Below are 57,671 nucleotides of genomic sequence, written 5' to 3' on the forward strand. Positions count from 1 at the left end.
CGATAATACTGTAATACCTATTAGTGAGTAAACCATCGCGTGGTAACCAAAAATTGGTTTACGTGAGTTTACAGACATAACTTCAGATGAGATACCCATCGCAGGCATAATTACGATATATACCTCAGGGTGACCAAGGAACCAGAATAAATGCTGGAACAGGATAGGGCTACCACCTTCATAAGGCTGCTGAACACCATTTAAAACGATATCAGACAGGTAGAAGCTGGTACCAAAGCTACGGTCAAATATCAACAACACAACACCTGCAACTAATACAGGGAAAGCAAGGATACCTAATATAGCGGTAAGGAATAAAGCCCAGATAGTTAAAGGCATTTTCCAAAGGTCCATTCCTTTTGTACGCATGTTTAATACAGTACTCACGTAGTTGATACCACCCATTAATGATGAAGCAACAAACATTACCATACTGATAAGCCACAAGGTCATCCCCTCACCAGATCCCGGCATAGCTTTTGGCAATGCTGATAGCGGCGGATAAATTGTCCAACCACCACTTGCAGGGCCTTTTTGAACAAAGAATGAAGATAACATAACCACGCTCGCCAAAAAGAAGAACCAGTACGATAGCATGTTCATGAACGGCGAAGCCATATCACGTGCACCTATTTGCAATGGGATTAATAAGTTGGCAAAAGTACCGCTCAAACCGGCGGTTAATACAAAGAATACCATGATGGTACCATGAATGGTAACCAATGAAAGGTAAAATTCCGTACTGATACGTCCGTTTGGCGCAAAGTGACCAAGTAATGTAGTCAACAAAGGGAATGTTTTATCAGGATAAGCAAGCTGGATCCTGAAAAGTATTGATAATATCATTGCGATAACCGCCATAGTAATACCTGTGATCAGGAATTGCTTGGCGATCATTTTATGATCCATGCTAAATATGTATTTAGACACGAAAGTTTCGTTATGGTGATGTTCGTGACCGTGTTCGTCGTGATGTGCTACTCCGTGATCGTGAACTGCTAATGTTGACATATCGCTCTTTTATCTTATATTAATTATTTAACGCTAACCTATTTTGAGACACTGTTTGTTGCGGTTCCGCAGCAGCGAAATGCAATTCCTTCCTTAAACCATCGGTTAAGTAAGGTTTTTGGTGTGATAACCATGTCTGGTATTCGGCTTCAGTAACTACACGCACAACTTTTTGCATGTTATAGTGACCGCCACCGCATATTTTGTTACAGTACACTAAGTACTCAAATTTAGGGTCGTCCAATCGGGTGCGCATTTGCGCGGTTGTAATAGTTGGGGTAAATTTAAAGAAGGTAGGTAATCCTGGTACCGCGTTAAGCTGAACCCTGAAATGTGGCATATAAACACTGTGGATAACATCCTGCGCCTGTATGTTTAACCTTACAGCCCTGTTAACCGGCAGGTACATGGTATCGGCAGATAAATCGTCAAAGCTGCTTTTCTTTTTAAAATTAACACCAAGCTTGTTTGCTGCAGTAGTTAACTTAAAATCTTTAGGGCCTAATGTACCATCTTTACCCGGGTAACGTAGCTCCCATGCAAACTGGTGACCAGTGATATCTACGTCAATAGCTTTAACCTCGCCTTTGGCGTCTGTGTTATCCATAATAGATTGCCAGGTGAAAAAGCCAAATACAACCAATATAGTTAAAACAATAGCCGGCACAATAGTCCATATCTTTTCGATAGTATTATTGTGAGGTAAAAAATGCGCTCTGCGTTTTTCAGAGTGACGGTATTTGAATAAAAATCCGAATAATAATATCTGTGTTAAGAAAAACACAATCATGGTTAAAATAGTAGTGACGGTAAACATCTCATCAATTTTAACACCATGAATAGACGCCGCCTCTGGCAATGTCATGCTACCCTGAACTGTAAATGACCAGTAGGCTCCGTATAAACCTGCAAGCAGGAATACAAGGCATATAAAGCCCATTACATTATTCCACCTAAGGCCTTTTTTGCCTTGAATTTTAAGGGTCAGATCGTAGATCTTTAAAATTTTACCTACTACAGCTACACCAACACATATCAGCAAGAATAAAAGCACATAGTAAGAAACACCGGTCCAATCAACTTGTGGGGCATCTTCGGTAGTACCGGCAGCTGGTGTTTGCGCATTCACCAGGTTAGTGCCCATAAGCATAAACGCAGCGAAAAACGATAGTAAGGATTTAGAATTTATTAATTTTTTGAATGCCATTTTAATGTTTGTTTGGTATTCTGTACTTGATGCAAAAATAACAATTATTATATGTGATGATGTAGACTCTCCTGAAGGAAAGGGTGCTTTTTAGGAATTATCGACTTGAACTTGCTTAAAGCATTCAAAGTAGTGAATATAAATAGCCCTACAAAGCCTACAAAAATACCAATTTCAAGCACTGATATCTCTGTGTACCAATGTGATGTTGCACGTACAGTACCAGGCATAATCATCATGAAATAATCAAGCCAGTGACCAACAATTAAAATACCACAGGTAATTGCAAGGATATTTGTTTTACGTTTTGAATCGCGGGACATGATCACCAATAAAGGCGCTAAAAAGTTAATCACGATATTTAACCAGAACCAAGGTTTAAACTCAGGCTCCCATCTGCGTACAAAATAAACTGTTTCTTCAGGTATGTTGGCGTAATAGATCAACAGGAACTGTGCAAACCATACATATGTCCAGAAGATAGAGAAGCCAAACATTAACTGACCCAGGTTGTGCAGATGATCCTGTGAGATCCATTGCATATACCCCTGAGTTCTTAACCATATAATAGTTAAGGTGATTATGGCTAAACAGCTAACCCACATGGCAGCAAAATTGTACCAGCCAAACATGGTAGAGAACCAGTGTGCTTCTAATGACATGATAGCGTCAAAAGCAAATATTGGGGTGGTGAAACCAAATATTACCAGGAAAAGGCATGATATAGTAAAGCTTTTACGGTAATAAAACATACCGCCCAATTCATCTTCACCTTCTGAGTATTTAACAAGCAACCAGCCAAAAATAGCATAGCTTCCCATAAATACAATCAGGCGGGTAATAAAGAACGGCCTGTTTAAGAATACAGATTTACCAGTGATAATAGGATCAAAATGAGGGTTACCTGGTGTAGTAACACCTGCTAACGCCCATAATTTATAAAGGTAAGGCGCTACTACTTCTTCACCTCCTGGTTCCAAAGTTGTTTTATGGGTAAAATACAACCCACATAAAATTATTACTAAAAGTAGTGTAGCCGCAAATGGTAGTGTTTTAGCAAATGCCTGTGGTACACGAATTAGTGACGCCGACCAACCCGCCTGGGCCACATACTGCAATGCGCAGAAAAATACACCGGCCATGCAAACGCAGGCAAAGTAGTAACCCATCAGCAATAAATTTGCAAATGTACGTTCACCAGCTCCGGTTAAAAACCCGGCAAGTATGGTTATAACCCCAACTGCTATGGCAGCAAGGCTATATGTTTTTACCTTGCCGGTAAATTCAAATTGCTCGTCAAAACTATTGTGAGTGCTCATTCAATTTTATTCTATAAAGTTTGTAAATGGTGAACATACATGATCACTTTCCAGCGTTCTTCAGGGTTTAGCTGCGAAGCGTAAGAACCCATAGCATTTACACCGTAAGTAATGGTATGATAAATTTTACCGTCTGTTAAATCTTTCATGGCACCACCACGTGATGATTGTCCTTTTGAATAAGATGGCGGCGGCGGATATCCGTGTTGAACCACCAAACCATCACCTTGCCCGTCTAAACCATGGCATGGTGAGCAAAAATGTTCAAACAAAAGTTTGCCATCTTTATAATTAGCCTGTGTTTGCGCTAAAACTGTTTTAACCTCAACACTTGCCAGTTCATAACCATCCTTGGTGTTTGGATAGTCAAATTTTGTAAAGCCTACAGGTATAGTTCCAGCTGGTGGTAACTGCGCTGTTTTACCGTCTTTAAAGTTAGGGTTCTTTTGATCCGGATCGTAAGCGGTGTGCTCATACATGTTAGGTGCATACTCCCAACCCGTACTTCTTTTATCTTTACACGATGTTACAACTATCGAAGCAGCGATAATGATAACTATTGTTCCTAATATTCTAAATTTATTCATAGCTAACATATTTTCTGTCGTTATGCTTAACTTCTACAGCTCCTGCTTCTTTTAATAAATTGGTGATATCCGCATGTGGTGTATTACCCTTTGCATCGATGGCAATAATAAACTTGTCATTAGTGGCACGCAAATCCATTACCCTTGGCGCACGGCCCGGGAAAAGGTGAGTAGCAAAAAAGAAAGTAAACGTCATACCAAAAGCGGTCCATAACACAGTCCACTCAAAGGTTACCGGTACAAAGTCAGGTATGGCAAAAGCATTCTTTCCACCTATGTTGATAGGCCAATCATGAACCAGCATATAGTAAACCATGCTGAACATGATGGTTCCGCCTAAACAGCCAAACATGAAAGCCGCATAACCCAAACGTGAATCCTTGATACCTAATTTAGCATCAATACCGTGAATTGGACAAGGTGAATAAACGTCATAAATAGGTACGCTATTCTTTTGTAATTTATCGATCCCGTGCATCAGCTCATCGGGATCATCGAAAATGCCTAATATATATTTGGTGCTACTCATTTTTATACTTTTTCGTATGAAGACTGTTCAACACTATCAAACTTGCCTAATGAACCAATGTAAAACTCAGCCTCGGCAGGTTCAACATGACCATTTTCAAGTATTTTCCTCTTAGCTTGCTCGCTTGAGCTCTTAAGTATCAGTTTTACCTCGGCCATCGCTACAGAAGGCAGCACCCTTATAAATAAAAGGAACATGGTAAAGAATAAACCTATTGATCCAATAAAGATACTTACATCAACCCAGGTTGGATAAAACATCGCCCAGCTTGAAGGGATATAATCACGGTGCAGTGAGGTTACGATAATTACGAAACGCTCAAACCACATACCGATGTTTACAACGATTGAAAGTGTCCATGCCAATGGAATATTGGTACGGATTTTTTTGAACCAGAACAACTGTGGCGTAATTACGTTACAGGTCATCATGCTCCAATATGCCCACCAGTATGGTCCGGATATACGGTTCATGAAAGCGTACTGCTCATACTCGGCCTGTGAGTAAAACGCGATGAAAAGCTCGGTTAAATAAGCCACACCTACGATAGAACCAGTTAAAAGGATGATTTTATTCATCGATTCGATGTGGAACATGGTAATGTAGTTTTCTAAACCTAATACCTTACGTGCTACTAATAATAGCGTTTGCACCATGGCAAAACCAGAGAAGATAGCTCCCGCAACGAAGTATGGAGGGAAGATGGTGGTGTGCCATCCTGGTTCCAGTGATGTTGCAAAGTCCATTGATACAATGGTGTGTACAGATAGTACCAGTGGTGTTGAGATACCTGCCAGGATTAATGACACGGTCTCGAAACGTTGCCAGGTTTTTACTGAACCCGTCCATCCGAATGACAATACGGAATAGATGCGGCGGCGAAGACCTGTTGCACGGTCACGGATGGTAGCGATATCAGGCAAAAGACCTGTGTACCAGAATACCAATGAAACCGAGAAGTAAGTTGATATCGCGAAAACGTCCCAGATAAGCGGGGAGTTCCAGTTAACCCACAATGAGCCGTATTGATTTGGTAAAGGCAATGAGTAAACTGCCATCCAAGGGCGCCCCATGTGAGCACCGATATAGGTAGCAGCGCAAATTACCGCGAAGATGGTCATGGCCTCGGCCGAGCGGTTGATGGAGTTTCGCCAGTTTTGACGGAACAACAGCAATACTGCCGAGATAAGTGTACCAGCGTGACCGATACCTACCCACCATACGAAACCGGTAATGTCCCAGGCCCATCCAACTGTTTTATTTAGTCCCCAGGCTCCGATTCCAAACCAAAATGTATAACTGATGGCTACAACCCAAAGCGTGGCGCCTAATGATGCTACCGTAAAACCGATCCACCAGGCTTTACCCGGCATGTTCTCTACAGGGCGTAACACATCGTCAGTAATCTGGCCGTATGTGATGTTTGTACCCGTAATTAACGGTTCCCTTATTATTGATTCACTATGAGATGCCATATATTTTAATCTCTGTATATAAAAATTTTAAGCCTCTAATTCTGATAAATTCCTAACCTTAACCTGGTAACCGATACCTGGTTGTACATTCAGTTCTTCAAGTACGTAGTAAGTTCTTTCGCTCTGTAATGCTTTGTAAACTTCAGAGTTTTTATCGTTCCTGTTACCAAATACAATAGCGTTTGCTGAACATGTTTGCTGACAGGCAACCTTGATCTCACCATCCTTAAGCGGACGTTTTTCCATCTTGGCTTTTAACTTACCAGCCTGGATACGTTGAACGCACATAGAGCATTTTTCCATTACCCCACGGAAACGTGTAGTAACATCAGGGTTTAACACCAGTTGTGTATGTTCGTTGTTCAGGTAGTTATCAAAACGAGAATCGTTCCAGTAGTTAAACCAGTTAAAGCGGCGTACTTTGTATGGGCAGTTATTTGCGCAATAACGGGTACCGATACAACGGTTGTAAGCCATCTGGTTTAAACCTTCTGATGAGTGAACGGTTGCTAATACCGGGCAAACTGTTTCGCAAGGAGCGTGATCACAGTGCTGGCAAAGCATTGGCTGGTGAACTACCGATACATTATCAAAGTTAGTTAGCTTAGCAATTTCCTTTTCTTTGGTTACTGCTTCTTCGCTGTTACCGTGATCGTTAAAACTGTAGTAACGGTCAATACGGATCCAGTGCATTTCACGACGACGTTTAACTTCGTCCTTACCTACAACAGGAATGTTATTTTCAGCGCTACAAGCTACCACACATGCACCGCAACCGGTACAAGCGTTAAGGTCAATGGCCATAACCCAGTCATAAACAGGGCGGTCATGATCATCCCAAAGACTTGTTTTGTTATAATCTTTATGCTCTCCCTCGTTATCGCTACCGGCAGCAGGATTCTTTTTGTATGCTGTAAAAGAAGCTTCGCGGATAACGCTCCTACCCTCATATGAGTGGTGAGTTTGTGTTTGCGCAAGCGGCGATATAATACCTGTTTTACCGAATTTAGTAATAACAGCAGTTGTTTGTAATGTTCCGTTGCGGAAGCTGTAGAAAGGGAATGCGTTTTTACCCACATTGTTACCTACCGGACCAGCACTCACACGACCATAACCAACAGCAACAGATATTGTGCCTTGTGCCTGACCTGGCTGAGCCAATACAGGTACTTCAACGCTATAACCATTTGCTTCAATTTTGATCACATCACCTTCTTCGTAACCAAGCTTCTTGATGTCAGATAATGACATGGCAGCGAAGTTATCCCAGGTAACTTTAGATACCGGATCTGGCAGCTCCTGTAACCAAGGGTTGTTGGCACGTTTACCATCGCCCATTGCTACAGACTGATAAACCTGTAATTCAAAGTTATCACCAGATACAAGGCTGGCGCTATGATCTAATATAGTTTGTGCTACAGCATTAAGCTCGTGACCAAAAGTATAAGTACCTGCTGTAAGCGGAGCAGTTTTGATCATACCTTTCTGCAACAATTCTTCCCATCCTTTTTGACCAGATAGACCGCCTTTTGCTAATAAGCCTTTATCCCAGGTATTACGTACATAAGTGTAGTAATCTTTAACAGGGCTTTCGCTCCATACCAGTAAGCTTTGCTCGGCCTGGCGGGTGTTATAAACCGGGTTAATGGTTGGCTGCACTACAGTATAATAACCTTCTACTGCATTGGCATCACCCCATGACTCTAAATAATGATGATTTGGAGCTATTACATTTGATAGTAAAGCGGTTTCATCATCATGATCTGAGAATGATATTTTTAAACGTACTTTTTTAAGTGCGTCAGTAAAGTCTTTTGCTTTAAAGTAATCGTAAGCAGGGTTAGCATTAAGGAATAATACCGCGCCAACTTCGCCACGTGTTAATTCATTTACAAATGCAACAAAATCCTGATCGTTACCGGCATATTGTTTTGACGGGTTATCCAGATCAATAGTACTGCCATAGCTACCCAATAATGAGTTAATGGCATTTACTAAAGTTTGTGTAGCTACATCATTTGAACCTGCAACTACCAATGCTTTACCTTTTGCAGCAACTAATTCTTTAGCGGCAAGGGTGATGGCATTATCAATTGCTTTATTGCTCAGTTTTTTTGAACCGGCTAAGCTTGTACCTGCAACAGCATTGTATAAGCTTAATAAAGCAACACCTTCTTCAGATGGTTTAATAGGATAGCGGTTATCGGCATTTGTACCGGTTAAGCTCATTCCTGCCTCAAACTGAATGTGGCGTGACATTTTTTTGCTTTCAAGCGATTTGCTGTTACGGTTTGAAACGTACTGGCGGGTAAATTCTTCTGGCGAGATCCATGAACCAAGGAAATCAGCGCCGAAGCTTACAATCACTTCTGCTTTATCAAAATTGTAATGTGGCAATACGGCTTTACCAAAGCTGTTTTGATTAGCCTGGATAATACCTGTATATGATACCGCATCATAATTGATATGTTTAGCGGTTGGATATTTTGCAACAAAATCAGCAATAACCGCTAAAGTAGATGGGCTGTGGATAGTTGAAGTAACTATACGGATGCCTTTACCACCTGCTGCAATAGCCGCAAGCTCTCTTAAAACAAAAGCATCAACTTCTGGCCAGGCGGCATCGCTGCCGTCAATTTTAGGATCTTTTGTGCGGTTTACATCATACAGGTCTAATACCGAAGCCTGTGCTTGTGCACTTAAACCACCTTTTGCAAATACATCATTTGGGTTACCTTCAACTTTAATAGGGCGACCTTCACGTGTTTTTACCAAAATAGCCTGCCCTTCGTAAGTCGAAGAATAATAGTTAGCTACACCAGGTGTAACTTCCTCAGGTTTTATAAGGTAAGGAATTGATTTATGTACAGGCACTTTTTGACAAGCGGCCAGTGTAACAGCACCAACACCAAAGCCAAGCGCCTTTAAAAAGTCGCGGCGGGGAGTTTTAGCCGATAAACCAGATCCGCTCAGCACTTCCTCAATCGGGATTGGCTCTGCAAACTCGTTTTTATTTTTCTCAACAAATTCTGGTGTTTTGTTTAGTTCTTCTAAACCTTTCCAGTATTTTTTATTGCTGTCCATTTAAGCTATATAAACTGTAATGCTAAATTCTTATTTATTAATAATGACACTTACCGCACTCGATACCACCTAAAACTGCGGCAGTAACTTTTTCACCTTTTTTAATCTTGTCATGCGCTGCAAGTATGCTGTCGTAATAAGCGTTTCCTTTACCGTTAACTTCGGTACGTTTGTGGCACTGTATACACCATTTCATGGTAAGTGGTGAGTATTGGTAAACCTCTTTCATTGTTTGAATAGGACCATGACAAGTCTGGCATTTGATACCGCCCACTTTCACGTGCTGTGAGTGGTTAAAGTAAGCCAAATCTGGCAGGTTGTGAATCCTCACCCATTGAATAGGCTTAGCTGCAGTGCTGTCATATTTCTGTGTTTTTGGATCGTAACCCAAAGCATCATATATTTTATGTATCTCCGGCGATTCGGTTTTAACAACCTTGTGGCAGTTCATACATACGTTTAATGATGGGATAGACGCATTTTTTGATTTGTATGCACCTGAGTGACAGTACTGGCAATCTATTTTCATAGTGCCTGCGTGTAACTCATGCGAGTATTTAATTGGCTGTACCGGTTGGTAACCTGTGTGCACATTGGTGTTCCACAGTGAAACCCATCCCCAGCTGCCCATTGCTATGGTACCGCATAAAAGGATAAAGAATACCAGCTTTTTGTTTTTAAGGATCTTTTTAAGTAAAGCGTTCTTATCAAGAGCAACACCGTGTTCGTCAACCGCAATTGCTTCTTCTTCAATTACAAGATCTTTGTTTTTTAGCAGCAAACGCTCTAATGTTCCAACAACCTTGTTTAAAACAAGTATTACGATAAACGCGATAACAATAACGCCAACTAAACCCCAGATTACCAGGCCACTTGGGCCTTCTTCTGCTTTCACAGCACCAGCGTTGTTAGCCGGGTTGTTTTTTGCATCCTGGATGGTTTTCCAATCGGCACGTATGTAAGTAATAACGTTACTTACGTCGGCATCAGAAAGATCCGTAAAGGTGGTCATCGCTTTTTGCTCAAACTTGTTGAAGATGGCAAGCGCTTTTGGGTTTTTGGCGGCAATTAAAGCCTGATTGTTTTGAATCCACTTGATAAGATATTTATCATCTGTTTCTTCGGTAAGCTGCGGGCCAAGCGCAGGACCGGTCATTATCTGATCGATCTTGTGACATGCAGTACATTTGGATTTAAAAATGGTTTCGCCTTTAGCAGCGTCAGTTTGTGCGTAAGCAGCAGAAAGACCTAAAAAAGCAAACCCAACAATCAGTAAAACCGACCTTGAGAATTGTTTAAAAATGAATGAGAAACTTCTCATAGAGTGTATTTATGCTAAATAATTTTTATATTAATGTTTTATTCCGCTGTAACGATGTATGCACCATCTGAATATTACAGGCACAAAAGTAAAATTTATTACAGTATCGCTGACACATAAATGACAGTAACCTTTAATTTATAATCGTTCTAAATAAATACAAAAAGCCCTTTAAACGTAATCAGAGAGCTTTTTGCCCGCAAATGAAAAAAACAGGTTGTTTATTCACTTGCGGTATATTCAAAAAATAATTATTGTTTTAGTATCCAGGCAAATATGAGCGGCGCTACAATAGTAGCATCACTTTCAACTATAAACTTTGGTGTATGTATATCCAGCTTACCCCAGGTTATCTTCTCATTTGGCACAGCGCCCGAGTATGAACCATAAGATGTAGTTGAATCCGAGATCTGGCAAAAGTAAGTCCAGAATGGTACATCATGCATCTCCATATCCTGGTAAAGCATAGGTACAACACATATTGGGAAGTCGCCGGCAATACCACCACCTATCTGGAAAAAGCCGATGCCCTTACCCGATGAGTTTTTGGTATACCAGTCTGCAAGCCATACCATGTATTCAATACCACTTTTCATGGTTGATGCTTTTAGCTCACCTTTAATAAGGTATGAGGCAAATATGTTACCCATGGTGCTATCTTCCCATCCCGGTACAACTATAGGCAGATTTTTTTCGGCAGCAGCCAGCATCCATGAATTTTTGGGATCAATTTCATAATACTGCTCCAGCTCGCCGCTTAATAATATTTTGTACATGTACTCATGCGGAAAGTAACGTTCGCCACTGTTATCGGCATCTTTCCATATTTTGTGGATGTGCTTCTGTAGCCTGCGAAAAGCTTCTTCCTCGGGGATACAGGTATCGGTAACACGGTTATAGTGGTTCTCCAACAGATCCCACTCTTCCTGCGGACTAAGGTCGCGGTAGTTGGGCACCCTTTTGTAGTGCGAATGCGCTACCAGGTTCATGATATCCTCTTCAAGATTGGCACCGGTGCATGAAATTATGGAAATTTTATCCTGGCGGATCATCTCGGCCAGTGAAATTCCCAGCTCAGCAGTGCTCATGGCACCGGCCAGGGTAACCATCATTTTACCGCCTTCATCAAGGTGGGTCTCATATCCCTTGGCAGCATCCATTAATGCGGCCGAGTTAAAATGCAGGTAGTTTTTTTCAATAAACTGCGAAATAGGTCCTCGTGTTGTGCTCATAGCGTATCAATAAAATTCAGTGCACAAAAGTAGGCATTTTAGTTAAAAATGGTTTTTAAATTCAAAATACCTAAAATGGAACTACCATAAAGGCAAAATGCAGTTATATTAGCCATATATTACCTATGAAGACATTTTTCACAACCCTACTGTTTATTTGCTGTCTGCAAGCCGCGTTTTCGCAAACGCATATATTACCCAAGTTTATCCGTAAAATGTATTTTGACAGGGATAGCAGTAAAAAAAGCAGTTTTGTAATACTGCCGGTGCTTAGTTCGGCACCCGAAACCGGGCTTGAAGTAGGCGGAGCAGGCTTATATTCCTTTTATACCGATAGCTTAAAAAGCGATACCCGTGTATCCAATATTTTCACTTATGCCACCATCACCACCAAAGGCCAAAATCGCCTTAGTTTAAGCACCAGCTATTGGACACCCCATAACAAATATCATTACACAGCCGGGGTTAGTTATATTAACTTTCCGTTTGATTTTTACGGCATTGGCAATAACACCCTAAAAGCCAATACTGACCGTGTGGGGCAAAAACGGGTTAAATTATATGTTGGCGCCGAAAAGAAACTTACCGATAACTTGTACGCCGGTTTTGTGGCGGGTGCTTACAGATACACTTTTGGTGATGGCCAGCCCACCAGCATTTTTTATACCGACCCAAGAGTTGAAAACCGCGGCGGAGGAACCAGCGCTTACATTGGCCCAAGCCTTATTTTTGATAGCCGTAACAACAATACCTATACCACCAAAGGAGCCATTATAAACACATCCTTTGAAATTACGCATGGCTTATTCGGCAATAACGATTACAAAGGCGGCTTATTTAATATAGAATACTCCCAGTTTTTCTCGCTGAGTAAAACGCTTGTTTTGGGGGTTGATATACAGGAACAAAGCCTTACCGGCAAACAATCTCCATTTTATTTAATGCCGGCCCTGGGTAATGACGAGCTGATGCGGGGATATTACAACGGCCGTTACCGCGACCGCAATATGCTGGCCGGCCAAACCGAACTGCGTTATCGCCTAAGTCCGCGTATTGGATTGGCAGGCTTTATAGGCACCGGTGAAGTTTTTAATAAAAGCTTTAGCTGGGCACAGTTGAAACCCAACTACGGCGCCGGCATACGCTACTTTTTTGATATTGAAAAAGGACTCAGCATCCGTGCCGACTATGGCATAGGTCAAAAGGTTGCGGGAGAAGCACGGCAAAGTGGATTTTATGCTGCATTAGGGCAAGCGTTTTAGTTTCTGAACCGGAATTTATCGATTTAAGGAATTATTTGAATTTTAGCCCGAAGCTGATATTCAACGTTTAAATAATTCTGTAAATTCTTAAATTCAACAAATTCAGGTTCAGACAAAATCACTAATACTTCACCCTGAAATGTTCCTTAATGCTCCTCCCCTGCTTAAAAAACACAAGACCGATCCAGAACAAATCAACGGTTAATGTTACCTGTGGATGCGCTTTGATCTGCATCCAGGCTTGCTTCATTTCCCGGCTTCGGTAAATACCGGTAAAAATGAGCACAGTATCTTTATGCATTTTGGGTAAACACAGTTCAAAATAGTTCAGGATTTCATTTTTAAGTTGACCGCTGTTAAAAAGAACTAGGTCTACGGGTTTATTGTTTACGCCTGCAATGTCACCATCATTTTCGATGGTGTAAATCACGGCCTTTGGTGCCGCTTTTTGCAAATAGACATTTGTTACGCTATTGCCCCCGCCTATCTCAATAATAGTAGCCGGATTAAAATAGGCGATGAGCCGGTAAAGCAGCTGGTTTACTTTCGGCTTTAACCCACCCGTTTCCCCGCCCGCCGAACGGAGCGCCCCGGCCTCGTGATATACTTTTTGGTCTCTATAATCGTATATTACAGTATCTATCAGCTTATATACAAACGGAGAATGTATGCCATGCCTGTTGTTTGCCCTAAGGCGGTGCCACACATAATCTTGCACTAATCTGAAACTTAACATCACTGCAAAAGTAAAAAAGTTTAGTATTTTAGCAGTATAGCGTATGATAAATCCGACGGAAGTAAACTCTTTGATCCGATTACTGGACGACCCTGATAACCAGATCTATGAGCATGTTCATGAAAAACTGCTCGGCTATGGCATCGAAGTGATAGCATATCTGGAAACCGCTTTTGAGCAAGCCTTTGACGCCGTACAGCAGGAACGCATTGCTAACCTGGTACATGAAATTCAATTCAGCACTTTAAAAAACGACCTGAAGCTTTGGCATCAAAGCGGGGCTTTTGATCTGCTGCAGGGTATCCTGATCGTTAACCGCTACCAATACCCCGATCTTGACGAGCAGAAGGTTATCAACCAGATAGAAACCATCAAGCGCGACATCTGGATACAGATGATGAATGAGGCCAGCCCTAAAGAACAGATCAAGCTTATTAACCATGTGTTCTATAACATTTACGGCTTCAGCGGTAACACCTCCAACCACCTCGACCCGCAAAACAGTTTCCTGAGCCAGGTGCTGGAGACCAAAAAAGGTAACCAGATCTCATTGGCCATCATCTACTCCATCGTAGCCCAAAAGCTTGATATCCCTGTTTATGGCGTAAACCTGCCCCAGCATTTTATACTGGCCTACCTTGATGAAAGCATGGAGAACGAGTTTGAAGGCAATATCCTGTTTTACATCAATGCCTTTAACAAGGGATTTATATTTGGCAGGCGGGATGTGGATATGTTTTTGAAACAGCTTAACCTCAAGTTTGATAAGCAATTTTATGAGCCATGCTCCAATACCGATATCATTAAACGGGTGATCCGCAACCTCATCAGCGCCTATGAAAACTTAGGCTCGGCAGAAAAAGTGGTGGAATTGAATGAGCTGCTGGGGATATTGGGGTAATGTGAATACTTAAGTATTAAGTGTTTCGCATGGCGAAGTGCAACGTTGCTGGATATTTTCAAATATACACACAACAAATTCACTACCAATACATTATAAAAATTCACTACGACGCAACTTGTCGTACATCTTGTTGATTGTGATTGAACGGTATTGTATAGATTTCCATTAACCAAAACTCAAGCTTCGTTATTCATATTGGGTTTATTTAGTGTTAAAAGAAGCTAAAGCTTTATCAAATTCATTTTTTTTATTTTCAGGCACATTTACATATCCTATGCTTAGATAACCAATTCTCATATCTTTCCAGTACAGACCATTGGCCGTTTTACCTTGTAGAATTACAGTTTTCGATTTGTACTCTTTACCCAGTTGCTTCGCTACTTTAATCTTTAACTCGGTGCCCTCAGAGCATTTATTTGCAATACTGTCCCCAAGTGAACGTATATTGTTATAGTTTAATAGACTGCTCTCGAAGTCAGATATATATACTTTTGACGAGTCTGAATAAACATATTGCTTTTCTAACTCATTATGGCCTCCGACTAAAGTTACAAGTTTGAATTCCTTGGGCACAGCCATATAACAAGCGATATTTTTCGAATTAGATTCGCCTGTGTACTTGCGTGTGTATTGTATAGTAGTAATTTTTTGACTACTTGCACATGACACCATAAAAGAAAGCAGTAATATATAAACTATATTTCTCATGTTTTAGATGAAAAGGATAAGGTTTGTCATTTTGCAAGGTAGTTATTCAGACTTAATGTCAAAACAAACAATTTTTCAAATAGGGCTTGCGTCCCGCCACAGACCCGCAGTTCAGAACGACTGACCCTTTTTGAATTTCACACCTTTCACATCATTTGCACAGTTTACTTTACAATTTTCAGATTCTTGACGCCAAAATTTTAGTAATAAATAAATTTATTTCATATTTGGAATGCACTGTGTGTGTAACAAGAGGGGGAAATTAGTTTAGGGGACTATTTCCCCCTTGGCAATTTAGGCCAGATCTCATGTACTTCACGGACAGATTAATGCATAAAAGCCCGGCAAAAAAGAAATTTGCTATTATTAGGCTTGCTTCTCTATTATCCGTTTTTCCCGCAATTGTTGCGATATGAAAAAAGCTATTACAGCCGTCACAAATATCCACTCATGATATTTAACCGTCCAATAAATGAACGGGCTGCTGATAATAAGCCATTCTATTAAAAGTCTTGTTTTAAGATTCTTCCGGTTAGGGACTATAAGAATCAAGTCTAAAATTATCAACGACACTAGAAACAATGCCCAAAACATCATTCCGTAACCCAAAATAGAAAATAAGGCCGCGAGCACAGCCTGAAAGAAGTTATATGATAAGTTTGGGTCCGTTAAAGTTAGCACAACTGAGAATGCAAAGGTGACTACAAAGACGCATAAAAGATTTATCCAATTTGTTAAAAGTATTTTCATTTTATTCTATTGTGTCCCTGTCGGTTTACTTTGATTCGTTTTATTCCATTAAGCTGTTGTATATTTTTATCACCTTGCTGAACTCTAATGCCGGGCATTCATCTTATATCCGGATATTGGATTTGCTGTGTATACTTCAACATATATAGGTAACCCTTTGCAACTATTAAAGGTTCCCTGGAGAGCCGGTTCGATTAGCATAGGTATGCGGGAAGATTTCCTGGCAATGCTTAATTTAATTCGTTCGTTATTTGAAGCTGTTTTATGAAACAAGGTGTTACGCTCAATGTCGCCACCACATAAAAACACAGCGTTTTTCAACTTGATTATTGCAACATAACTAGTTTCTTTTGCGTCATGCCACTCATCGGTAAACACCTCCAAATACCTATAACCTTTTCGATTATTAAAATGAAGGCCATAAAATGATTTACCCCTTTTGTAATATTTGCTATTGGATTTTGCGACAGCTTCCAAAAAATCTCCTATACAAGGGTCTGCCACCAATACCGGTAAGTCTTTTGTAACGTATAGACTATCATTATTTGAATAAACATTCTGATGAATATTCAAGTTCAAATGATTCAATTTGCTTTTGTTAGCAAACAACAAATTAAATAGTAAGAAGGAAATGATACAGGCTTTCATGTAAAACAAAGTATTTGTTGTTACGGAAAGGTACAATTATATGTACCACAAGCCAAGACGCCGCGGTAGCGATCAAAAAGCTTTTGCGAAGCCTTGCGACTATTTAAATAACAAAATGAGATATTAATTCAATTTTTTGATCTATCACATCTATTGCAGTATTAGGTGAAAGTTCACCAATTTTAAACCCATAGATATTGTTCCCACACTTAGTACAATAGTTGCCGTCGCCAACTGTATAATCATTTGACTGCCCACATTGACATGTCCAGATATCTTTTTCTTTTGAAGACAGCAGTTGCTTTTTGGTTGATCGTACTCCAATCTCCTTAAATTTATCGATTATTACTCCCCTTATATTTTTGAGATCTGTTATATCTTCTTTATCATAAAATGCTTTATCATAGGCTAACATCTGTACTGCTCTTTTCTGATTTTCCAGATCATCATTAAGCAATACATTATATATAAGTTTCAAATCCAATATTTGAAGCTCTTTGATAATGTCACTTAAATCTTTGGCTATCTTTTTATCGTTTTCATTAAAGACAGCTAAATAGAGAATATCACTCTTTTTGTTTTCGGGGAAATTACTTAAATAGTTAACCATTCTTTTATAAAGGCTGCGCGCAGAGTCAACCTGGTAACTTGCCACAAGACTTTTATACTTATTTACTATGGCAGGAAATACCTCTTCAATTTGGTTATCGGTTAAAAAATCCCATGATTCATCATCAATTTGCCAATTTGGTTCGTTGGCTTCCTGCACTATCTTATTCTTTTTCCTTAATATGTTTATTTTCTCAATACTAACATTTTCAAATTTTTGATTTGTATCAATATTTGATATTGGTTTGCTTATAATTTCGGCGATAGCTGCTGTACCTACGCATGTTATCATGAACATGGCCATACCTTTGCCAGATATTTCATCAATATCAACCTTTAAACCTAATACACAATTAGCTCCGATTTCAAAAGCTGATATCTTTATGCGTTCAATGGCCTCATCATAAAGAGATGACAATTGTCTTTGATAGCTTCCGGATCTGCCACCAAAAAAATCGGTAACCAAAGCGGATATGTCACTAAAAACATTAGTTCCAGCTACAACGTGGGCAGAAACAGGTTTTAAATATTTGATGATTTTAATTTCTCCCAAATCGGAAGTGGTTACCACAAGGACTTGTTTAGGTGAGGACATCGATTTAGTTTGGTTCTTTATAAAATATATACTGGTTACTTACCGCTCAAAAACCCGTTCTCTTCCAGCCAGTTCGCGGCCCAATCAAACCACTTGTCTTTGTTTTTTGAGTTAACCATCCCAAAGCCGTGGCCTCCCTCCTGGAACAGGTGCATCTCGGCCTTTACTTTATTTTTCAATAGGGCATCGTAAAACATCAGGCTGTTTTGTACGGGTACCACGTTATCATCCTGGGCGTGTACCAAAAAAGTTGGCGGCGTGTTAGCAGTAACTTGTTTCTCGTTGGAGTAAAGATCAACTTGCGCTGCCGATGGTGTTTTGCCTACCAGGTTTTCGCGCGAGCCAACATGGGCCTGTTCGCCAAAACTAATTACAGGGTATATCAGCATCATAAAATCCGGGCGCAGGCTAATGTTTTCTTTATTTTCGATAACCGGCTTATCAAAATGCGTTCCTTCTGTAGATGCCAAATGCCCACCGGCCGAAAAGCCGATAATGCCTATTTTAGCTGGGTTGATGCCCCACTCCTTTGCATTTTTGCGCACCGTAAGTATCGCCATCTGCGCATCCTGCAATGGCCCGATTGATCTATCTACCATGATATCATCACTTGGCAAACGGTATTTTAATAAATACGCTGTTACGCCTATTTTATTAAATTCCTGGCATATGGCCATCCCCTCGTGTGCATTGGCCAGACCAGAATACCCGCCACCCGGGCAAACTACAATGGCTGCTCCGTTAGCTTTACCTTTTGCAGGCAGATAAGGTGTAAGCGTTGGCTCACTTACCCCGGTTATCCAGGATGACTTATCAGTTTTTTCTACATAGGCTGCTGGTGTGGGCTTTGAATTGGGGATCCCCTTTGGATATAAAGGCATTGGTTTTTCCTGGCTGTAGGCGATGGTTGAGGCAAGAGTCAAAATAAGGGCTGATAGAATGGTTTTCATAAATGATTAGGTAGTAAAATGGTTAGGGCAAATTACTAATTTCTTTTAAACAACAAACGGCGTTATCAAATTGCTTCGATAACGCCGTTTAAGTAATTTTAAAAAACCTTCTTGTCCTCCTGAACGGAGTGAAGGATCTGTTATTCGCTTTGCTTGTTCGCCCTGTATGGTCTGTGAATAGATCCTTCACTCCGTTCAGGATGACAAATTATTTCATTTCAGTATTTTAACTCTTCGGCCCACCAAACTCCATCAGGTAAGCTTTCAAAAATTCATTAAGCTCACCATCCAAAACTGCTGCCGCGTTTGATGTTTCATGATCGGTACGCAAATCCTTCACCAGTTTGTACGGATGCAAAACATAGTTACGAATCTGTGACCCCCACTCTATTTTCTTTTTGTTGCCTTCAATGGTATTGGTTATCTCCAGGCGCTTGCGCATTTCGGCTTCGTACAGTTGCGATTTCAGTAAACGGATGGCGTTATCCTTATTCTGTAATTGCGAGCGCGATTCCTGGTTTTTGATCACAATTCCCGATGGCTTGTGATATAAACGTACGGCGGTTTCCACCTTGTTCACGTTCTGCCCACCTGCACCGCCAGAGCGGAAGGTTTCAAACTCAATATCCGCAGGGTTAATATCTATCTCAATGGTATCATCAACCAGCGGATAAACATATACTGATGCAAAAGAGGTATGGCGTTTGGCATTGGCATCAAACGGAGATACGCGTACTAAACGGTGCACACCATTTTCGCCTTTTAAATAGCCGTAAGCAAAATCGCCTTCCAGTTGCAGGGTTACGGTTTTTACACCGGCCACATCACCCGGCTGATAATCCTGCTCGGTAACTTTGTAGCCATTTTTTTCGCCCCACATAATGTACATACGCATTAGCATACCTGCCCAGTCGCAGCTTTCGGTACCACCGGCGCCGGCGGTAATTTGCAGTACGGCATGAAACTGGTCTTCTTCGGCCGAGAGCATGTTTTTAAATTCAAGCTCTTCAACCGCCTTTATCGCAATGTTGTATTGCTCCTGCATTTCGGCCTCGGTGGCATCGCCACCCTGGTAAAATTCAAATAGCACACCGGTATCTTCAATTATCGCCGATACTTTTTGAAACTCATCCGTCCATACTTTTTTTACTTTGATGGAGGCCAGTACTTTTTCGGCTTCTTTTGGGTGATCCCAAAAATGCGGACCAACGGTTATTTCCTGTTCCTGATGCAGTAGCTCAAGCTTCTTGTCGATGTCAAAGATGCCTCCTCAGGGAAGCTGCTCTATCCCTTAAATCCAGAATCTGTTCTTTAGTCATGTGGCAAATATATGCAATTTGATATTTGGCATAAATAAAAAAAGGCCTGCAAATTGTATTACCAATCTGCAGGCCCATTTTAAGAAAAATATTATTTTTTTAAGCCACCATTAAATCGCGAACCAGCAAACTTAGGTCGGCACGGTTGCCATTTAGTTTAGTAAGCATATTTGTTAAGCCAAACTCTTTAATCTGCTCGCTTTTTGAAGCTTTAACAAGCTCAGTCATTACCTGCGGAATCAGTGTTTTTGCAGTATGCATAGCCTGTGCCGGTTCCATATGGTAAAATGTGTTAAGTCTGTTTGCAAATCTACTTACCATGCTTGATACTAATGAACGATTGTAAATACCCGAAGACTGGAAATACTTTACTACATCCTTCAACTTACCATCTTCCATCTGTCCTTTTAATACCTCGATGATCGAACTTGAAGCCTCAATCATTACACTTTCATGGTGTTTTGCAGGAATTGCGGGATTGTTAATAACTGCCGTCCCGGCGTTATTTTTTACAAGCAAAAAAAGTTTTTCAAACATGGGCGTAAATAGTTTATTTTAAAATTTACAAATTGATGATAAATCACTCATTTGGTTATCAACAATACAAATATATCAAATAATCATTTTAAAATTCAAAACAATTGGTAAATATTTTTTTAATTTTCATAATTTTCAAGTGTATAACAAACACTATGTAAAAGGTGTTTGTTATACACGAAGATTACTTAATTTTATATTTAATATCGGTCTAACAATTAACTTGTTACTTTTGTTAAAAACACTTCAATTATGCTGCCAAACACCGATTTCACCACCACACAGAGTTATAAATATTTAGCAGACCATTACATTGATATTGTATCAAAAAGTTTGAAAGAATTATTTGATACTGACGATCAGCGGTTTACTAAATTCTCTATCCAATTTGAGGATATCCTGCTTGATTACTCCAAAAACCGTATCGATGATGAAACTATTGCCTTATTGATACAGCTGGCTAAGGAATGTTCAGTAAATAAGGCAATTGAAGCCATGTTTGCGGGCGAAAAAATCAACGTTACCGAAGGCCGCCAGGTACTGCACATTGCGTTGCGTAACCGCAGCAACACACCTATTTATGTTGATGGCAAAGATGTTATGCCCGATGTAAATAGCGTGCTTGATCATATGAAGGAATTTAGCAATGCCATCATATCGGGCTCGTGGAAAGGTTATACAGGCAAACCTATTACCGATGTAGTTAATATTGGCATCGGCGGGTCTGATTTAGGTCCGGTTATGGTAACTGAAGCTTTAAAAGCTTACAAGAATCATTTAAACCTCCATTTTGTAAGTAATGTGGATGGTACACATATAGCGGAAACGCTAAAAGCAGTTGATCCGGAAACTACATTGTTCTTGATTGCTTCAAAAACATTTACTACCCAGGAAACCATGGGTAATGCCCACAGCGCACGCGATTGGTTTTTAGCTGCCGGCGCTACCGAGGCTGATGTCGCCAAACATTTCGCGGCCCTGTCAACCAATGCTGCGGCGGTTGAAAAATTTGGCATCGATACCAAAAACATGTTTGAGTTTTGGGATTGGGTTGGTGGCCGTTACTCTTTATGGAGCGCTATTGGCTTATCTATCGCCCTAAGCATTGGCTTTGATAATTTTGCCGAACTACTGGAAGGCGCCCATGCTGCTGATGAGCATTTCCGCACCGCAGAGTTTGAGCAGAATATACCTGTTACACTTGCCCTTTTAGGTATCTGGTACAACAACTTTTTTGAAGCTGAAACCAATGCCATTTTACCATACGATCAATACATGCACCGCTTTGCTGCCTATTTTCAACAAGGTGATATGGAAAGCAATGGTAAACATGTTGACCGTAATGGCAAACATGTGGATTACCAGACCGGCCCAATCATTTGGGGCGAGCCAGGCACCAACGGTCAGCATGCTTTTTACCAATTGATTCACCAGGGTACCAAACTGATCCCTTGCGACTTTATAGCCCCGGCACAATCACATAATCCGCTTGGCGAGCATCACAATATGCTGCTATCAAACTTCTTTGCACAAACCGAAGCTTTGATGAATGGCAAAACTGAAGAAGTGGTTATTGAGGAATTAAAAGCCGCCGGAAAAACAGACGAGGAAATTGCAGCGATTGCACCTTTTAAAGTATTTGAAGGTAACCGTCCAACAAACTCTTTCTTGCTTAAAAAGATCACGCCACGCAGCCTGGGTTCATTGATAGCCATGTATGAGCACAAGATATTTGTACAAGGCATCATCTGGAATATTTACAGCTTTGACCAATGGGGTGTTGAACTGGGCAAACAATTGGCCGGCAAAATTCTTCCCGAACTAAAAGACGACGCCGAAATTAGCAGCCACGATTCTTCAACCAATGGGTTGATCAATTTGTATAAGGCCTGGAGGTAAGCCCCCCAGCCCCCTAAAGGGGGAGCTTTAGCTTTTGATTAGCATATTATTTATAAAGCAGAAAAGCCGCAAATTTGCGGCTTTTCTGCTTTATATTTTAGGTAGCTACCAGTTCCCATTTTTTAAAATCAAAGATTAATCCTTGTACTCCCCTCCTATTGTTGGTTTATCCGGAAAAGGACTTTCATATTGTTCGGGATCAAATGGCTCCAATCCTTTGGGGTTGTCGCCGTACTCATTTTCGCCCAGATCTCCATCCTGGAATAAGAGCCAAAGACAATAAAAGGGAATTAATTGCCACCACCCACTTTTTCCAAGATCATGGCATCTTTTTGCGCCTTGCGACCATAAAAACCAAAGGAGAGGAATAAACGCAAATAAAAGTATTTTCATTCCACCGCTCCCCTCAGATGATAGCCTGATTGTTAAATATGATATAAAATAAATAATGAAACTGATGCCGTATTCAGTCCTTCTGATACGGCCGTCAAATGAAAAAAGATTTTTAAACATACATTAAATGATAAGGTTTCACGAATGTATGTAAATGCTTAATATATTGAATTATTTATTTCTTCACAAACTTTACCTGATACATCTTAGGCCATTTTTTGCCGGTTACAAAAATGCGTTTGGTGGCGGCATCGTAAGCTATCCCATTAAGTACATTATTTCCCCAATCCCGGTTTGATGGTCTTTCCGATTCGGGGTATAGATTCTTCATATCGATCCTCTGTTCTACAGCACCGGTTTTGGGGTTAATAACCAGAATATCATCCGTTTGATAAACGTTAGCATAAAGTTTACCATCAATATACTCTAACTCGTTTACAGAATCTATTTGCTTTTTATCATCGCACACATCAATAAAGCCAATTTGCTGATAAGTGTCTTTATCAAGGAACCAAATACGGTTGGTGCTATCATCGAGATATAGCTTTTTGCCATCAAAGCACATACCCCAGCCTTCTACGCCTACATTGTTGGCAAAGGTTTTAAGTAGTTTCAGGTTGTTTTTATCATATACAAAACCTGTTTTTTCACGATAGGTCATTTGTACAACCTTATCGCCAATTACTGATATGCCTTCGCCAAAGTATTTATCTTCAAGTTTGGTAAGTTGCAACGCTTTGCCGGTTTGCAAATCATTTTTCCTGATAGTTGAATGCCCCGGCTCTCCGGTACTTTCATACATCACCCCATCAATATACTGTAGCCCTTCGGTGTATGAGCTGGTATCATGCGGAAATGTTTTTTCGACCTTATAAGTTAACTGTTCCGGCGCTTTGGCAGCAAGCAGCAAAATATTGGTAGTAACATCCTGGCTTTTTCCGCCCTGGTAAACTTTGGCAGTAATTAGTTTAATGCCCAAAGGAAGGGTATCTGTTTTTAAACTAACACCCAATGTATCTTTAGCCACCCCTAAACGGATAGCCTCCATCATGTACACTACCGAATCGGGTTTGGTATCGGCAGGTAAACCAACTTTTACTTTCACCTCGTCGCCAGCCTTGTAGGTAGTACCAGCCTCCGGACTAATTGTATAATCGGCACCGCTATCCGCCGTTTTTTGGTGACAGCCATTACAACCAAATGCCAGCAATAAGCCGGCAGCAAAAAATATTTTTAATTTATTAATCTTCATAAGTTTAAGTTCCTGTCGGCCAAAACGCGTCTTCAATATGGTTTAGTATATAATTCTTATTCTTATCAAACAAAATGGCAATAATATCAAACCGCACATCGCCCTGGTGGTTCATCAGGTAAATATATTCGTCCGCGGCAGAAGCCAGTAGCTTTTGCTTGCGGGCATCAACAAAATCCTCGGGCTGGCCAAAACCTGTTCCTGTACGGGTTTTAACTTCGGCAAATATAATAACCTTGTTTTTATATGCAATCAGGTCAATTTCGGCTTTCCCATAGGTCCAGTTTTCGTCCAGGATTTCATAACCGGAGTTTTCCAGGTGTGTTTTGGCTAAAGCCTCGCCCGCGCGACCCAATTCGAGGTGTTGGGCCATTTATTTGATAATTACTGAACCTAAAAAGTCGGAAATACTTTTTTCTACCTTTTTCATACGGATGTATTGGTTAAGTAATATCTCCTGATCGGTTTCTGTAACAGCGGTTTTGAGTTCGGCACGCAGGCCATCAAGAATCTTCTCTACTTTATGCTTTTTAAGGTGAAAAATAGCACCCAAAATGGCGGCTTTCATATTAGCCTGTTCATCATGTATCATGATCCGGTGCATCTCGTACCAGTTCTCGCTTAGGGTGTATTTAGTGGTAAGCAAATCAATAGTAAGGTCAACAATTCCTTTATTCTTATGGTGAATAAAATAATTATCCTCGGGCAGCACCCCGTTTTCCACCTCTTGCCGATATAGCTCTACAAAAAGCTTAGCGGCCTCATGTACAAAAGTAACGTCGCCAAGTTCGGCAATCATAAACGGACCGATATAGGTATTGGCAATGCCATCCCAGTCAATCATTCTGCTGCCATATAAAAGCAGCAACCGAATAATTTCCTTTTCCTGAAAATATTCCTCCTTGACTACTTCCTGTACATCTGGCTCATCAAAAAAGTTTGGCTCATCTGGCTGCGGGGCATACCGGGTATTGGTTTGTTGCTGCTGTCCGTCTTTTTTTGCCTTGGCCTGGCGCATTTTATTCAATTCGGATAGCAGCGCCCGCTCATCTATCTGCAATATATAGCTACATTCTTTTATAAAGACTGATGCCTTGATAGAATCGGGGATCTTGGCAATACTCTCCACTATCTCCCGGATGATCTCGGCTTTCTTTATCGGGTCGTTACCCGCTTCTTTTAAAAGGATACTGGCTTTGTAAAGGATAAAATCCTTTTTATTTTCTTCAATGTGTTTTTTGAAGGCATTGGTACCCACGCTTCGTACGTAGGAATCGGGGTCATGCCCTTCGGGGAAAGAAACCACTTTTACGTTGAGGCCTTCTTCCAGGATCATATCAAGCCCGCGTAAAGAAGCCTTAATGCCCGCCGCGTCGCCATCATACAAAATGGTGATGTTTTTGGTAAACCTGCTAATGAGCTTAATCTGCTCCACAGTTAACGAAGTACCAGACGAAGCCACAACGTTTTCAATACCGGCCTGTACTACCGAAAGCACATCGGCATAACCCTCAACCAAATAGCAGTTATCCTCCTCGCGAATGGCCTTTTTGGCAAAGTAAAGCCCATAAAGCACATTGGATTTATGGTAGATCTCACTCTCTGGCGAGTTTACGTATTTAGGTACGTTTTTATCTTTTTTAAGCGTACGGCCCCCAAAGGCTATCACCCGGCCTGTAAAGCTATGGATGGGGAACATTACCCGGCCACGGTAACGGTCATACAATGTTCCGTTATCCCGTTTAACAGATAACCCGCTTTCTACTAAAAACTGTTCCTTATAACCTTCCTTAATAGCATTGCCGGTAAAAGCTTCCCATTGATCGGGCGAGTAACCGAGCTCAAACTTTTTGATGATATCGTTACTAAAACCACGCTCCTTAAAATAACTAAGGCCGATGCTTTTGCCATCATCAGTATCCAGCAGGCTTTCATGAAAAAATTTAGCGGCATAAGCCGTAACTATCATGAGGCTCTCGCGGCGCAACTCCTCTTCCCGGTTCTCGGGGGCCTCAACGGTTTCTTCAACCTCGATGCCGTATTTCTTGGCCAGCCATTTCAGGGCTTCGGGATAACTGAATTTTTCCAGCTCCATTAAAAAGGTAACTGCCGAACCGCCTTTACCCGTCGAAAAATCTTTAAAAATGCCTTTAGCCGGCGATACCGTGAACGATGGTGTACGTTCATTGGCAAATGGCGACAGCCCTACATAGTTGGCCCCCCGCTTTTTTAACTGCACAAATTCCCCTATCACCTCCACAATGTCGGTGGCTTCCATAATACGGTCGATAGTGGATTTTATAATCATGAGCTAAAATGCAAATGTATGGCAATTCATCAATTGATGATTAACAAACGTTAAGATACTATTTTATTTACTTGATTACGTGGCCTTAAAAATGTTACAGCGATACCAGCCAGCACAATAACGCTGCCTATAATTTCTTTCGCCTCCAATTTTTCTTTCAAAAAAACCGCTGCAAGCAGTCCGGCAAATACAGTTTGACTCAACAGGGCTATGGCCACCTTGGTTGATTCCAGGTACCTTAATGAATAATTAATAGTTAACCAGCCAATAAGCTGGCATATGAGCCCCATCCCCACAAAACACAGCCAAACTTTTAAGGAGTAGTCAACAATGTTATTACCCATGAAGCTGCTGATCATCAACAGAAATACACTTGCGCTTAGCATGCTATAAAACATAAACGTAAATACATCCAGCCGCCCCATGATTGTTTTGGTGATCATAATATAAGTAGCATAAAACAAACTGGCCAATATGGCCAATAAAATGCCTGCATTAAGTTCGAGGTGCAAGATGTGCTCATAACCTACCAACACTACCATACCGGCTATGGCAACTACGGTACCTATCCAGAATAATAAGCCAGCGTTTTTTTTGAATATCAGGAAGCTCAGCAAGCCAACCCAAACGGGGGCCAGGTTAGCTATTAATGTTGAAACCGTAGCACTGATCTTTAATAAGGAAAGGTTCCAGACCGCTATATCCGCAGCGAATACGATGCCGGCGGTTACCGCAATGATCAGCTGCCGTTTTTCAATCCGGAATTTCTTTTTAGCAATGCAAAAAGGCAACAGGCAAAGCCATGCCACAAAAACCCTGTAAAACGCGGCCCCAATTGGCGATACCCCGGCAAGCTTAACAAATATGGGCGAAAACGAGATGCATAAAATGCCAATAACGAGGCTTACTTTAGGATTCATGGCAGCTTTTAAATGAGCGGCAAACTTAAGCAAATAGGCTTTTAATATGGAGCTTGTTTATATCATAAAACTGTTATTTGTTTTCATGTAACTGTATCAAAACCAGTTGATGCTCCGTAACTACATTAAAACCTGTTACCATGAAAAAAAACCTGCTATTACTTTCTGTCCTGTTCCTTTTTTTAACTGCCTGCGGCAAAAAAGATTGCTGCGTTATGCCAAAACAACCATTCATTACAGCTGAAAAGAACAGCGCTCACTGGACCGCCGACCCAACAAGCAGTACCCTGGTAGGCGATACCGTAGCCATATTTGGCACCAATTTTAGTACAACCCTCGAAGAAACCTTATCCCTGCAGTTTAAGGCATCGGCACCTGGAAAATATGCTTTAAAGGGCAAACAGGCATGGTACTATAATACTATTGGCAGGGATGTTATTGTAAGCGAATATCAACTTGATGATACCTTTGCAAATTCGGTTGAGATTACTGCCTTTAATAAAGATTCAAATGTTATAGCCGGCACTTTCAGCGTAAAATTAAAACACACCTATCCCTCCGATAAGCCAGCCAGCCTTCAATTTTTAAATGGCAAATTCCAAATTCAATTGCATAAATATAAATAATTGAATTTCCGTCTAACCAACGCCAATCATCATCATTATCAAATATTTGATAATCAGAGCAGCAGTTATAACTTTTGAATATCTTTATGAAGCCAGTTATTGATAACTTCCTACAGTTAAATTGTTATGAAAAAACGCCTGCTAGCTTTGCTTTCCATAACACTGCTGCTTATTGCTTCATGTGCCAAAAAGAAATGCTGTGATTTCCCGACGATAGCGGACTTTATTATTACGCAGAAAAATGGTGCGGAATGGAAATTTGATCCATTAAGCCTTGCCACAGCACAGGATACCGCCATAATATCGGGCACAAACAATGTGGCCGATATGATGGAAACATTCGGCTTTAAATTAAAGTTAAACGGCCTTGGCTATTATGAACTGAAAAGTGACGAAGGTTTTTATCGTATTACCAAAGGCAATGAAATTGTAGCCAGGTATAAGCTAAGCACAACCCACAACAATACGGTAATTGTGGTTGCACTTAATGAGAAAGACAAAATCATCCAGGGGCTTTTTAACGTTAGATTTGTTAAAATTTTCGACAAACCGGTAGGCAGTCAACCGGATAGTATCCGTTTTTTAGAGGGAAAATTCAAAGTATCATTACATAATTAATTGTATTTTTGCGGCTCTAAAAAATATACTTATATGAGTCAGCGCACAAAGATCAAAGCATTGCTGCAGAGCCAGCAAACTGATATTGATGTAACAGTTAAGGGATGGGTACGTGCCTTCCGGTCAAATCGTTTTATTGCTTTGAATGATGGCTCAACCAATAACAATATCCAGATCGTGGTTGATTTTGAAAATACCGATCCTGCTTTGTTAAAACGCATTACTGTTGGCGCTGCAATCAGCGTATCAGGAAAACTGATCGCCTCATTGGGCAAGGGCCAAACGGTAGAAGTTATAGCCGCCAATATTGATATCTTAGGCGATAGTGATCCCGAAAAATACCCTATTCAGCCTAAAAAGCATAGCCTGGAGTTTTTAAGGGAAAATGCGCACCTGCGTTTCCGTACCAGTACTTTTGGGTCGATATTTCGCCTGCGCAACAGCCTGGCATTTGCAGTACACCAGTTTTTCCAGGAGCGCGGTTTTGTTTACCTGCACACGCCGGTTATAACACAATCTGACGCTGAAGGTGCAGGTGAAGCTTTTCACGTAACCAACTTCGATCTTAACAATATCCCTAAAACCGATACCGGTGAGGTTGACTATAAACAGGATTTCTTTGGCACATCTACCAACCTTACCGTATCCGGGCAACTGGAAGGCGAGCTGGGTGCTATGGCCCTGAGTGATATTTATACTTTCGGACCAACTTTCCGCGCCGAAAACTCAAACACGACCCGTCACCTTGCCGAATTTTGGATGATTGAGCCGGAAGTTGCCTTTAACGATCTTGACGACAACATGGACCTTGCCGAGGACATGCTGAAATATGTGATTAAATACGCGCTGGATAAAAACCCGGATGATATTGAGTTTTTAACTCAACGCCTGCAGGAAGAAGAAAAGCAAAAACCACAGAACGAGCGGTCGGAAATGAGCTTACTGGAGAAACTTCAGTTTTGCCTGGATAATGATTTTGAACGCCTTACTTATACCGAGGCTATTGATATTTTAAAAGAATCGACACCGAACAAGAAGAAAAAGTTCCAATATCCTATTGAAGGCTGGGGAACGGATCTGCAATCAGAACATGAGCGCTACCTGGTAGAGAAACACTTTAAAAAACCGGTGATCCTTACCGATTACCCTAAGGCTATCAAAGCATTTTACATGCGCCAGAACGAGCCGGATGCTCAGGGTCGCGAAACTGTTCGTGCTATGGATATTCTTTTCCCTGGTATTGGTGAAATTGTAGGCGGTTCACAACGTGAAGAGCGCCTGGATAAACTGGAACAACGTATGGACGAAATGGGTATCCCTAAAGATGAACTTTGGTGGTACCTGGATACCCGTCGCTTCGGCGCCTGCGAACATGCCGGCTTTGGTTTAGGCTTTGAGCGTTTGGTATTATTTGTTACCGGTATGGGTAACATCCGCGATGTGATCCCTTTCCCAAGGTTCCCGAAGAATGCTGAATTTTAAACATGATTAAATCCATGTCATTGCGAGGAGGAACGACGTGGCAATCGCGAACTTCACAGGGCAGACCTACAGAGTTCGCGATTGCTTCGTTTCCCGCAATGACACGTTAATACCAAACACCACAAGACATACAACCATGTCATTGCGAGGAGGAACGACGCGGCAATCGCGAACTTCACAGGGCAGACCTGCAGCGTTCGCGATTGCTTCGTTCCTCGCAATGACATGTTAATGCGCTATCGCTTAAAGCCATGCCTATTATCGAATTAGCCACTCATATCAATGCTCCAATCGCAAAGTGTTTCAACCTTGCCCGGAGTATCGATATCCATGTGGATTCGATGCAGCAAAGCGGAGAATCGGCAGTTGCCGGGCGCACCAGCGGCCTGATTGAGCTGGGCGAAACTGTTACTTGGCGGGCAAAGCATTTTGGCATATGGCAAACCTTAACTTCAAAGATTACCGAAATGGAATACCCCAATTACTTTACCGACGAAATGGTACAAGGGGCATTTAAGAACTTCAGGCACGAGCATTATTTTTATCCCATCAATAACCAAACCCTGATGAAAGACATTTTTATGTTTGATGCACCGTTGGGTTTCCTAGGAATTATAGCTAATTTCCTGTTTTTGGAAAGATATATGTGCAACTTGCTGCAACAACGGAACGAGGTGATAAAACAGGTAGCGGAAGCCCACCGGCCCCCTGAGGGGGGAGTTGATTTGGACATATCTTTTTAATAAAAAAAATGTCATTTCGATAGAGCAAGGGGAGGAATAAGCGGTGGGGCGAAAGAGAAATCTTCTACACCCTGTATAGCTGGCTTTTGCATATCGTTCAAGATTTCTCCTCGTACCTCGTTCGAAATGACAACGCTTTTTAATATAAGAGGGAAAAAGCGGAGTTGGACCAGATTAATTATCATCCAAAATCTTTTTAATCACATAAAATCTTATAAATCGTGTTTAAATCAACTATACTTATCATTCCTGGCCTGGGCAATTCCGGACCTGAACATTGGCAATCTATTTGGGAAAAGCAGTTTAATCTTATCCGCGTTGAGCAACGGGATTGGGAAACACCTGTTTGCGCCGATTGGATCAAAACACTTAACGATTATGTTAACCAACATAACCCTGCCGAAGTGATCCTGGCAGGCCATAGCCTTGCCTGTGCCACTATTGCCTATTGGGCCAGGGAATTTGACATTACCATAAAAGGAGCGCTGCTGGTTGCTCCCAGCGACACTGAGGCCGATACCTATCCCGAAGGCACTACCGGCTTTTCACCCGTACCGTTAATAAAGCTGCCGTTTAAGAGCATTGTAGTGATGAGCACCAACGATTACTATGTAAGCCCGGAACGTGCTCAATTATTTGCAGAAAGCTGGGGCAGCAAGCTTATCAGCATTGGCGATGCAACACATATTAACGCCTCATCAAATTTAGGCGAATGGGAAGAAGGATTGGCGTTGTTGAAGGAATTGGATAGTGATTAAACCTTTATCTGCCAATTGGGGAAATACGGGGATACTGAAAAGGAAATGACCTTTTAAAAAAAAGGCTGTCCTGCTGAGCCTGTCGAAGCATGTGGGCAAAGGCCTCTGCGCGCGCCCCTTCGACAAGCTCAGGGTGACCGACCCTTTTTGAATGCAAATACTTTGATAATAAATACGTCACAGGTCATGCTTAAAACATCTAATCTACGCCGCGCATATCCGATCTGCATAGTTTACTAATAAATCCTTCGTACCTCAGGATTGAACTTCCTTCAGCACCCTAATGCTAAGTATATTACATGTGGTCTACCTGTCCTGTGGGGTCCTGAAACAAGTTCAGGATGACTTCATTTTTATAACTTGCCATAGGTAACGAGGAATGACAAAAATATTTCAACAAAAAGGCCCGGCTATTTCAACAACAGCCGGGCCTTTCAAGTATCGTGATAATATTACCTGATAATATTAAACAACCTGCTCCACCTGATCTTGCTCAGGAAGGAGGCCTGGTCATCAATACTCATCCAGATGAAGAGCGCCTTGCCTACAATGTGATCTTCGGGTACAAAACCCCAGAAACGAGAATCTTCGGAATTATGGCGGTTATCCCCCATCATAAAATAGTAGTTAAGCTTAAAGGTGTAGCTATCGGCTTTTTTGCCGTTGATCATAATATCTTTCCCTACTACCTCTACTTTGTTACCCTCGTAAATCTCTATCGCGCGACCATAAACCGGGAACGTTAAGCTATCCAGCTTCACTGTCCAACCTTTTTTGGGAACTATAATCGGACCAAAATTATCCGGATTCCAAACAAAATTAGGGAAGTTTGGCGTGATTTTATAGTTAGGGAATTTTGCAGGGAAAACAGAGTAATTAGCATCTGGTGAACCGGCAGGTGTAATTTCGGGAGTTACCGATTTAATATTTGAATATCCTTTTAAAGTTTTTGCCGATGATGCCGTTGTATTGGTTGTAAACTCATTGGTCTTATCGCTGTTGATATCTTCCAGGTGCAAATCGGAAGTAAGCTGAGGGTTCAGCGGCGTTCCATCGTACTTAACCCTGTAAGTCATTTCACCGTTTACAGGTGTAGTTTCCGTTTTGCCGTTTATAAAAACCTGCGCGTTAACAATACTTAATGTATCGCCGGGTGTACCCTGGCAGCGTTTAATAAAATTTTCGCGTTTATCAACAGGCCTGTACAAAGGCGAATCGGCATCCATAGGGTAATTAAATACCACAACGTCGCCTTTTTTAATATCACTTAGGCCAGGTAAGCGGTAGTATGGCAGCTCGATACCATCCCAGTAAGCTTTGGTATTTATGAGTGGCATGGTGTGGTGCGCAAAAGGGAATGCAACAGGTGTCATCGGTAAACGGGCACCATAGTTAACCTTGCTTACAAACAGGTAATCGCCAATAAGTAACGAGCTTTCCATCGATGCACTCGGGATCACATAAGCTTCAATAAAAAGCGTACGGATCATAGTGGCCGCTATTACCGCGAAAATAATGGCATCGGCCCATTCACGTGTAGGCGTTTTTTTAAGCGCCTTTTTATATTTCTCCCTAAACTCCGGACTTGCCGACAAGCCCAAATATTTTGTGTCCTTATCAAATCCCCACTTTGGTAAAAATATAAATGAAAATGCAACGGCGCCTATATGATCAAGCAAGGCAAATTTGCCGTATGATTTTACAAAATCAACAATGATACCTATTAATACCAGGATATTGATGCCCGGCAATAACATCAGCGCCAGCCACCACATGGGTCTGCCGCTTAGTTTCAACATCACATAAATATTATAGATGGGCACAAGGCCTTCCCAGCCTGGTCGGCCAGCTTTTTCAAATAATTTGTATAAGCCTATGTAAGGCAGAACTATCAATAATAAAACCCCGATTACAATATTCACTATAAGTTATTTTAATTTTCTAATTAATGTATCCCTCTAAATAACCTGTTCCAGCGTATTTTATTTACAAATGATGCGGTGCTATCCACACTCAACCAGGTAAATAAAGCTTTGCCTACTACATGATCCTCTGGCAAAAAGCCCCAGTAACGCGAATCTGTTGAATTATGGCGGTTATCACCCATCATCCAGTAGTAATTCATTTTAAAGGTGTAAGTATCGGCTTTTTTTCCGTTTATAAAAACATCATTGCCTACTACTTTTACAGTATTGTGCTCATAAATGGCAATAGCCCTGCCATAAATTGGAAACGTAAGGCTATCAAGTTTAACTGTCCAGCCTTTTTTTGGGATAATAACCGGTCCAAAGTTATCAACGTTCCAACCGTATCTTGGCATGGCGCCTATTTTATAATCCGGGTGCGATAGCGGATAAACCGGGTTCAGGTCATCAACTAAACCTTTTATGGCAACATCTGGCGTAACCGATTTAATGTTCGAAAATCCTTTTAATTTATTTGCCGATGCTACGGTTGTATTGGCTTTAAAATCGGTGTTGTTGATTACCGCGATATCAGTTAAATGAAGTTCGTTGATCAACTCCGGGTTAATAGCGCTGCCGTCCGACTTAATTACGTAGGTCATTTCGCCGGTTACAGATGTTAGCTCGGGTTTTCCATTGATATAAACCTGCGCCTGGGCCAAACTTAATGTATCGCCGGGCGTACCCTGGCAACGCTTAATGATATTTTCACGTCTATCCACCGGGCGGTAATACGGCGAATCGGCCTCCATAGGTAAATTAAATACCACAACATCTCCTTTTTTAATATCACTAAAACCCGGCAGGCGGTAATATGGCAGTTGTAAACCGCTCCAGTATGATTTTATATCTGTATAAGGGATATTGTGTGCAGTAAACGGGATAGCAAACGGCGTTATTGGCATACGCGCGCCATAGTTTACTTTACTTACAAACAGGTAATCGCCAATGAGCAGCGAACTTTCCATAGATCCGCTGGGGATTACGTAGGCCTCAATAAAAAGTGTACGGATCAGGGTTGCAGCTATAACAGCAAAAACAATGGCATCAGCCCATTCACGAACAGGGCCTTTTTTCTTTTTTACTTTGCTTTTATCTTTTGTGAAAAACTTCATAAATGTGCAGTTTCAAATGTGCAAATATGCAGATGACCGATTTCATATATGCAGATTACAAATTTGTTAATTTTTTAGGTGACTATAATTTGTTAATTAACCCTAAGACTATCATGTAAGCAATATGTTACCTGGTTAGATGTGCAAATTGCAGATGCCGGCTCTGTATAGTTCGCGATTGCTTCGTTCCTACCCATGACGTATTTGCTAAAACTCCTTTTGTCATCCTGAGGAACGAAGGATCTACTCTCCACCATGCTTCTTCGCCCTGTACAGTTTGCAAATAGATCCTTCGTTCCTCAGGATGACAAACCTTTTTAACGTCATTTCCCCTTCAGAGGCCACCAGATTTTACCACTCGTAATGACATGGGGCTTCCATCATCTGCATATTTGCACATCTGAAATCTGCACATCTACTAATTAATCCAGCTCATCACCCGGTTCCATCTAATTTTATCGGCAAATGGAGATGTTTCATCCCAGCTCATCCACACAAACAAGGCTTTACCTACAATATGATCTTCTGGCACAAAACCCCAAAAACGTGAATCTAATGAATTGTGGCGGTTATCACCCATCATCCAATAATAGTTCATTTTAAATGTATAGCTATCAGTTTTTTTACCGTTTATGCTAATGTTATTCCCGTTTACCTGCAGTTTATTATTTTCATATACCTCTATGGCCCGGCGATAGATTGGCAACGTAAAAGCATCCAACCTCACCGTCCAGCCCTTTTTGGGGACTATAATTGGGCCAAGGTTATCAACGTTCCACCGTTGATTGGCATCATGCGGAAATACCTCAGGATCATAAACGCCCCTAAATTGTATATCGGGCCGGATGTATTTGACATGGGGAACTTTTTTTAAAGCACTTGCCGACTGCTTTGACATGTTCATCATGTAATCAACATTAGTAAATGCCTGGATATCTGACAAGTGAAGATCATATTGCAATTTGGGACTGATGGCATTGCTATCAATATTAACCATGTATTGCATTTGGCCATGCGGCGGAGTAATAACAGGTTTGCCGTTCACATATACCTGTGCGCTAATTAAGCTAATTGTATCGCCGGCAACTGCCTGGCAACGCTTAATATAGTTTTCCTGTTTATCAACAGGTCTGTAATAAGGCGAATCTGCATCCATTGGATAATTAAAAACAACCACATCTCCCTTTTTTACCTCACTCAATCCGGGCAGCCTCAGGTAGGGCAGCTTTAAACCATCCCAGTAGGATTTTGTGCCTATATATGGCATCTTATTATGCGCAAAGGGGAATGACACCGGCGTCATGGGTAGGCGGGCTCCATAACTAAACTTACTTACAAAAAGGTAATCGCCAATCATAAGCGACCCTTCCATTGATGCAGACGGAATAGTGTAGGCTTCTATAAAAAACAGGCGAATGATGGTTGCCGCCAATACAGCAAAAAAGATAGCTTCTGACCACTCCCTTACCGATGATCTGCGTATAATGGGCTGATATTTTTCATGAAAATCATCACTTGCAGACTGGCCCAGGTAATGGGTATTTTTATCAAAACCCCATATTGGCAAAAAAACAAATGGTAAAATAATAGCTCCCGCAATATGGGTCATTTTTGTTTTACCAAATGATTTTATAAAATCGATAACTATACCAACGCCAATGATGATATATATCCCGGGGATGAAACACAGCAAAAGCCACCATAAGGGCCTTCCGCTAAGCTTCAACATCATATAGGTGCTGTAAATGGGTACTAGTGCCTCCCAGCCGGGTCGTCCTGCTTTTTGAAATAGTTTCCAAAGGCCAACATGCACTAATATTAATAAAGGGGCTAATATGGTATAAACCCCGATATAACCAGCTATTTCCATTTACTGCAGATGGAAATTAACTTTTAAAATCAAACATGGCCTCAACCGAATAAAATCCTTTTTTATTATGGATCCACTCGGCAGCAAGCACGGCGCCAAGGGCAAAACCGTTACGGTTATGGGCGGTATGCTTAAATTCAATGGTATCAACTTCGGAATCATAAATTACGGTATGCGTGCCGGGCACACTGTCAATCCGCATAGATTCTATCAACAGCTGATCTGGCTGAACATTTTCATCATCGTCACTATCATCGGTAGTTAAAACATTAACCCAATCTGATTTAGATTCCAGGTTATCAATGATCCCTTCGGCAATGGTTATGGCTGTTCCGCTTGGGGCATCCATTTTCTGAACGTGGTGAATTTCTTCAACCTGTACGTCATAATAAGGATAGTTATTCATCACTTTGGCAAGCATCCGGTTAATGTGGAAAAAAATATTAACCCCCACACTAAAGTTGGTAGCGTACATTAATGAATTGTTACCCGCTTCGCATTGCTGCTTCACCTGGTCCATTTTATCATACCAACCGGTGGTGCCTACCACAATGGGTACACCGGCATTAAAGCAATGCTCAATATTGCCCAACACAGATGCAGGCATAGTGAACTCAATTACAGCATCGGCCTTTTGAAGGTTTTCGGCAGTAAGCTCATGCAGGTTTTGATGATCAATGGTTAAAACAATTTCATGCTTGCGGCTAATGGCGATCTTTTCTATGATCTTGCCCATTTTTCCATAGCCAAGTAACGCTATCTTCATTTTTAATATTTATTGAATTAACAGCTAAGATATAAATGTGCCGTTAAAACGTAAAGGTAACTTTTATACCCGGAATATAGGAACCAAACGAACTTTGGGCATAAACCGGCTGGTTGATAACACTTGGAGTAACCCGGATAGCAAAATTATTATCAACCGTATATGCATTTATGAATTTTGCATCAATATAGGCATCAATAGTTTGTATTCCCCAGGCACCTAAAATACCCAATATACTTAAATCGCGGTTACGACGGTAGCCATCAAGCGCATCATATATATTTTGCGCAGGCACACCGGCAGCCGTATATGCCTTATATTCTGCATAATACTTGTCGGTAACTTTTGGTGTTACGCCATTTTTATAATAATGTGCCAGTACATTAAACTGGTTATAATATCCCTGGTTAAAGATCACTGCCGAAGCCAGCAGGCCAATCCCTCCATAAACAATTGGAACTTTCCACCAGCGGTGATTGTACAGCTGCCCCCAGCCAGGTATCATCAGCGAATGCATCACAGCTTTATGAGGACTATGGGTACTATCGGGATGATATTCCTTCTCCTTTTTTATAGGCGGCGCAAATGAACCCGGAGCTGTGCCGGTTGCCTTTTTAAAAGTATCTTTTTTAGCTACCGATGCGGTATCTGCCTTTTGCTGCGCTTTAACAGTAAAGGCACACGCCGTTAACATCCCAATAATTAACAAATATCTATACATTCTTTTTATAAAAAATAATAAAGCACTAACGCCACGCTATACAGCGCGTCATTTTTATCTTATTGCAAAGGTAATTTTTATACCCGGATTAAAAGAGCCCCCATGGCTTACTCCATACACCTGTTCACCAAGTACATCACTAACTGGTTTAACCGCCAAATTATTATCAATAGAAAATGTATTTATAAATTTGGCATCAATATAAGCATCAATAGCATTAATCGCCCACATGGCGGCCACACCCAAAATACAAATATCGCGGTTACGGCGCCAGCTTTCGGCCAAATCGCCCACTTCCCTGTCAGAAAATCCCTGGTAGTATCCGTACTCGGTTTTATACTTTACATATAAAGCGTGGTTAGGATTTTGTGGCGATGTTAACGCGGCCGAATAGATGTAATGCTTTAACCTGTACACTGCAATTAGCTGTGCATAGTTCTTTTGATTATATACCACATACCACAGCCGATCCCAAGAATCCTAAACCACCATAAATAATGGGTATTTTCCACCATCGATGATTATATAGCTGCCCCAAACCCGGTAACATTAACGAGCGAACTACAGCGGTATGTGACTTGTGCGGACTATCGGGATAATATTTTTTCTCTTTTCCTGCAAATAACCCAAAGGAGCCGGGCGCTCCTTCATTCTTGTTCTCAAATGCATCTTTTGAACTTAAAGATAACCTATGCAAATAAGGGGATTGCGCTTTAACAGTAAAAGTAATAATTGTGATAAACCCAATAACCAATGGATATTTATACATAAGGCAGGTAAATTATAAAATAAGCGTCAACAGGAATTTAGCCTGTTGAATAACCATAAACTGATTTGGCGGCCTATTATTATATCTGGGGTAGTATTATATAAACATATAAAAACAACGGTGATAAAAACATGGCCGATCTGCTCAAAGCCAGTGCATGGGTGTAGTTCTACGGGTAAAGACAACCCCATTATCACAAATTAAAAAGGCCGCATCATGTTATTTATGATACGGCCAATTATATAAGGATATTGTTAACTTTTACCAATCCAGCATCTCGAGGATACGGCCCAGGTCATCTTCTGAAAGAAAGGGAATTTCGATAACCCCATTGCCTTTGTTGCCTACTTTAAGTGTTACCCTTGTGCTAAACTTTGAAGACAGGTCGTCCTGGATTTTTTGTAGCTGATATGATACCGGCTCGGGTTGCTTGCCCTCTTTTTTTACCGGCGCCTTTTGCATATCACGAACCAACTCTTCTACCTTACGAACAGATAAACCTTGTTGAATAATATGCTGATGTAAATATAGTTGCTTGGCAGGATCATCAATATTTATAAGCGCCTTGGCATGGCCCATACTAAGCGCGCCATCGCGGATTGATGCCTGGATGCTTGGTGGCAATTTTAGTAAACGCAAATAATTGGTAACGGTCGAACGGTTTTTGCTCACCCTGTCGCCAAGTTCTTCCTGTTTAAGGTTACACTCCTCAATCATCCGTTGAAAACTCAAGGCCACCTCAATAGCATTCAGATTTTCGCGCTGAATATTTTCTATCAATGCCATTTCCAGCATTTGCTGATCATTGGCAGTACGCACATAAGCCGGGATCTGGGTTAGCCCAGCCAGTTTTGATGCCCGGAAACGGCGCTCCCCAGATATTAGCTGGTATTTATGTGCATTAATGCGCCTTACAGTTATTGGCTGTATCAATCCCTGCAATTTGATGGAATCGGCAAGCTCATTAAGCGCCTGCTCATCAAAATCAGTACGTGGCTGAAAGGGATTAACCTCAATTTCACTCAGACGAATTTCATTAACTGACCCCAGGCTATTAACCTCGGCAGCTGATGTTGATGCTTCCTGCTGTTCTTTATTTTTATTTTGGTAGGGTTGTACGTTTACAGAGTCATTCAACAGCGCACTTAATCCTTTGCCCAAGGCATTTCTTCTTTCATTACTCATCTACTATACTGTTGCTGTTGCCGTTACTGTTTCGCTTTTTACAAGACCATTCTTTTGAATAATTTCGCGGGCCAGATTTAAATAATTAATTGCCCCCTTACAGGTGGCATCATGCATAATAACCGATACGCCAAAGCTTGGCGCTTCGCTTAAACGGGTGTTACGCTGTATAATGGTATCAAAAACCATATCCTCAAAATGTGTTTTCACCTCATCAACCACCTGGTTGCTCAGACGTAAACGCACATCATACATGGTTAACAAAATACCTTCAATCTCCAGTTGCGGGTTAAGGCGCGACTGAACTATTTTAATAGTATTTAACAACTTACCCAATCCTTCCAATGCAAAATACTCGCATTGTACAGGTATAATTACCGAATCGGCAGCGGTTAAGGCATTAATGGTAATTAAACCTAATGAAGGCGAGCAATCAATAATGATAAAATCATATTCATTGCGTACCGCTTCAAAAACCTGTTTCATTTTGTATTCGCGGCCGCTCAGGTTAATCATTTCTATCTCGGCACCTACCAGGTCAATATGAGCAGGCAGTAGATCGAGGTTTGGAGTTTCGGTTTTCTGGATAGCCTCATGAGGATCAACCTGGTTGATGATACACTCATAAATACTATTCTTTATATTACGGGGATCAAAACCTATCCCTGATGTGGAATTTGCCTGTGGATCGGCATCAACCAATAGTGTTTTAAAATCTAACACGGCCAAACTTGCAGCCAGATTTATAGATGATGTAGTTTTCCCTACGCCACCTTTCTGGTTGGCTAAAGCAATAATTTTACTCATTCTATATGTTCAAAATTTGATATTACAATGATTTATAGTAACGTAAAGTAGCTTCAGAAATTTCTACTTTCGTAAAGTTTTTATCCCGTGATAAAGATACGAAATTAAACAATTAGGAAATCCACAGGTTTAGTCAATTTACAAACATATTCGTTTAATTAGTGAATTAATGATAGCGTGAATTAGTGATTTGCTTAAGCACTGATAATTAAGGATTAAGCTATTATAAATTCATTCAAATTCAAAAATACTAACTCGCTAATTCACTAACTCACTAATTAAAAAGAATGATAACCATCATAGCATCAACCAACAGACCGGGCAGTTCAACACTAAAAATGGCTAAATATTACCAGGAGCAACTGCAGGAAAAGGGGGTTGAAGCTAATTTGTTATCGTTAGAAGATTTACCACCAAACCTGTTACAAACAGACCTATATGGTAAAAGAAGCCCTGAATTTGCCGAAATTCAAAAGCTGATAACTGACACTGATAAGTTTTTATTTATAATACCTGAATATAACGGCAGCTATCCCGGTGTGCTTAAAGTATTTATTGATGCCTGCGATTTCCCCGAAAGTTTCTACGATAAAAAGGCAGCATTGGTAGGCGTATCATCAGGCAAGTACGGTAACATCCGCGGGATAGATCATTTTACAGGTGTTTGTCATTATGTACACCTTAACGTGATGCCTCTAAAACTGCATATATCAGCCATCCACAAGGAATTTGACAAAAACGGCCAGCTTTTACATGCCGATACATTGAAGTTTACCGACGAGCAAATAGACAAGTTTATTAAGTTTTGATCATTCGCTCTTACTCCATAAATATCTTCCTTAATTAACAATTAATACCCACCCCGTTAGCTTTGGCGAGCCTAATTTAAGATCGATAATATAGTAATACGTACCCGAGGGTAGCTTGGCACCGTTGTAAGTACCTTTCCAGGGCTTGTCATAACCAATACTTTTAAATACCTGTTGCCCGTAACGATTAAATACGGTAAGTAAACTTTGGGGATAAGTTACCAGCGCTTCAATATCCCAAAAATCATTATAACCATCTCCATTTGGAGAAAACGCGTTGGGTATAACAATCTTGTGATAAACCTTTACAAAAACACTGCTGGTAGCTTCACCACAATTTTGCGCCGAACTCACTGTAAGGTGATAGGTGATATCATCAGCGGGGGTAGCAATGGGGTTAAGCACATGCGGATCACTAAGCCCGGTTGCGGGCGTCCAATTAAAAATATTGGCATTTTGGGCTGTTCCGTTTAGCATTACCGATTGGCCCTCAAATATTTTCTTGTCAGCTCCGGCATCGGCCGATGGATTTCCTAATACATTTACTGTTACCGTTTTGGTATCTGAACAATCATTAGCATTGCGTACTGTAACCGCATAAGTAGTCGTTTCGGTTGGGTTTGCAACCGGATTACTGGATGCGGGGTCAGACAAACCGGCCGCAGGGCTCCAACTGTAACTTGTAGCTCCCGGCGCCGAAGCGCTTATGGTAACCGAATTTCCTTTGCAAACAGTTGCTGTATTGCTTACCGTAATTATCGGCTTTAAATTAACAGTAACCGGAAATGTGTTTGAAGAAGAAGTACAACCACTCGCTGATGTTACATCAACCGAATAATTACCCTGGATTGCAGGTGTAATATTTTCAAGTTGCAATGGGTTCTGATTTTTGTTAACCTGGGTTATGCCAGGCCCATGCCATTCATAAACTACCCCTCCTGTCGCATTAAGTGTTAAGGCACCTCCTTCGCATGCAGCAGCAGGCTCAATATGTGGCACCACCGGCTTAGGATTTACTGTAATGGTAAGCGGCTCGGAATAAGTACGGCATGTTAGCGAATTTATGTTTTCTGCTTCGGCGGCGGCAATTCTGTATTGATAACTGCCGACCGTCATATCCGGGGTAGTTGTAACCTTCAAAATATTGCCGGTTTCATTTAATATATCTACCCATGCACCTCCATCAGCCTTCCGTTGCCATTGCCTGCGGACATCATCATAACCCTCGCCTATCTGTGCAACTAAATTATAGACATGGCTTTCGCCTATACATACATTTTGTGGCTCGGTTGCAGTTATACTATTAAACCCTAATTGAATGACCGGACCACAAGCCCTGAATGCAATATCATCCAGCAGCAAATCATTGCCATTTCCGCCGGGGGCCTGGTTCTCTATTTTTAATACTACCTTATCTATATTACCGGGAGTTGCAAAAGTCACACTACATTTTACCCACCCAGGTGTTGTTGTGGGGTCAATAGTTTTGGTAATGGTAGCTAAAGGGGCTCCAGTTATTGTTTCAATGGTAAACTTTAATTTGGGTTGATTGGCGCCACCGCTTGCCGCCGGGGTAAGCAAATTAAGCACATATGCCGAAAACTCATAGGTGGTTTTTTGGCACAAGGGAACATCGGTTACCTGTTTAAAAAACTCACTGGCGTCATATGATGCATTAATAAACATCATATAACCATTAGGATCGCCTGTATGATCTTGAGGAACCGAAAACCAGTTCCCGGGAATACAATTTGAGCCGCCATTTTTCACATCTGTGCTGTTTACAATGGTATAAAAATTATCATCTGGACAGCCTGCTACATAAAGCATGGTAGAATAAGGCGACGGCGGACCAAAGTTTGCACCCGCACCAAAAGTTACATTAATAACAGGATCGCCCAGACTGCCTTTACAGATTACGGGATCTTGCGCTTTAACACGATTAAGCGCCATTGCAAATAGAAGCAGCAATAATAATTTTAGGGTATAAGACCGCATTAATAGATTTAGCTTGAAACGCTATCTTCCAAAAGTATATTTTTTTATTGATGGATAGGATATAATTAACGCACAATTACATCACATCCAAATACTTAAAAGCAGTTTATTACCAAAACCAACCACGGCCTAAAAAAATTAATTAACAGAAGAAACCGGCTAAATTAAAAAGAAATTCTATCTGAAAAAGGATACGACTGCAGGGCAATCACAGCTATAAGGCGTCCCTTACTCCTTCTCATAACCCTTATGCACAATTAAAAAGCTGGCGCGTTCTTCTTTGTGGAAAGGAATATTCCAGTTACCCTGGTAAGTAATTTTGATGGGCAGCAACTGGCCATTAAAATTATTAAGCTCGATGTTCATCTGCACATTAAAATCAAAGAACATATTGCTGAATTTCATATCAATGTAACGCCCAAGAATTTCGAAGGTGCGCTCATCAAAAATGGTGGTCATTTCCTTAATCATGGTGTCCCCATCTGATGTGCTTGGCTTGCATCTCACTTTAAAGCGATAAACGGGAATAGTATCCAGGTACTTACCACGGGCAAACTCATAAAAGTAAAATTCGCGCATGTCTTTGGAAAAGATCTCTGTTTTACTCCCTATAAAAGGAATCCCCTTAACCTTGCGACCGGGGGTGAATATCAGTGTCTTTAATTTATCCTTATAGCTTTCGTTCTTTCCGCCTGTACCCGGCAGTTCATCACCCTTCACAAAATCGGAGTTGTAGGCATTCTGGAAAATAAAGTCGAACATCTCCACCGTGTACAACTGGTACTTGCCATTCTTTTTATAAACAGAGCCACTATCCTGCTTAGCAAAATATTCTATTTTATGCTGACCAACAACATTACTGTGGCGAAGCTTTCGATAAACCTTGCCATCAACTTTATTTTTTTTATCATAAGTATAAATGCGATTTTCGGCAGTAAAAGCATAGGCTTTCATATTCTGAAAAGCCTTGTAAAAACTGGTATCGGCCATTACCGCGTCTATAAAATCCTGTGCACGAAGCTTATGCGACCGAATATCAACCAATGAGTCGATAACGATGGTACGGATGGTATCGGGATTAAAGCGTTGTATTTGCTGGGAGAAGGCAAAACTGCTAACAATAGTAAATCCTACAACTAATAATAATTTCTTCATCACACTATTAACATTTTATCTAAGGGAACAGTTACGATTATTCCCATGTTATTGCGTAGAACCCCAGACTTACGAAGTTTTAAAAACTTCGTAAGTCTTTCGCCGCTTGCCATTCCCTCTTCCAAGCCCCCTGGATTTTATCAATCCCTATGACGTTTTTTTGAAAAACCTTTTGTCATCCTGAACGCAGTGAAGGATCTGCTCGCCTCCATGTTACTTCGCCCTGTAAACTCTGCGAATAGATCCTTCGTTCCTCAGGATGACAAATCTTTTAATTTTTCACCCTTTATCTATTTCTAATTCCCCAACTGCTTAATGGCCAGATAAGCCATTAGCCCGGTGCTTATTTTAAACGCGTCTTCTTCCACATCAAAGGTGGGTGTATGTACCGATGAGGTAATACCACGGGCTTCGTTACGGGTTCCCAGGCGATAAAAACAGCTATCTGCTGCCTGCGAGTAATAGGCAAAATCTTCAGCAGCCATCCAGATGTCAAGATCAAGTACGTTTTCTTTACCTAAGTAGTCTTCAGCGTGGCCACGGGTAGCATGGGTAAGTACTTCTTCGTTGATCAGGAACGGGTAACCGCGCATAATATTAAACTCGCAGCTGCCTCCCATACTTTCAGCCATGCCTTCTGCCATTTTTTTCATGCGTTTATGGGCTTCTTCGCGCCATTTTTCATCCATGGTACGGAAGGTACCTTCCAGGTAAACCTCGTTAGGGATCACATTGGTGGCACCATTGGCTATTACTTTGCCAAATGACAATACCGAAGGGCTTTTAGGATCAGCAAAACGGCTCACTACCTGTTGCAGCGCGGTTAATATGTGGGCGGTGATAATTACCGGGTCTATATTTTGTTGTGGCTGGGCGCCATGGCCGCCTTTGCCTTTAACGGTAACATATATTTCATCTGTTGACGCCATGTATTTACCGGCACGAAAACCCACCTTACCAGCTTCAATCAAAGGCATTACATGCTGCCCTAATACAGCCTGCGGTTTTGGATTTTCAAGTACACCTTCTTTAATCATGATGCTTGCACCACCGGGAAGTTTCTCTTCGGCTGGTTGAAATATCAACTTAACCGTTCCGCCAAACTGGCTTTTCAATTCGGTTAAAATACGTGCTGTACCTAATAACGATGATGTATGCGCATCATGGCCGCAAGCGTGCATTACGCCTATATTTTTCGATTTATAGGGCACATCATTAGCTTCTGTAATAGGCAAAGCGTCCATATCGGCACGCAGGGCCACTACTCTATCAGATGGGAGATCGCCTTTTATCAGGGCCACCAAACCTGTGTCGGCCATTTTTTGATATTCCAAACCCAGTTCTTCCAACTTGCCGGCCACAAAACCAGAAGTTTGTTGCTCATGGAAAGAGAGCTCTGGATTGGCATGCAGGTGGCGGCGGTTGGCTACCACATCATCAAATATTTTTTGTGATAAATCCTGTATTTTTTCTTTAATCATCGTTGGCATCAGCTTTAGGTAGATTTATTTTTTCGGATATGATGAACAGGCTCGAAAACGAGGCTCTGAGTTCCTGCATCAGTTTTTGGGCTTCCAGGCGAGTCCTGAAATCGCCTGCACGAACTTTAAAATTGGGTTCGCTATAAAGAATATAGGTGCGCAGTTCGGGATATTCGCGTTGCAGCCGGGCCTGGGCACTGTAAGCTTCCTGCCTGCTGGATCCACTGAAGAACTGTACCCGGTAACCATACGATGAGGATACCCCAGGTGCAATCCCGGTTTCTTTATTTAAAGTAAAGCGTTTGGCTATCAGTGTATCAACCAATGGATCTTTAACTACTTCAACCTTGCCACGGGTTTGGGCAAAGGTTTGGGCAGAGGCCGCAATCAGCATAAAAAAAAAGCAGTATTTGATGAAGGCTGGTTTAGCTTTATGATCAAATACTGCTTTTTTCATGGTTAATATAATTAAAAACCGTCATTGCGAGGAACGAAGCAATCCCCGATTTACAGAGCGGATCTGCATAGTTAGGGATTGCTTCGTACCTCGCAATGACGTGGTGTTGTTATTTTTTTTTTCCTCCTCCCCTTCAGGGGAGGCCGTGTGGGGCTAATTCTGCCCTACGCCATGGCAGTTTTTAAATTTTTTGCCACTACCGCAAGGGCAAGGATCATTACGACCTATCTTTTGCTCAACCCTTACAGGTGTAGCTTTCTGTTGGTCGCGAAAATCATCCATAGGGATACCGTTAACTTCGTTAACAAGCTCAGCTTTGGTGGTTTTCATTTTGCGCAAATCAAGCTTAGGCTCTGGTTTAGCTTCCCTGATCTCTTCAGCTTGTTGCTGAACCGGGATGCCTCCCCTGAAAAGGAAACTCACTATTTCTTTATTCACATTGGCCAACATGCCACGGAACAGTTCAAAAGCTTCAAATTTGTAAACCAACAGTGGATCCTTCTGCTCATAAACCGCGTTCTGTACAGATTGTTTTAACTCATCCATCTCGCGTAAATGCTCTTTCCAGGCATCATCAATCAGGTACAGGGTAACGTTCTTTTCAAAAGATTTGAACACTTCATGACCGTGGTTGTCAATCGCCTTTTTAAGCGGAACAGAAACCTGGATACCATGAATGCCATCGCTGAAAGGAACCACAATGTTTTCTACGTATTGGCCACGGGTATCATATACATCTTTTAATACAGGGTAAGCCTGTGCAGAAACGGCGTCGCCTTTACGTTTGTAAAAATCCATCACCGTTTGGAAGGTATGATCAACCAACGCGTTAATAGAGTTTGCAGCAAACTTATCAGCATCAATCTCCACATCAACAGAGAACAGGCGAATCATCTCTAAAGTGAAACCTTCGTAATTGTTGGCTTCTTTATATTCTGTGGTGATATCTTCAACCACATCAAAAATGGTATTGCTCAAATCAACATCCAAACGTTCGCCAAACAAAGCGTTTTTACGTTTAGTGTAAACAACGGTACGCTGTGAGTTCATCACATCATCATACTCCAGCAAACGTTTACGAATACCAAAGTTATTCTCTTCTACTTTTTTCTGCGCGCGTTCAATAGATTTAGAAATCATGGAGTGCTGAATAACTTCGCCCTCCTCAATACCCATACGTACCATCAGGTTCGAGATCCGCTCTGATCCAAATAAACGCATCAGGTTATCCTCCAACGATACAAAGAACTGTGAAGAACCCGGATCACCCTGCCTACCGGCACGACCACGTAACTGCCTGTCAACACGGCGCGACTCATGGCGCTCCGTACCTACAATGGCCAAACCACCGGCTGCCTGAACTCCGGCACCCAATTTAATATCCGTACCACGACCAGCCATGTTAGTGGCAATAGTTACTGTACCCGACTGACCAGCTTCGGCCACAATATCGGCCTCCTTCTGGTGCATTTTCGCATTCAGTACGTTATGTTTAATGCCGCGCAGTTTAAGCATACGGCTCAATAATTCAGAAATTTCTACCGATGTAGTACCCACCAGTACCGGACGACCGGCCTGTGTTAATTTTACAATCTCATCGGCAACAGCATTATATTTTTCGCGGATGGTACGGTATACCAAATCCTGCCTGTCTTCGCGGCTTGCAGGGGTATTGGTTGGTATCTCTACCACATCCAGCTTGTATATTTCCCAAAACTCACCGGCTTCTGTAACGGCAGTACCCGTCATACCACAAAGCTTGTGGTACATCCTGAAGTAGTTTTGCAGGGTAACAGTCGCGAATGTTTGTGTTGCATCCTCAACCTTTACATTTTCTTTAGCCTCAATAGCCTGGTGTAAACCATCAGAGTAACGGCGGCCATCCAATACACGGCCTGTTTGCTCATCTACAATTTTCACTTTGCCTTCGTCCAAAATGTATTCGGTATCCTTTTCAAATAAGGTATAAGCCTTCAACAATTGGTTAACAGAGTGGATACGTTCAGATTTGATAGAGAAATCACGCATCAGTTCATCCTTGCGGGCAATTTTCTCTTCGGTGCTCAGGTTTGATTTTTCGATCTCGGCAATTTCGGTACCTACATCAGGCATTACAAAAAAGTGAGGATCCTCGCCAGATGAAGTAATCAATTCGATACCCTTTTCGGCCAGTTCAACCTGGTTGTTTTTTTCGTCGATAACAAAAAACAGCTCAGCATCTACCTTAGGCATATCCTTACCCTGATCCTGCATGTAGTGATTCTCTACCTTTTGCAGGGTGCTCCTGTTACCGCCTTCACTTAAAAATTTAATAAGCGCTTTGCTTTTAGGTAAACCCCTGTAAGCACGCAATAATGCTAAACCACCGCCGTCAACATCGGCATTACCGTCGTTAATCGCTTTTTTGGCTTCATTCAATACGCTGTTTACATAAGCTTTTTGCGCGTTAACCAAACGCTCTATGCGTGGTTTCAACTCATAAAACTCATGCTCATCGCCACGTGGGATAGGACCAGATATAATTAAAGGTGTACGGGCATCATCAATTAAAACTGAATCGACCTCATCCACCATTGCATAGTGTAGTTTACGCTGAACAAGTTCTTCTGGACTACGTGTCATATTGTCACGCAGGTAATCAAAACCAAACTCGTTGTTAGTGCCAAAAGTAATATCGGCAAGGTAAGCGGCACGGCGTTCCTCAGAATTTGGCTCATGTTTATCAATACAATCAACAGATAAACCATGAAACTCATATAAAGGCCCCATCCACTCACTATCCCTGAGGGCCAGGTAATCATTCACAGTTACAATGTGTACACCCTGACCAGCCAGGGCATTAAGGTATGCAGGCAGCGTGGCTACCAGCGTTTTACCTTCACCCGTTGCCATTTCAGATATCTTACCCTGGTGCAAAACGATACCACCTATAAGCTGTACATCGTAATGAACCATATTCCAGGTCATTTCATTACCGGCAGCAAGCCAGGTATTATGATGAATGGCTTTATCGCCTTTGATCAACACATTATTTTTTCGCGCGGCAAGGTTACGATCAAACTCTGTTGCGGTAACTTCAATGGTTTTATTTTCAGAAAAACGCCTGGCAGTTTCTTTTACAACGGCAAAGGCTTCTGGTAATATATTGATCAATATATCTTCAAGTTCCTTATTACGGTCTTTTTCCAGCTTATCAAGTTGAGTATATAGCTCAACTTTATCGGCAACATCCATGTCAAGCTCGTTTTCTGTACGATCTTTTATGGCTTGGATCTCGCTATCAATGCCAGAAAGGCCTTCGGCGATAGTTTGTTTAAAACCTATTGTTTTAGCTCTAAGCTCATCATTACTGATGGTACCGAGTTTTGCAAATTCAGCCTTTACTTTTTCAACTATCGGCTTAATACTTTTTACATCCCGTTCTGATTTGCTTCCAAAAAGCTTACTGATAAAATCTAACATATTATTTTGATATAACCCTTCAAACTCAATAATTACGCCATAGCGACAATTAGAGTCATATTGACAGGCAAATGTACGGTTTTAGTTTTGAGTTTTAAGGGAAAACAAGGTGTTTTAGGTGATGATTGGCTGCGGGGAGCGGGCTTTGAGGTGATGATATTTTGTCTGACCCGGAATTTGTCGAATTACAGAATTATTTAGTTTTCTTTCTGAAGCTGAATATTCAACGTTCAAATAATTCTGTAAATTCCTTAATTCGATAAATTCAGGTTCAGATACTATCTAATAATGCCGTCACATCTATCTTATCCTGCGCCAACTGTACTTTCAGTTCATCCAGCGACGCAAACTTCACGTCGCCCCGCACATAATGATGAAACTCCATTTTTATAGCCTGATTGTAAATCTCTTTGTCAAAATCGAAGATATTTACCTCAATATTGTGGGTAAGGCCATTTACGGTTGGGCGGCTGCCTATATATGCCATGCCTTTATAGCGTTGGCCTGCAACAAGTACCGTTACTGCAAAGATGCCATCTGATGGGATGAGCTTATATTTCTCTTCTACTACGATATTTGCTGTTGGATACCCTATCTGCCTGCCTAACTGGTCGCCGCGGATAACGGTACCTGTTATAAAAAAGGGATAACCTAAAAAGGTATTGGCAAGATCAATCTGGCCCTTTAAAAGAGCAGCCCTGATACGGGTTGAGCTGATGGCAACTTCATCGATATCCTGCTCGGGGATCTCCTCTACGTCAAATCCGTAAACCGGACCAAGTTTAAGCAGATCTTCCAGGCCGCCCTGCCTGTCTTTACCAAAACGGTGATCGTAACCTATTACTATCTTTTTTGTACCGATTTTGCTCACCAGTACATCACGAATATAACCCTCTGCGGTTTGATTGCTAAAATCTCTTGAAAACGGGGTGATGATTAAATGATCGACACCTAATTGCTCCATCAGCTGGGCCTTTTCGGTAATGGTGGTTATTAGCTTAATGCTTTCATCCTCGGGATGCAATATCATCCGCGGATGTGGAAAGAAGGTAAGAATAACGGTTTCGCCTTTGATCTCGTCGGCAAGCTCCTTTATACCTGCAATAATTTTACGGTGCCCAATATGTACCCCATCAAAGGTACCAATGGTAACAACCGCATTTTTTATAGCTGTAAATTCGTCAATATTGTTGTATATCCTCATTTTATGAGTAAAAACACAAATTTAGTTTTTTAGTTCACCTGGCTATGCCAGGCAGCATATTTTGACCCCGAAATGGTTTAATGATCAACCCTGATCTGCAACCGGCTCGGCGGGAGCTTTTAAAGTCCTGATCATATTCACCAGTTCCATCACCTCCCAGGCATCTTCTACCTTATAATTACCGCTCCGTGTACGTCTTAATTTTGATAAATATGCCCCGTTATTTAAAGTCGCGCCAAAATCATTAACCAGCGACCGGATATAAGTACCCTTGCTGCATACTACCCTAAAATCAATTTCGGGTAACTCAATGCGGGTTAGTTCAAACTCGCTAATGGTTACACTGCGCAGGCGCAGTTCAACTTCTTCGCCACGACGGGCCTTTTCATATAACCGCTCACCATCAATTTTTATAGCAGAATGCGCCGGCGGATATTGTTGAATATCACCTGTAAACTGTTCGCAGTTATTACGCAGCTGTTGTTCGGTAAGTTGGCTGATGTCGAATTTATTATCCGGTTCGGTTTCCATATCATATGATGGCGTGGTTGCACCAAGCACCATGGTTCCGGTATACTCCTTTTCTTCGGCCTGGAAAGTGTCAATCTGTTTGGTCATTTTACCGGTGCAAATGATAAGCAAACCGGTAGCCAGCGGATCAAGCGTGCCCGCATGACCTACTTTTAATTTAAGCGGCTTAAACGAATTACGGATTTTGCCCACTACATCAAAGCTCGTCCAGCTATAAGGCTTATTAACCAGCAAAAGCTGACCTTCGGCAAATTCCTGTATATTATTGTAGGTGTTCTTCAATTATTGCTATTAAAGCTGCAAAGGTAGGGAAATTTTGAAAGGAAATATTCATGCCAACATTGCGAGGGATACGAAGCAATGACATCCATTGGTTAACCATACAGAAAATCGAAGTTTTTAAATCTTCGACCTGGGTTATAAAACTAACGCGTCATCACTGCTTTTCAAGGATTACCCTGTTGTATCAGTAATGACGCGTGTTTATTGAAGTTGAAAAATTTTGTGCCTATAATGTTTCCAGCTGGTGGCCGCTCACTATTAAACCGATGATCACGATGCCGATAACAATACGATACCAACCAAAGATAACAAAGCCCCTACGCTCCAAAAAAGTAATGAAAGTTTTAATAGCCAGCATAGCTACTACAAAAGCAATAACATTACCTATAACCAATAATTTAATTTCTTCGCCGGTAAAGGTGTGCCCTTCCTTGTAAAAATCATACAGCTTTTTACCTGTTGCTGCAAACATGGTGGGCACCGCCAAAAAGAATGAAAATTCAGCAGCAGCGGTACGGGTAAGTTTTTGCGACATACCACCAACAATGGTTGCTGCCGAGCGGGAGGTACCGGGAATCATGGCCAGGCATTGGAAAAAGCCAATTTTTAAAGCAGTTAAATAGCTGATGTCTTTCTCCTCTTTTACAGTCGGTTTATTAAACCATTTATCAACAAAAAGCAAAATAACACCACCAACTAATAAGGTAATACCTACAGTAAGGGCGCTCTCCAATAAAGCATCTATTTTTTTACTGAACAGCACGCCAAACACCGCTGCGGGTATAAATGCTACTAAAAGCTTGATGTAGAAATTAATAGTTTGAAAAAATCTTTTCCAGTACAATACTACCACCGATAATATGGCGCCTAACTGTACCGCGATAGTAAATAATTTAATAAAAGGATCTGTAGCTATGCCCATTATAGACGAAGCTATGATCATGTGCCCGGTTGATGACACCGGTAAAAATTCGGTTATTCCTTCAATTATAGCAAGTACAATTACATGTATAAGTTTTATAGTATCCATTGTTTTGGGGGAGTGATTGGATTAGGTGGATGGATTAAGTTGGAATAGTTATATAAGTGTATGTAAATTGGGTTAACCAAGCCAGGCATTGAAGGATAATACCATCAATCGCGCTCTTAATTAACCCAATCAAAAAAAAGACTTACTTTACTTCTGGCTTTTTTAATATCGCGTAAAAGCCTAATCCAAAACCAGCCAATACTACTATTGGAGCAATAACAATTTTGGTGGTACTGTAAATATCAGTAGTGCCAGACATTAACACAAAGCCGAAGGCTACTACCAATACACTGATAATTAAAAACTTGTAATTTCCTTTATCAAATATAAATTCAACCGGTGTGGTACTGGTAGTTTTAAGTGTTGGTTTAGCTGCCTGTGCCGATGATTTTAAAGGCGTAGTGGGTTTAAATTGCTGTGCCATTTTTTTAATTAGTGATTTATTGAATTGGTGAATTAGTGATTAAAACCATCCACCTCACATTTTTTTTAATTTTTAATTTTGACTTACCTATACAGGTCGTATATTTTTAAACGTAAAAACTTGTTAACCGCCAGGAATGTACTAAACGCGGATATAAATACCCCTACTCCAATAACGCCTAAAAATACGATACCAAATTCTGTATAATCCTGCAGGATCACTAAATCCGGTACTTCTTTGTAGGCCAGGTAAAGGGATCCAATGAGTATAATAATTGCTATTAAACCGCCCAGCAAACCATGCCAGATACCGTATAGCAAAAATGGCTTGCGGATAAATCCCTTTGTGGCGCCTACCAATTGCATCGATTTTATAAGGAACCTTTGTGAGTATATAGCCAACCTGATAGTATTATTAATAAGCGCTACCGAAAGCACCACAAAGATACCTGCAAAAACCAGGATGATCAAACTGATGGAAGTCAGGTTTTGATTCATCTGATCAACTAATGATTGCTGGTATTTTACCTCTTTAACCAAAGGGTTCTTTAACAGGTCGGCTTTAAATTTCTCAATGTCTTTGTTGTTAGCAAAATCAGCTTTCAGGTAAACATCCAGCGATTGTGAAAGTGGATTATACCCTAAAAACTTTACAAAATCCTCGCCCAGATCCTTTTGCAGGTTACGGGCAGCAAGTTCTTTACTTACGTATTGGGTTTGTTTAACAATAGGGTTACCATCCAATTGTTTCTGTAACTGCAGTACATCAGTTTCATGCGCTGCATCATCAACAAAAATGTTCAGCACAATATTTTCCTTAACATAGCGTGAAAGATTTTTGGCATGTACCAAAAGCAGGCCCAGCAAACCTATCATCAATAATACCATCGCAATACCAAATACCGTAGAAATATATATGGTTTTGGTTTTTTTTGCCGATGCACTTGCTTCAAATTCTTCCATGTTATTTAGATATGAGGAGTGAGATTTTAAGATTTGAGAACAAAAAAAACAGCCGCATTTTGTGGCTTGTCTTACATCTCACATCTAATATCTCACACCTGCTATTCGTGCGAAATTAAGAAACACGCCTTAAAGGTAAAAGTTTATTGCTTATAAATGTTGTTTAATGCGGTAATAGTATGCAGGTTTTAACATTTATTAACGTCTCGATCAGAATTTTTTGTCTGAATCCGGATTAATCCGACTCAGCTGATTCCCGGATTTGGTAGTTCATCGTCACGTCTGATGAATCCATTAATCGGCTAAATCCAGATTCAGAAAATAAACAATTCCCCAGCCATAACTGTTACATATTCATGAAAAAGCCAGCAAACGATAAAAGCAAACCATCACCTTCTGATACTCCAACCCGGCGGCCAAATGACAAGGGTGGTAAAAGCAAACTAAGAGAAGAAGACTTGGAATACAATGCCGATGAACCACACGGCGGCGACATTGCCAAAAAACACGAAAAAGAAGAGCAACCCGTTGAGTCGGTAACGGCTGTACCGAAGGAGTGATGGGGATTATGGGGTTCGGGTTACGGGGTTCGAGGTTCGGGTAAAAGCAACAAGTGCGAATAAATTCCTTATCCGGGCAACGCGCTACACGCAACTGATCAATTCGGGTAAAAGTTACCAGTAGGAATAAAACTTTTAACCGGACAACACGCAACTCGCAACTCAAATCACGCATCACGAACCACGCATCACGCAACGGATCATCGTGCTATTCCGGCCGAGTTAAACTGCAGATCATAGAGCTTTCGGTAATGGCCATTCTCTATTTTAAGCAATTCCTGGTGGGTGCCTGTTTCCATGATTTCCCCATGATCAAGCACAATGATCCTGTCGGCATTTTGAATTGTGGACAGGCGGTGCGCTATCACTATCGCAGTACGGCCCTGCATTAATTTATTAATGGCATTTTGTATCAGGATCTCTGTTTCGGTATCTACTGAAGATGTTGCCTCATCCAAAACCAAAATCGCGGGGTTGTATACCAGCGCCCTGATGAAGGAAATTAACTGCGATTGCCCTGCCGACAGCGTTGCTCCGCGCTCCATTACATTATAATCATACCCGCCAGGCAAACGTTCAATAAACTCATGCGCGCCTACATCCTTTGCGGCAGCAATAATTTGCTCACGGGTTATTGATGGATTGTTGAGGCTGATGTTATTGGCAATAGTATCGGTAAACAAAAATACATCCTGGATCACGGTAGCAATTTGCGAGCGTAAAAACTCTACCTCGTATTCGCGAATGTCATGTCCATCTACCTTAACATTCCCCTGCCCTATCTCATAAAAACGATTCAGAATATTTATGGTTGATGATTTACCGGCGCCTGTAGCACCTACCAGCGCCAAAGTTTCGCCGGGCTTTATGTGGAAACTGATATTTTTCAGCACCCAGTTTTCATCGTTATAAGCAAACCAAACTTTGTCAAAAACAATCTCACCTTTTAACCTGCCGGTTTTAAGTGTTCCGTTATCTGTGGCTACCTCATCAGTATCCAACACCTTGAAAATCCTATCAGCCCCTACCATACCCATTTGCAGGGTATTGAATTTATCGGCCAGCTGTCGTATTGGGCGAAAAAGCATATTCAGCAACACAATAAAGCCTGTAATTACACCGGGAGTAATACCTTTTTTTGACGCTGATAAAGCCGCCAGCTGATTGTCAGATAGCATCCGTTTACATCCATACCATACCAGTAAGCCAATACAAACGGCAAACAAGATCTCTACTACCGGGAAAAATATAGAGTAGTACCAGTTGGAGCGGATGTTGGCATCCCGGTACTTAAGGTTTACAGATTTAAACTTGCGCATCTCCTGATCCTCACGGGCAAATAGCTGAATGATACTGATCCCTGAAATATGCTCTGCCAGGAAAGTATTGAGCTGCGCTACCTGTGTGCGCACCTCCTGGAAAGAAGATTTAATAGCTTCCTTAAATACATAAGTTGATGCAAAAAGAAAAGGCATCGGAATAAGGGTAATCAGGGCCAGTTTCCAGTCCTGGTATAGCATAAAACCGATAACGGCAAATACCAGCAGCATATCTCCCATAATGGAGATGAGGCCTTCAGAAAATATATCGGCGATGGTTTCCAGGTCAGATACGGTACGGGTGATGAGCATCCCGATAGGTGTCCTGTCAAAATATTTTAAGCGTAAACTGGTGATATGGTTAAAAATATCAATCCGCAGATCGCGAATAACCGACTGGCCCAGCGCGTTGGTTAAGTAGGTTTGATAATACTGTGCCACAGTTTGGATAAGCAACTGTGCTATCATCAGGCCAACCATGAAAACCAGTCCGTTGTAATCATCATTTAGTATATCAACATCCAGCGTACGTTGAATCAGGATAGGCTGCAGCAAGGCGCTCACCGCCAAAAAAACGGTTAAAAATGCAGCCACCACAAACGTAGTGTTGTACGGCTTTACATAATGCATCACCCGTTTTAATAATTTCCAATCAAGCGCTTTACCGGTAACCTCGGACATATTATCAAATAGTTAGTATCAAGTCGTAAGTATCAAGTATCAAGACCTTAGCTTCGCAAATATCGAATAAAAAGTTTCAAGAGTATGTTAGCCAACTGTAATATCAAGCGCTCAAATATAATCGCAAGACATCTTGATACTTGATACTAACTACTTGCTACTAAATAAGGATACTTCACCTCCGTTAAATATAACCCGCAGGCCGGCACACTCATGCCGGCGTTTGAGCGGTTTTTACTTTCAATTATTCCCCTTACAGCTTCGGGACGTATTTCGCCTTTGCCTACCATCATCAGGGTGCCCACTATAGCCCTCACCATGTTGCGTAAAAATCTAT

Annotated in this window: 52 protein-coding genes (2 of these 52 cut by a window edge); 10 read left to right on the top strand and 42 right to left on the bottom strand. The window is 41.3% G+C overall.

Annotated features, from left to right (window positions below):
* The 9 genes from AC1D0K_RS26180 to AC1D0K_RS26220 form a co-directional block, all read right to left on the bottom strand.
* Positions 1-1,011: the 5' portion of a cytochrome c oxidase subunit I gene (locus tag AC1D0K_RS26180; protein ID WP_295717443.1), read on the bottom strand. It extends 879 nt beyond the left edge of the window; 1,011 of the gene's 1,890 nt are visible here — the first part of the coding sequence; its start codon is at positions 1,009-1,011; the stop codon falls past the left edge of the window.
* A 19-nt stretch (positions 1,012-1,030) separates the two neighbouring features.
* Positions 1,031-2,218 (bottom strand): cytochrome c oxidase subunit II, encoded by a 1,188-nt coding sequence (locus AC1D0K_RS26185; RefSeq protein WP_477392367.1) that lies wholly within the window; start codon positions 2,216-2,218, stop codon positions 1,031-1,033.
* 47 nt (positions 2,219-2,265) lie between these two features.
* Positions 2,266-3,537 carry a quinol:cytochrome C oxidoreductase gene (locus AC1D0K_RS26190; protein ID WP_295717435.1) on the bottom strand — a complete coding sequence of 424 codons (1,272 nt, stop codon included), beginning with the start codon at positions 3,535-3,537 and terminating at the stop codon, positions 2,266-2,268.
* Between the two features lie 11 nt (positions 3,538-3,548).
* A complete protein-coding gene (locus AC1D0K_RS26195; RefSeq protein ID WP_477392369.1) occupies positions 3,549-4,133 on the bottom strand; it encodes a c-type cytochrome in 585 nt (194 codons plus the stop codon).
* Entirely contained in the window at positions 4,117-4,653 is a 537-nt protein-coding gene (locus tag AC1D0K_RS26200; RefSeq protein WP_295717430.1) for a DUF3341 domain-containing protein, read from the bottom strand. Before AC1D0K_RS26200 ends, AC1D0K_RS26195 begins: the two co-directional genes overlap by 17 nt.
* Positions 4,654-4,655: 2 nt before the next feature.
* The gene (gene nrfD, locus AC1D0K_RS26205; RefSeq protein WP_295717427.1) at positions 4,656-6,128 is read right to left on the bottom strand and encodes an NrfD/PsrC family molybdoenzyme membrane anchor subunit; all 1,473 of its coding nucleotides are present in this window, start codon (positions 6,126-6,128) and stop codon (positions 4,656-4,658) included.
* 27 nt (positions 6,129-6,155) lie between these two features.
* Positions 6,156-9,212 carry a TAT-variant-translocated molybdopterin oxidoreductase gene (locus AC1D0K_RS26210; RefSeq protein WP_477442059.1) on the bottom strand — a complete coding sequence of 1,019 codons (3,057 nt, stop codon included), beginning with the start codon at positions 9,210-9,212 and terminating at the stop codon, positions 6,156-6,158.
* A 37-nt stretch (positions 9,213-9,249) separates the two neighbouring features.
* Positions 9,250-10,533, bottom strand: a complete 1,284-nt coding sequence (locus tag AC1D0K_RS26215) for a c-type cytochrome (RefSeq protein ID WP_477398363.1) — start codon at positions 10,531-10,533, stop codon at positions 9,250-9,252.
* A gap of 251 nt (positions 10,534-10,784) precedes the next feature.
* A complete protein-coding gene (locus AC1D0K_RS26220) occupies positions 10,785-11,765 on the bottom strand; it encodes a deoxyhypusine synthase family protein (RefSeq protein ID WP_295717419.1) in 981 nt (326 codons plus the stop codon).
* Between the two features lie 125 nt (positions 11,766-11,890).
* Between AC1D0K_RS26220 and AC1D0K_RS26225 the strand changes: the two genes are divergently transcribed.
* Complete coding sequence (locus AC1D0K_RS26225) at positions 11,891-13,027, top strand: BamA/TamA family outer membrane protein (RefSeq protein ID WP_477398365.1); 1,137 nt, start codon at positions 11,891-11,893, stop codon at positions 13,025-13,027.
* Between the two features lie 121 nt (positions 13,028-13,148).
* On the opposite strand, the gene AC1D0K_RS26230 is transcribed toward AC1D0K_RS26225, so the two are convergent.
* The gene (locus tag AC1D0K_RS26230; protein ID WP_477398367.1) at positions 13,149-13,763 is read right to left on the bottom strand and encodes an O-methyltransferase; all 615 of its coding nucleotides are present in this window, start codon (positions 13,761-13,763) and stop codon (positions 13,149-13,151) included.
* Between the two features lie 43 nt (positions 13,764-13,806).
* On the opposite strand from AC1D0K_RS26230, the gene AC1D0K_RS26235 reads away from it, so the two are divergent.
* On the top strand, positions 13,807-14,664 hold the full coding sequence (locus tag AC1D0K_RS26235; protein WP_477398369.1) for a transglutaminase-like domain-containing protein: 858 nt from the start codon (positions 13,807-13,809) through the stop codon (positions 14,662-14,664).
* Positions 14,665-14,868: 204 nt separating this feature from the next.
* Here AC1D0K_RS26235 and AC1D0K_RS26240 read toward each other — a convergent pair whose 3' ends face one another.
* The 6 genes from AC1D0K_RS26240 to AC1D0K_RS26265 all read right to left on the bottom strand — a co-directional run bounded on the left by AC1D0K_RS26240 (position 14,869) and on the right by AC1D0K_RS26265 (position 20,783).
* Positions 14,869-15,375, bottom strand: coding sequence for a hypothetical protein (locus AC1D0K_RS26240; protein ID WP_477398371.1), 507 nt, complete (start codon positions 15,373-15,375; stop codon positions 14,869-14,871).
* 834 nt (positions 15,376-16,209) lie between these two features.
* A complete protein-coding gene (locus tag AC1D0K_RS26245; protein ID WP_477398373.1) occupies positions 16,210-16,773 on the bottom strand; it encodes a hypothetical protein in 564 nt (187 codons plus the stop codon).
* Positions 16,774-16,876: 103 nt separating this feature from the next.
* Positions 16,877-17,977: a YbjQ family protein gene (locus tag AC1D0K_RS26250; protein WP_477442061.1), complete on the bottom strand. Its 1,101-nt coding sequence runs from the start codon at positions 17,975-17,977 to the stop codon at positions 16,877-16,879.
* A gap of 35 nt (positions 17,978-18,012) precedes the next feature.
* A complete protein-coding gene (locus tag AC1D0K_RS26255; RefSeq protein WP_477398377.1) occupies positions 18,013-18,927 on the bottom strand; it encodes an alpha/beta hydrolase in 915 nt (304 codons plus the stop codon).
* Between the two features lie 226 nt (positions 18,928-19,153).
* A protein-coding gene (prfB, locus tag AC1D0K_RS26260; protein ID WP_477442063.1) for a peptide chain release factor 2 occupies positions 19,154-20,246 on the bottom strand; the annotation gives its coding sequence in 2 pieces (ribosomal slippage) (positions 19,154-20,185 and positions 20,187-20,246; 1,092 coding nt in all).
* Positions 20,247-20,345: 99 nt separating this feature from the next.
* Entirely contained in the window at positions 20,346-20,783 is a 438-nt protein-coding gene (locus tag AC1D0K_RS26265; RefSeq protein ID WP_295717387.1) for a hypothetical protein, read from the bottom strand.
* Between the two features lie 252 nt (positions 20,784-21,035).
* On the opposite strand from AC1D0K_RS26265, the gene pgi reads away from it, so the two are divergent.
* The gene (gene pgi, locus AC1D0K_RS26270) at positions 21,036-22,682 is read left to right on the top strand and encodes a glucose-6-phosphate isomerase (RefSeq protein ID WP_477442065.1); all 1,647 of its coding nucleotides are present in this window, start codon (positions 21,036-21,038) and stop codon (positions 22,680-22,682) included.
* A 135-nt stretch (positions 22,683-22,817) separates the two neighbouring features.
* Here the strand turns inward: pgi and AC1D0K_RS26275 are convergent, their stop codons facing one another.
* The 5 genes from AC1D0K_RS26275 to AC1D0K_RS26295 are packed head-to-tail and all read right to left on the bottom strand — an operon-like array spanning position 22,818 to position 27,555.
* Entirely contained in the window at positions 22,818-23,195 is a 378-nt protein-coding gene (locus tag AC1D0K_RS26275) for a DUF805 domain-containing protein (protein ID WP_295717383.1), read from the bottom strand.
* A gap of 55 nt (positions 23,196-23,250) precedes the next feature.
* The gene (locus tag AC1D0K_RS26280; protein ID WP_477398573.1) at positions 23,251-24,327 is read right to left on the bottom strand and encodes a glutaminyl-peptide cyclotransferase; all 1,077 of its coding nucleotides are present in this window, start codon (positions 24,325-24,327) and stop codon (positions 23,251-23,253) included.
* 4 nt (positions 24,328-24,331) lie between these two features.
* Positions 24,332-24,700 carry a YraN family protein gene (locus AC1D0K_RS26285; protein WP_477398571.1) on the bottom strand — a complete coding sequence of 123 codons (369 nt, stop codon included), beginning with the start codon at positions 24,698-24,700 and terminating at the stop codon, positions 24,332-24,334.
* Positions 24,701-26,635 carry a DNA primase gene (gene dnaG, locus AC1D0K_RS26290; protein ID WP_477398569.1) on the bottom strand — a complete coding sequence of 645 codons (1,935 nt, stop codon included), beginning with the start codon at positions 26,633-26,635 and terminating at the stop codon, positions 24,701-24,703. It abuts the gene before it with no gap.
* A gap of 50 nt (positions 26,636-26,685) precedes the next feature.
* Complete coding sequence (locus AC1D0K_RS26295) at positions 26,686-27,555, bottom strand: DMT family transporter (RefSeq protein ID WP_477398567.1); 870 nt, start codon at positions 27,553-27,555, stop codon at positions 26,686-26,688.
* A 140-nt stretch (positions 27,556-27,695) separates the two neighbouring features.
* Between AC1D0K_RS26295 and AC1D0K_RS26300 the strand changes: the two genes are divergently transcribed.
* The 5 genes from AC1D0K_RS26300 to AC1D0K_RS26320 all read left to right on the top strand — a co-directional run bounded on the left by AC1D0K_RS26300 (position 27,696) and on the right by AC1D0K_RS26320 (position 31,782).
* Positions 27,696-28,181 carry a DUF6252 domain-containing protein gene (locus AC1D0K_RS26300; RefSeq protein ID WP_477398565.1) on the top strand — a complete coding sequence of 162 codons (486 nt, stop codon included), beginning with the start codon at positions 27,696-27,698 and terminating at the stop codon, positions 28,179-28,181.
* A gap of 126 nt (positions 28,182-28,307) precedes the next feature.
* Positions 28,308-28,799: a hypothetical protein gene (locus AC1D0K_RS26305; RefSeq protein ID WP_477398563.1), complete on the top strand. Its 492-nt coding sequence runs from the start codon at positions 28,308-28,310 to the stop codon at positions 28,797-28,799.
* A 33-nt stretch (positions 28,800-28,832) separates the two neighbouring features.
* Positions 28,833-30,281, top strand: a complete 1,449-nt coding sequence (gene asnS, locus AC1D0K_RS26310; RefSeq protein WP_295717366.1) for an asparagine--tRNA ligase — start codon at positions 28,833-28,835, stop codon at positions 30,279-30,281.
* Positions 30,282-30,532: 251 nt separating this feature from the next.
* Positions 30,533-31,024, top strand: coding sequence for an SRPBCC family protein (locus AC1D0K_RS26315; protein WP_477398561.1), 492 nt, complete (start codon positions 30,533-30,535; stop codon positions 31,022-31,024).
* Positions 31,025-31,245: 221 nt separating this feature from the next.
* Positions 31,246-31,782, top strand: coding sequence for an RBBP9/YdeN family alpha/beta hydrolase (locus AC1D0K_RS26320; RefSeq protein WP_477442068.1), 537 nt, complete (start codon positions 31,246-31,248; stop codon positions 31,780-31,782).
* Between the two features lie 452 nt (positions 31,783-32,234).
* On the opposite strand, the gene lepB (AC1D0K_RS26325) is transcribed toward AC1D0K_RS26320, so the two are convergent.
* The 9 genes from lepB (AC1D0K_RS26325) to AC1D0K_RS26365 form a co-directional block, all read right to left on the bottom strand.
* Positions 32,235-33,707 carry a signal peptidase I gene (gene lepB / locus AC1D0K_RS26325; RefSeq protein ID WP_477398576.1) on the bottom strand — a complete coding sequence of 491 codons (1,473 nt, stop codon included), beginning with the start codon at positions 33,705-33,707 and terminating at the stop codon, positions 32,235-32,237.
* A 20-nt stretch (positions 33,708-33,727) separates the two neighbouring features.
* Positions 33,728-34,861, bottom strand: a complete 1,134-nt coding sequence (gene lepB, locus AC1D0K_RS26330; protein WP_477398557.1) for a signal peptidase I — start codon at positions 34,859-34,861, stop codon at positions 33,728-33,730.
* Positions 34,862-35,279: 418 nt separating this feature from the next.
* The gene (gene lepB, locus AC1D0K_RS26335; RefSeq protein WP_477395496.1) at positions 35,280-36,731 is read right to left on the bottom strand and encodes a signal peptidase I; all 1,452 of its coding nucleotides are present in this window, start codon (positions 36,729-36,731) and stop codon (positions 35,280-35,282) included.
* A gap of 16 nt (positions 36,732-36,747) precedes the next feature.
* Complete coding sequence (gene dapB / locus AC1D0K_RS26340) at positions 36,748-37,497, bottom strand: 4-hydroxy-tetrahydrodipicolinate reductase (RefSeq protein WP_295713464.1); 750 nt, start codon at positions 37,495-37,497, stop codon at positions 36,748-36,750.
* Positions 37,498-37,540: 43 nt separating this feature from the next.
* Positions 37,541-38,218 carry a DUF5683 domain-containing protein gene (locus tag AC1D0K_RS26345; protein ID WP_477395498.1) on the bottom strand — a complete coding sequence of 226 codons (678 nt, stop codon included), beginning with the start codon at positions 38,216-38,218 and terminating at the stop codon, positions 37,541-37,543.
* Between the two features lie 54 nt (positions 38,219-38,272).
* Positions 38,273-38,635 carry a DUF5683 domain-containing protein gene (locus AC1D0K_RS26350; RefSeq protein WP_477395500.1) on the bottom strand — a complete coding sequence of 121 codons (363 nt, stop codon included), beginning with the start codon at positions 38,633-38,635 and terminating at the stop codon, positions 38,273-38,275.
* Positions 38,636-38,663: 28 nt separating this feature from the next.
* Positions 38,664-38,987 carry a DUF5683 domain-containing protein gene (locus AC1D0K_RS26355; RefSeq protein WP_477395502.1) on the bottom strand — a complete coding sequence of 108 codons (324 nt, stop codon included), beginning with the start codon at positions 38,985-38,987 and terminating at the stop codon, positions 38,664-38,666.
* Positions 38,988-39,248: 261 nt separating this feature from the next.
* Positions 39,249-40,172 (bottom strand): ParB/RepB/Spo0J family partition protein, encoded by a 924-nt coding sequence (locus AC1D0K_RS26360; RefSeq protein ID WP_477395504.1) that lies wholly within the window; start codon positions 40,170-40,172, stop codon positions 39,249-39,251.
* Between the two features lie 3 nt (positions 40,173-40,175).
* Complete coding sequence (locus AC1D0K_RS26365; protein WP_295713475.1) at positions 40,176-40,979, bottom strand: ParA family protein; 804 nt, start codon at positions 40,977-40,979, stop codon at positions 40,176-40,178.
* 287 nt (positions 40,980-41,266) lie between these two features.
* Here AC1D0K_RS26365 and AC1D0K_RS26370 point away from each other — a divergent pair, with 287 nt between their 5' ends.
* On the top strand, positions 41,267-41,788 hold the full coding sequence (locus tag AC1D0K_RS26370) for an NADPH-dependent FMN reductase (protein ID WP_477395507.1): 522 nt from the start codon (positions 41,267-41,269) through the stop codon (positions 41,786-41,788).
* Positions 41,789-41,818: 30 nt separating this feature from the next.
* Here AC1D0K_RS26370 and AC1D0K_RS26375 read toward each other — a convergent pair whose 3' ends face one another.
* The 10 genes from AC1D0K_RS26375 to AC1D0K_RS26420 all read right to left on the bottom strand — a co-directional run bounded on the left by AC1D0K_RS26375 (position 41,819) and on the right by AC1D0K_RS26420 (position 54,774).
* Positions 41,819-43,786, bottom strand: a complete 1,968-nt coding sequence (locus AC1D0K_RS26375; protein WP_477442070.1) for a T9SS type B sorting domain-containing protein — start codon at positions 43,784-43,786, stop codon at positions 41,819-41,821.
* Between the two features lie 228 nt (positions 43,787-44,014).
* Positions 44,015-44,941, bottom strand: coding sequence for a hypothetical protein (locus AC1D0K_RS26380; protein WP_477395511.1), 927 nt, complete (start codon positions 44,939-44,941; stop codon positions 44,015-44,017).
* A 296-nt stretch (positions 44,942-45,237) separates the two neighbouring features.
* A complete protein-coding gene (locus AC1D0K_RS26385; RefSeq protein ID WP_295713536.1) occupies positions 45,238-46,422 on the bottom strand; it encodes a M20 metallopeptidase family protein in 1,185 nt (394 codons plus the stop codon).
* A complete protein-coding gene (locus tag AC1D0K_RS26390) occupies positions 46,415-46,879 on the bottom strand; it encodes an SPOR domain-containing protein (protein ID WP_477395514.1) in 465 nt (154 codons plus the stop codon). The genes AC1D0K_RS26385 and AC1D0K_RS26390 overlap by 8 nt, the downstream gene beginning before the upstream one ends.
* A 153-nt stretch (positions 46,880-47,032) precedes the next feature.
* The gene (gene secA / locus AC1D0K_RS26395; protein WP_477395516.1) at positions 47,033-50,341 is read right to left on the bottom strand and encodes a preprotein translocase subunit SecA; all 3,309 of its coding nucleotides are present in this window, start codon (positions 50,339-50,341) and stop codon (positions 47,033-47,035) included.
* Positions 50,342-50,612: 271 nt separating this feature from the next.
* The gene (locus AC1D0K_RS26400) at positions 50,613-51,545 is read right to left on the bottom strand and encodes a bifunctional riboflavin kinase/FAD synthetase (protein WP_477395518.1); all 933 of its coding nucleotides are present in this window, start codon (positions 51,543-51,545) and stop codon (positions 50,613-50,615) included.
* 84 nt (positions 51,546-51,629) lie between these two features.
* A complete protein-coding gene (truB, locus tag AC1D0K_RS26405) occupies positions 51,630-52,358 on the bottom strand; it encodes a tRNA pseudouridine(55) synthase TruB (RefSeq protein ID WP_477395520.1) in 729 nt (242 codons plus the stop codon).
* Between the two features lie 226 nt (positions 52,359-52,584).
* Entirely contained in the window at positions 52,585-53,379 is a 795-nt protein-coding gene (locus tag AC1D0K_RS26410) for an undecaprenyl-diphosphate phosphatase (protein WP_477395543.1), read from the bottom strand.
* Between the two features lie 151 nt (positions 53,380-53,530).
* A complete protein-coding gene (locus AC1D0K_RS26415; RefSeq protein ID WP_477395522.1) occupies positions 53,531-53,812 on the bottom strand; it encodes a DUF3098 domain-containing protein in 282 nt (93 codons plus the stop codon).
* 83 nt (positions 53,813-53,895) lie between these two features.
* Positions 53,896-54,774: a cell division protein FtsX gene (locus tag AC1D0K_RS26420; protein ID WP_477395524.1), complete on the bottom strand. Its 879-nt coding sequence runs from the start codon at positions 54,772-54,774 to the stop codon at positions 53,896-53,898.
* Between the two features lie 356 nt (positions 54,775-55,130).
* On the opposite strand from AC1D0K_RS26420, the gene AC1D0K_RS26425 reads away from it, so the two are divergent.
* Positions 55,131-55,334, top strand: a complete 204-nt coding sequence (locus tag AC1D0K_RS26425) for a hypothetical protein (protein ID WP_477395526.1) — start codon at positions 55,131-55,133, stop codon at positions 55,332-55,334.
* Positions 55,335-55,534: 200 nt separating this feature from the next.
* On the opposite strand, the gene AC1D0K_RS26430 is transcribed toward AC1D0K_RS26425, so the two are convergent.
* Both AC1D0K_RS26430 and truA read right to left on the bottom strand, forming a co-directional pair.
* Positions 55,535-57,334 carry an ABC transporter ATP-binding protein gene (locus tag AC1D0K_RS26430; RefSeq protein ID WP_477395528.1) on the bottom strand — a complete coding sequence of 600 codons (1,800 nt, stop codon included), beginning with the start codon at positions 57,332-57,334 and terminating at the stop codon, positions 55,535-55,537.
* A 146-nt stretch (positions 57,335-57,480) separates the two neighbouring features.
* Positions 57,481-57,671: the final stretch of a tRNA pseudouridine(38-40) synthase TruA gene (truA, locus tag AC1D0K_RS26435; RefSeq protein ID WP_477395530.1), read on the bottom strand. It continues 619 nt past the right edge of the window; only the last 191 of its 810 coding nucleotides appear in the window; its start codon lies beyond the right edge, outside the window — the gene reads right to left on this strand; it ends in the stop codon at positions 57,481-57,483.

The sequence above is a fragment of the Mucilaginibacter sp. P1_A3 genome, from assembly GCF_056406855.1.

Coding starts and splice junctions, on each gene's coding strand:
- AC1D0K_RS26245 (WP_477398373.1), bottom strand. CDS start 16,773: ATGAAAGCCTGTATCATTTCCTTCTTACTATTTAATTTGTTGTTTGCT.
- AC1D0K_RS26385 (WP_295713536.1), bottom strand. CDS start 46,422: ATGATTAAAGAAAAAATACAGGATTTATCACAAAAAATATTTGATGAT.
- AC1D0K_RS26380 (WP_477395511.1), bottom strand. CDS start 44,941: ATGAAGAAATTATTATTAGTTGTAGGATTTACTATTGTTAGCAGTTTT.
- pgi (WP_477442065.1), top strand. CDS start 21,036: ATGCTGCCAAACACCGATTTCACCACCACACAGAGTTATAAATATTTA.
- AC1D0K_RS26215 (WP_477398363.1), bottom strand. CDS start 10,533: ATGAGAAGTTTCTCATTCATTTTTAAACAATTCTCAAGGTCGGTTTTA.
- nrfD (WP_295717427.1), bottom strand. CDS start 6,128: ATGGCATCTCATAGTGAATCAATAATAAGGGAACCGTTAATTACGGGT.
- AC1D0K_RS26280 (WP_477398573.1), bottom strand. CDS start 24,327: ATGAAGATTAATAAATTAAAAATATTTTTTGCTGCCGGCTTATTGCTG.
- dapB (WP_295713464.1), bottom strand. CDS start 37,497: ATGAAGATAGCGTTACTTGGCTATGGAAAAATGGGCAAGATCATAGAA.
- AC1D0K_RS26415 (WP_477395522.1), bottom strand. CDS start 53,812: ATGGCACAGCAATTTAAACCCACTACGCCTTTAAAATCATCGGCACAG.
- AC1D0K_RS26235 (WP_477398369.1), top strand. CDS start 13,807: ATGATAAATCCGACGGAAGTAAACTCTTTGATCCGATTACTGGACGAC.
- AC1D0K_RS26240 (WP_477398371.1), bottom strand. CDS start 15,375: ATGAGAAATATAGTTTATATATTACTGCTTTCTTTTATGGTGTCATGT.
- AC1D0K_RS26345 (WP_477395498.1), bottom strand. CDS start 38,218: ATGTATAGATATTTGTTAATTATTGGGATGTTAACGGCGTGTGCCTTT.
- AC1D0K_RS26295 (WP_477398567.1), bottom strand. CDS start 27,555: ATGAATCCTAAAGTAAGCCTCGTTATTGGCATTTTATGCATCTCGTTT.
- AC1D0K_RS26230 (WP_477398367.1), bottom strand. CDS start 13,763: ATGTTAAGTTTCAGATTAGTGCAAGATTATGTGTGGCACCGCCTTAGG.
- AC1D0K_RS26425 (WP_477395526.1), top strand. CDS start 55,131: ATGAAAAAGCCAGCAAACGATAAAAGCAAACCATCACCTTCTGATACT.
- AC1D0K_RS26360 (WP_477395504.1), bottom strand. CDS start 40,172: ATGAGTAATGAAAGAAGAAATGCCTTGGGCAAAGGATTAAGTGCGCTG.
- dnaG (WP_477398569.1), bottom strand. CDS start 26,635: ATGATTATAAAATCCACTATCGACCGTATTATGGAAGCCACCGACATT.
- AC1D0K_RS26225 (WP_477398365.1), top strand. CDS start 11,891: ATGAAGACATTTTTCACAACCCTACTGTTTATTTGCTGTCTGCAAGCC.
- AC1D0K_RS26315 (WP_477398561.1), top strand. CDS start 30,533: ATGCCTATTATCGAATTAGCCACTCATATCAATGCTCCAATCGCAAAG.
- AC1D0K_RS26195 (WP_477392369.1), bottom strand. CDS start 4,133: ATGTTAGCTATGAATAAATTTAGAATATTAGGAACAATAGTTATCATT.
- AC1D0K_RS26355 (WP_477395502.1), bottom strand. CDS start 38,987: ATGTATAAATATCCATTGGTTATTGGGTTTATCACAATTATTACTTTT.
- AC1D0K_RS26190 (WP_295717435.1), bottom strand. CDS start 3,537: ATGAGCACTCACAATAGTTTTGACGAGCAATTTGAATTTACCGGCAAG.
- lepB (WP_477398557.1), bottom strand. CDS start 34,861: ATGAAGTTTTTCACAAAAGATAAAAGCAAAGTAAAAAAGAAAAAAGGC.
- AC1D0K_RS26210 (WP_477442059.1), bottom strand. CDS start 9,212: ATGGACAGCAATAAAAAATACTGGAAAGGTTTAGAAGAACTAAACAAA.
- AC1D0K_RS26305 (WP_477398563.1), top strand. CDS start 28,308: ATGAAAAAACGCCTGCTAGCTTTGCTTTCCATAACACTGCTGCTTATT.
- asnS (WP_295717366.1), top strand. CDS start 28,833: ATGAGTCAGCGCACAAAGATCAAAGCATTGCTGCAGAGCCAGCAAACT.
- AC1D0K_RS26220 (WP_295717419.1), bottom strand. CDS start 11,765: ATGAGCACAACACGAGGACCTATTTCGCAGTTTATTGAAAAAAACTAC.
- AC1D0K_RS26285 (WP_477398571.1), bottom strand. CDS start 24,700: ATGGCCCAACACCTCGAATTGGGTCGCGCGGGCGAGGCTTTAGCCAAA.
- AC1D0K_RS26375 (WP_477442070.1), bottom strand. CDS start 43,786: ATGCGGTCTTATACCCTAAAATTATTATTGCTGCTTCTATTTGCAATG.
- AC1D0K_RS26420 (WP_477395524.1), bottom strand. CDS start 54,774: ATGGAAGAATTTGAAGCAAGTGCATCGGCAAAAAAAACCAAAACCATA.
- AC1D0K_RS26400 (WP_477395518.1), bottom strand. CDS start 51,545: ATGAGGATATACAACAATATTGACGAATTTACAGCTATAAAAAATGCG.
- lepB (WP_477395496.1), bottom strand. CDS start 36,731: ATGGAAATAGCTGGTTATATCGGGGTTTATACCATATTAGCCCCTTTA.
- AC1D0K_RS26370 (WP_477395507.1), top strand. CDS start 41,267: ATGATAACCATCATAGCATCAACCAACAGACCGGGCAGTTCAACACTA.
- AC1D0K_RS26275 (WP_295717383.1), bottom strand. CDS start 23,195: ATGTTTAAAAATCTTTTTTCATTTGACGGCCGTATCAGAAGGACTGAA.
- AC1D0K_RS26265 (WP_295717387.1), bottom strand. CDS start 20,783: ATGTTTGAAAAACTTTTTTTGCTTGTAAAAAATAACGCCGGGACGGCA.
- AC1D0K_RS26430 (WP_477395528.1), bottom strand. CDS start 57,334: ATGTCCGAGGTTACCGGTAAAGCGCTTGATTGGAAATTATTAAAACGG.
- AC1D0K_RS26390 (WP_477395514.1), bottom strand. CDS start 46,879: ATGAAAAAAGCAGTATTTGATCATAAAGCTAAACCAGCCTTCATCAAA.
- AC1D0K_RS26365 (WP_295713475.1), bottom strand. CDS start 40,979: ATGAGTAAAATTATTGCTTTAGCCAACCAGAAAGGTGGCGTAGGGAAA.
- AC1D0K_RS26185 (WP_477392367.1), bottom strand. CDS start 2,218: ATGGCATTCAAAAAATTAATAAATTCTAAATCCTTACTATCGTTTTTC.
- AC1D0K_RS26250 (WP_477442061.1), bottom strand. CDS start 17,977: ATGTCCTCACCTAAACAAGTCCTTGTGGTAACCACTTCCGATTTGGGA.
- AC1D0K_RS26300 (WP_477398565.1), top strand. CDS start 27,696: ATGAAAAAAAACCTGCTATTACTTTCTGTCCTGTTCCTTTTTTTAACT.
- AC1D0K_RS26200 (WP_295717430.1), bottom strand. CDS start 4,653: ATGAGTAGCACCAAATATATATTAGGCATTTTCGATGATCCCGATGAG.
- secA (WP_477395516.1), bottom strand. CDS start 50,341: ATGTTAGATTTTATCAGTAAGCTTTTTGGAAGCAAATCAGAACGGGAT.
- AC1D0K_RS26255 (WP_477398377.1), bottom strand. CDS start 18,927: ATGAAAACCATTCTATCAGCCCTTATTTTGACTCTTGCCTCAACCATC.